A 57,671-nucleotide genomic window follows, 5' to 3' on the forward strand; every position below is an offset into this window, starting at 1 on the left:
CACAGCAAGGTATTGGATACTTAGCGCAAGAAGCTTCTGTTTTTAGAAAATTGAGTATTGAGGATAATATTTTAAGCGTTCTACAACTTACAAAACTTTCAAAAGAAGAGCAAGTTGCAAAGATGGAGAGTTTGATCGAAGAATTTAGTTTGGAGCACATTCGCACAAATCGTGGTGATTTATTATCCGGTGGTGAGCGTCGTCGTACTGAAATTGCACGTTGTTTAGCAACCGACCCAAAATTTATTTTATTAGATGAGCCGTTTGCTGGAGTAGATCCCGTAGCTGTAGAGGATATTCAACGAATTGTAGCGCAGCTAAAAAATAAAAACATTGGAATTTTAATTACAGATCACAACGTTCAAGAGACCCTTGCCATTACTGATAAAACCTACCTGATGTTTGAAGGAGGTATTCTAAAAGCCGGTGTACCAGAGGAATTAGTTGAAGACGAAATGGTACGTCGTGTTTATCTAGGTCAAAATTTTGAATTGCGTAAAAAGAAAATTGAATTTTAATTAAATTTTCTTTTTCATGAAACAAGAAAAAACCTCCAAAGAAACCTTAGAAAAATGGCATAAAGATCCTAATAATTGGGTCATGGGTATTTTTTACTTCAATAGAGAGGACCCACGGATATTCCCCCCTAAGCGAATTGCAATGTTAGGATGGACAGTAAATTTTGCTAATCCATATTCAGTAGCAATTTTAATAGCACTATTGACAATTGCAGTCTTAGCAACATCTTTTAAAGGATAAAAGAAAGTTTTATTCGATAGTTATAAATTGCAGTTGCTGCAAATCACCATTATAGATATTTAAATCTACAGTACCTTCAATTCCAGGTAAACTTCCTTTTTCAGTAAATTGCCAAAACAACCAGTTGTCCTGAATTTTTTCTCTATAAAAATTATAATTAGCGATCCAAAATAAGTAATCGCTAAACTCTTCTTTCAAGAAACTATCATAATACTTTTCGCCTGTATAAATTATTGGGCGTACTTTATAATGGTCCTCAATAGCCTGCAGCCATTTCCTTAAACCTACTTTTAATTGTCGTATTGATTGATTTTTAGGCAATTGCTCTATATCCAGTACTGGAGGTAAATCACCTTTGCTTAAGCGAACATTTTTAATAAATAATTCTGCTTGATCTAGGGAGTTTTCGTTAGGTCTGTAATAATGATAAGCACCTCTAATAATTTTGTTCTCTTTGGCTTCAAGCCAATTTTTACTAAATTTTCTATCCGGACGATCACTTCCCACAGTTGCTCGAATAAAGACAAAATTTATAGAATAAGTCTCTTCAATACTCCCTAAGTCTTCCCATTTTATATTGCCCTGATATTCTGATACGTCTATTCCAATTGCTTTACCATCATGTTTACTTAAAACTTGAAAATTACGCACATCTGAAAGTCTTTTTTCTTCCAATTGCTCTTTGGTTGCAAAGTGAGATTTGTATCCTAGATAATATAATAACCCGTCACGGTAGTGGTATATTGCTAGACCTATTGCAGCAATAGCAATAAAAGCCCCTAAAATCTTAGCTATCTTTCCCCATGAGAACAAGCTTTTCTTTTTCGCTTTTTTATAAACGGTCCTTTTTCTGACTGTTTTTTTTCTCATTAAGAAATAGCTTTTTTTGCTTTAGCATTATTTATCACAGACAATAAAACATAGCTAATGATAACTAAAGCCACTCCTAAATATTGGAAAAAGCCTAATAAGAGTAATGAAAACAATAAGAACCCAATTTGTAGCGCATTATCTTTTAACGTGAACTTTTTGATTTTTAGCGAAAACAAAGGCACCTCAGCATTTAAAATATAAGCGCTTAATAGAACAGTTAGTAACAGGACCCATTGATTTGTTAATACTTCTAAGATGATTAAAGAATCAGAATATTGCAAAATCAGAGGTAGACTCAAGATAAAAAGTGTATTTGCGGGAGTTGGCAAACCTATAAAAGATTCTGTTTGACGTGTGTCTATATTAAAATTAGCCAAGCGGTAACACGATCCTAAGGTTACTATAAAGCCAAGGTAGTTCCAGATCTCGTGAGTACCTATCTCGTGTTGACTATTTTTCATCATAAAGAACATAACAAAACCAGGCACTACCCCACTAGTCACCATATCAGCTAGAGAGTCTAGTTGCAGCCCTAACGGACTTGCAACGTTGAATAGTCTTGCAAAAAAACCGTCAAAAAAGTCTAAGAAAATCCCTAAACACACAAAGTAAAAAGCCGCAAAATAATTGCCGTTTGATGCATATACTAATGCGATACAACCGCATAGCAAGTTGAGTAAAGTAATTAAATTGGGAATGTGCTTTTTAATATTCATTGTTAGGTTTATTTAAAGTCAAAAAGCAAATTTACTATTTTAACTTATTGATTTGATTCTTTTTTCAAGGAGATTTTATTTAGTTCATGGAAAGATTAAATACCTTGAAAAATTCAAGTATAACTGCAGCTCAATCTTGATAAACTCTTTCAGACAACCCCTAATAACAATGAAACTAAATCCTGAAGTATAAGAACAAAAAGACTTTCTATTATTTAAAAAAGGCCAAAGATAATTTCCAAATGTTGCTCGCTTCTTCTTGTTGAATTATCATTAAACATTTACCTTAGCATTAAATTTTAAAGTATGAAATTCTCAACGCATCTTTTAGTGATTTGCTTTTTGCTAGGATTGTTTTCAACATCAAAGACATACAGTCAAGAAAGAATTTTGTCACCTAATTCAAAGATTAGCATCTTGACCTGCGGTACGGCAAACGAAGCGTATTCTCTTTTTGGACATACTGCAATACGCATTTCAGATCCTGAAAATTTTATTGATGTCGTGTATAATTATGGTGCTTTTGATTTTAGTACGCCCAACTTTGTATTGAAATTCATAAAAGGAGACTTACAGTATTTTGCTGCCGTTCATCCCTACAGTGATTTTATTAATGAGTACACCTATGAGCATCGAGATGTTTATGAGCAACAATTACAGATTTCGTTACCATTACGACAAGATTTATACAGTAATTTGCAGCAATCGCTAACTTCAGGAGAAAGTTACTATACCTATAAGTTTATTGATAAAAACTGCACATCAATGGTTGTGGATATCATTAATAAATCCTTGAAACAAAATGTAGTCGTTAAAAAAGGCGACACAGACATGACCTACAGGTCTATCTTGTACCCGTACTTCGACAATCATTTTTATGAAAAATTAGGTACTAGTATTATTTTCGGAAAGAAAGTAGATCAAGACGGAACTCAAATTTTTCTTCCTTTCGAACTCTTAGAAAGCTTGAAGAAAATTAATTACAATGGTCAAAAATTGGTAACACAAACCATCCCAGTTTTAACATTCGAAAAACAAGTTGAAAGCTCTTGGTGGAACAATCCCTACAGCTACTTAATTGCTTTACTCCTTATTTTAATTTTGAACATTAAAAAGCTTAACCAATTTTACTTTTTGCTTTTAAGTTTGATCGGACTCTTTTTTATATTTGCCGGATTTTATTCATTCCATGAAGAATTAGCGTGGAACTATAATGTATTGCTTTTTAACCCTTTGTTATTAGTACTATTGTTTTTCACACTGACTAACAACAGCCGTTATATTTACAAGTTGGCAGTAGCAAATTTAATCTGTTTAGTAACCTACCTTATACTCTTAGCAAACAAAGCACATTTATTAATTGTACTACCAATGATCATAACAAGTGCGGTAATACTCGTGAGAACTGCTGTCAAAAACAAAAAGCGTATTCCAATTATTATTTAAGAACCTTCACATTAAATAGAATAGTAGAAATACGAATAGTATCGAAATTACTTCTTGAAAAAATCACGAACAACAATTGAAGTGAACTTTTTAGCGCCGTTATCATTCATGTGTCCGCATGATGAAAAATACTTGTTCTCAATCACGACATTTTCATAATTATGAATTTCAGGGTAGGCACTTTTAACCTTCTCAAAATAATTCATTCCAATCACATTTTCACACATGGGTGTCATAATGGGAATAAAACGGATATTATTTGTTTTGCATAATTGCTTAATTTCTTCGTAATATTTATTTCGTTTTAGAGGATTAAGACTTAAAATATTATTCTTCATATTGCCTTTCTTATTAACCCCTAAAGCATAATATCCGCCATTCTCATTTGCAACAGTTTTCTTTTGAATAATTGTATTAAAAAGTTCTCTACTTCCTATTTTTGAATCAAATTTCAAATATCTGTAGAAAGGAATATAATACAATTCATTAAAATTAGATTCTTGTTCAAAATGGTTTTTAATGATTTCTGAACGGTGTATGTATGGTAAGAATTTAGCCGCCACCCCTTCCGATTGTTTGTCATTCGATAAATTTAAATCAGCTTCTAGGATTAGGTTTTTAATTTCATAATTCCGTTCAATCATTAATTTGAGCAATAGAGATGCTTCATAAAGATGCCCACCGCTCATTCCGTAGTTAAAAGTTTTGAGTCCGTTTTTTTCGAATATACGAGTGACAAAATGATTATTTGCTCGAGAAGAGCCTAATATCACCACATCATAAGAACGCGCTTTCGATTTAAACACATCAGCAACCTTATCTCTGCTCTTTGAATTTAAATATATAGCGGTATAGCCAAAATCAAGTACCACAGCTAGTAGTACTGTGATTAATACGATTTTTACAATAAAAATTAAAAATGATTTCATCCTTTGAATGCTAAATTTTAAAACTGAAAGTAAATAAATTCTTTGTAATCAGAGAAAGTCCCTAGTGCGATAATTGCAGCAATGGCCAGCGCTAATTTTAAACCGCTTTTTCTACCAGATATGGGTTCGATGCTAAACCTATTATTCCACTCCACAATAACAAAGACGATAACAATAGCTAGTAGTTCATAATTGTAGCGTTCATTTGCAAGATATTGTGACGCAAAGTTTCCATTGCTAAACATTCTTTTGATGTAGGCGACGGCATCTGTTATTGTGTTGGCTCTAAAAAAGATCCAAGCTAAGCAAGCTAACAAGAAAGTATAGAAGATACTCGCTATTTCTTTAATAGACCTCAAATTCCATTTTAAATCTACCATTTCGATATTCGAACGATTCTTATTCAATAGTAACAGCGGTAAAAAATAGAGTGCATTTATAAATCCCCAAGCCAAATACGTCCAGTTTGCACCATGCCAAAAGCCACTTAGTACGAAAATGATAAATACGTTTCGCACTTGTTTACTTTTACTTCCTTTACTTCCCCCTAACGGAATGTAAACATAATCCCTAAACCATGATGATAGCGAAATGTGCCAGCGCCTCCAGAACTCAGCAATATCTCTTGAAAAGTAAGGATAATTGAAATTACGAAGTAAATCTATGCCGAATAACTTCGACATCCCTAAGGCCATATCAGAATAACCAGAGAAGTCACCGTAAATTTGGAAAGCAAAATAAACAGCACCTAGAATTAGTGACCAACTATTCATTGCAGGATAATGATCAAAAATTGCATTAGCATAGGTAGCACAACCATCAGCTATGACCACTTTTTTAACTAGTCCCCATGTAAACTGATAGACGCCTTCTTTTGCTTTTTCGAAATCAAAAGCTCTCCTAACTTTTACTTGTGGCAATAAGTGCGTCGCCCTTTCTATAGGACCCGCAACCAAAAGCGGAAAGTAACTAACAAACAGCGAGTAGTCTACAAAGTTATATTCTGCTTTTATCCTCTTGTAGTAGATATCAATAACATAAGATAAGCCATGAAAGGTGTAGAATGAAATTCCTACTGGCAACACCACATCTAATAAAAATGGCGATGATTTGAGTCCAAAATCACTCAGTAACGTAGCAAGTGAGCTGGCAAAAAAATTATAATATTTAAAGACTGCTAAAAATCCTAAATTTATACCGACACTCAACCAAAACCAAAATTTTCGAGTGCTAGCATTCTCAGTTTTCTCAATTTGGATTCCAGTAGCATAATCTAAGAATGTGGAAAAAACTAGCAAGAATAGAAAACGCCAATCCCAACAAGAATAGAAATAATAGCTTGCCAAAATTAAAATAAAATTCTGACTGCTTTTGGTTTTATTGAAAACAAACCAATATAAGAAGAACACTATAGGCAAAAAAATTGCAAACGTCAGCGAATTAAAAAACATGGGGCATCAATAATTTAGCTTGCAAATATACTATTTAGCTGCAGTTATTTTAAAAGTAAATTAGATATTAATCTCCCAAAAATTTTATAAAGATAAAGCGCTGTAAATCTTATTTAATATTCAAACTAAAATGCAAATAGTGCAGTTGCATTGGTACTAAAACAAAAAAAAACACAAAGGATCACTTTGTGTTTTTTCTATATTAAAATTGATTTATTACCTAAGTGTCTAAAGTCTCAAACGCAGAATTCATACTTTTAAATTCAGGTACGATTTTTTTCATTTGAAATACAATTGCGCTATTATCAAATCTATTAGCAATGGCGATTAAATCGTTAATCTCTGCATGTAGCATTTCAAATTCACTTGAGAGCTCTTCTGCAATCATTATTTTACTATGGTGTGTTGGTATTGTTTTCGAAGTATCATTTAATAATTCTTCATACAATTTCTCTCCAGGTCTAAGTCCCACGATTTTGATCTCGATATCTTTGTCAGGTATAAAACCAGCTAACTTAATCATCTTTTTGGCTAGATCTATAATTTTAACTGGTTTCCCCATGTCAAAAATGTAAATCTCCCCTCCATTACCCATCGCACCAGCTTCGAGAACGAGTTGGCAAGCCTCAGGAATAGTCATAAAATACCTGATTATGTCAGGATGTGTAATTGTCAAAGGACCTCCGGCTGCAATTTGCTTCGTAAACAATGGCACAACCGATCCATTAGAACCTAGTACATTTCCAAAACGCGTTGTTATAAATTTTGTTGCCAATTCTAAACCTTGCTCTCTACTGCGTAACTGTAGGGACTGCACATATTTTTCAGCAATTCTCTTACTAGCTCCCATCACGTTACTTGGATTAACAGCTTTGTCAGTAGACACCATGACAAACTTTTTCACATGATGTAAGCATGCTAAATCAGCTAGATTTTTAGTTCCTTGAACATTAGTATGAATTGCTTGAGCAGGATTGTCTTCCATTAAAGGAACGTGCTTGTACGCCGCGGCGTGATACACTACATGTGGCTGATATTTTCTGAAGATCTCATCAAGCGCCTTTCTATTTCGAACATCCGCAATTACACTGTAAATATTCGTTTTTGTTTTTATATTACCTATTTCTAAAGTCAAACTATGCAAAGGTGTTTCGGCCTGATCTAAGATGATGACACTTTTAGGATTAAAATTAAGAACTTGTCTAACAATTTCGCTACCAATAGATCCGGCACCACCTGTAATTAAAATCACTCTATCTTTTAACTGTTTTGAAATAGACTTTCCATCTAATACAATTGGTTTTCTATCTAGTAAGTCTTCAATTTGGATTTTCTTTACCTTTTGAGAAATCTCCTTCTGATTTTCCCAATTCGAAATCACAGGCACGTTATATACTTTATAATTGTGTTCTAAGCATTGATCCACTATAAGTATTTGCTCTTCTTTTGACAAACTTTTATCTGCAATAATTACAGCTACAGCCCCTACTGTGCGCATTAACGTTGGTAGCTTTTTCTTTTGGATTAATATTGGTAAATCGAGCATTCTCTTAGAAGCATTCTGGTTGTTTTTATCAACAAAACCAACAATCTTAAAACGTGACGGAGTCTCAAGTTTCAGCGCATTAGCCACGGAAATCGCATTGGCATCTGTACCATAGACCACCGTTCTAATTAAATTAGGTGACGTTGCATCTGAAACATACAACTCAAAAGATTGCTTTACCACAACACGGTATAAAAATAGACCGCAGAAAGATAAAACTGTATTGATAAAAAGACCTGTATTTAGAACAATTTTGGCGTCAAATATAACAGTGCACAAAAAATTTATTAGTATGAACAATAAAAATACTGAAGATTGAGAAAACAATATCTTAACCGCATCTACAAATGAAGAATGTCTAATTATTCCGGAATAGGTGCTATAGAGCCAAAAGAAAAATATGTTTGCACCAAAAAAACTACATACAAATAGTACGCTATAAGTTGTTAAAATATATTCAAGGCCTGTACCTTTAAATATTAAATAAGTGAAAATAAACGCAAAAATTAATACTAGCGTATCTAGCAAAACAATTATCCACCTTGGTAGGTAGCTTAAGTTATGTATGTTTAATCTAAGTAACTTCTCAAAAAACTTATTTTTGATTTGCTTTTTGAAATATTTTTTTATGTTATTATCCATTATTGGGTATGGTAGCGGTTGATGATGGTTTAATTAATCTTAGTCATTGCAAATTTAATCGTTTATAGAAACTTAAGTTGAAAAATTTGATATTATCTAGAGTATAATTTACAAAATAGTGACTAATGCAGATCAAAACTTTGACAACTAGAGGTCATCTAATTATTTTTTTTTCGATTCTTTCTCTTAATACTAAATATACAGCAGTCAACAACACCAAAATCAAAGCAATTATAGGTAGTGTTAAATAATTTATTGAGTGCAAATATATCAAACCTAAATTAAATAACAATTGAGTGACCGCATATCCAACTGCAACAATTAAATGAGAATATTTCATTTCATTAGCTAAATACTGGTACAAATGTGATCGGTGGGCTTCAAATATATTTTCCTTCTTTTTTAATCTTTTAACTATTGTTATAACAGCATCTATTCCGTAGACAGCAAAGAACAATAGAAATCCTATTTGGTTTGTATCGAGTATTGTTTTGATCATAAAGTATCCTAAAAAAACTGCCATACTAATGCTCCCAACGTCACCGGCGAATGTCTTTGCTTTTTTACGCAAGTTGAAGATACCGAAAGCTATGCACGACAATCCCATTGTCATCAATAAAGGCACACTTGACTCATTCACGTCCAATAACGAGAATGCTATTATAGCTGACAACGCATAAAGTACAGTGATACCGTTAATACCATCCATAAAATTAAAAGCATTGATCCAACCAATCATTAGTATAAAAATTATCGGAAGCAGCCACAAAGCTTGAGTAAATAAATTCAAGTCGTAGCAAATTAGGCAAACAGCAATTAGATGAGTTGTAAATCGTGGCAATTGAGATAAAGGTCTAATGTCATCAATAAAACTTACGAGAGCTACAATAGAAACTGCGATAGTGACCCATAGTGAGCAATATCCTAAGATGAAAGCAATAATTATCGCGATGGGAAAAATAATTCCACCACCTCTCAAGGTAACCGCAGTATGAGAAGACCTATTATTAGGCTTATCAATTATATTAAAGTGATTTGCTATTTTAAAATAAATCAATTCTATGGCTATTAGCAAAACCAAAAGTGCAATATATATCATTTTTTAAATGCTTGTTCGGTCATTTAGAACGTAAATAAAATCTTCTAACTTAAAACTTCTGCTTTATTAAACTAAGTAAGTATTCACCATAACCAGATTTCTTTAAAGGCTCTGCTAATTCTCTTAGCTGTTGCTCCGAGATGAAACCTTGTCTCCATGCGATTTCCTCTATGCACCCCACTTTTAATCCTTGACGTTCCTCTAATACCTGAACAAACTGACCTGCTTGCATCAAACTGTTAAATGTACCTGTATCTAGCCAAGCAGTACCTCTGCTTAAAATACCCACTTTAAGTTTTCCTTGTTCTAAATATACTTTGTTTACATCTGTAATTTCATATTCACCACGCGGACTTGGTTCAATATTCTTAGCAATGGCAACTACAGAGTTATCATAAAAGTACAATCCTGGAACTGCATAATTTGATTTTGGCTCTAGCGGCTTTTCCTCTATCGAAAGCGCTTTAAAATTTTCATCAAAATCCACAACACCATAACGTTCAGGATCCGAAACATGGTATGCAAAAACAACTCCACCCTGCGGTTTGGTATTCGAGCGTAACAACTCTTGCATGTTTGATCCAAAGAATATGTTATCTCCTAAAACCAATGCTACATCATCATCACCGATAAATTCCTCTCCAATTACAAAAGCTTGTGCCAAACCATTTGGAATTGCTTGCTCCGCATAGCTGAATTTACAACCTACAGCAGATCCATCTCCTAATAACTTTTTAAAATTAGGCAAATCATGCGGTGTAGAAATAATTAAAATTTCATTAATCCCTGCCATCATCAAAGTTGATAATGGGTAATATATCATTGGTTTATCATAAACCGGCATCATTTGCTTACTCATCGCTAATGTTAATGGGTGTAAACGAGTTCCTGAACCTCCTGCTAATATAATTCCTTTCATAGTTTATTTTGTTATTAGTAATTCGAAGAGCGTGATCCGAATTACATTCTTATTTATTATTCACATATCTGATAAGACCAAAAAGCATCTTTTTGATTTTTTCAATTTGACTTAAATAGCTTTCAACGGAATTTGTAAACTGTAATCGATTGGCTAAAATTAATTGTGTTTCTAATTCAGATAATGAGCCCATCGCAATATATAAAAATTGTATAAATTCTTTGTCCCCTTTTCTGCCTGCGCCTTCAGCAATATTACTGGAACAGAAACTACTGCTCTCTTAATTTAACTTGATAGTCCGTATTTTTCGTCTGTTGGGAAGTTTTTTGTTAACGCATAAATATCTTCTACGAGTACCATCGATTGTTTCCATACATCTAAATCTTTATGATCTTTCATATTCTTAAATGATTTTAATCCAATTATTTACTCTTTCATTGATGACTATTTTTATTATTACGTCAATTGTATTAATTTAAATTGAAATCCTAGTAAGGAATTACTATCAACTCATTTATGTTTTAAATTCACGAATCACTCATCTCAATTTTCGAATTACAAATCACGAATTACGAATTACTCATATTGTTTTTCGTAATACGTTGCATACTCCCCACTAGTGATATTATTTAACCAATTCTCATTGTCCAAATACCAATTCACTGTTTTCTCAAGACCTTCCTCAAAAGTAACCGAAGGCTTCCATCCTAGTTCTTTATTAATTTTATTAGCATCGATAGCATAACGTAAATCATGTCCTGGACGGTCTTTCACATACGAAATCAATTGCTCTGATGTACCTGCTTCACGGCCTAATTTTTCATCCATGATCTTGCAAAGCAATTTCACCAAATCAATGTTTTGCCATTCATTAAAACCTCCAATATTATAGGTATCATGATTTACTCCTTCATGGAAAACCAAATCAATAGCAACTGCATGATCCTCAACAAACAACCAGTCACGGGTATATTTTCCATCTCCATAAACGGGTAAAGGTTTATTTTGAATAATATTATTAATAAATAACGGAATCAATTTTTCTGGAAAATGGAAAGGTCCGTAATTATTAGAGCAATTAGTCAGAACATACGGCAAACCATAAGTCTCCCCATACGCACGTACAAAATGATCTGAACTAGCTTTTGAAGCAGAATAGGGCGAATTAGGATCGTAAGATGTCGTCTCTGTAAATAAGCCTTCAGCACCTAAACTTCCATAAACCTCATCAGTACTAATATGGTAAAAACGTTTTCCTTCCATGTTATCTTTCCAAATTGTCTTGGCAGCATTTAACAAATTCATTGTACCAATTACATTTGTTTTTACAAATGACAATGGATCTGTAATAGAACGATCCACATGCGACTCAGCAGCTAGATGTAAAACACCATCAAACTGATGCTCTGCAAATAAAACATCTATAAAATCCGCATCAACGATATCTCCTTTTACAAAAGTATAATTAGGTTCGTTTTCAATATCAGTAATGTTTTCTAAATTCCCCGCATACGTTAACGCATCCAAATTAAATATTTGATATTCTGGATATTTTTTCACAAAACGACGAACCACGTGTGAACCAATAAACCCAGCTCCCCCAGTTATTACAATTTTTTTCATCTTCTTTATTCTTTATGACTTCAGTTCAAGATTTAAACTTCAGATGTTAAGCATTTTTTTAAACTTTCTATATAATAAGGTATCTTTATACCGTATATTTCTTCAATCTTCGACTTATCCAATAATGAAAAGGCAGGACGTGCTGCGGGAGTTGGATACGATGAAGATGGTATACCACTTACTTCACAACTATCTCCTGTTATTTCTTGAATAGCCAGTACAAATTCATACCAACTAATTTCTCCTTCATTGGAATAATGATAAATTCCAGGTATCCACTTAGCATTACCTATTATATCCATCATAACTTGGGCCAAATCAGCAGCGTAAGTTGGTGATCCTATTTGATCATTTACCACGCCTAATGTATCGCGTTCATGTAATAGACGTTGCATTGTTTTGACAAAATTATTACCAAAACGACTGTACACCCAAGACGTTCTAACAACTAGTACATCGGGGTTAACAGCCAAAGCAGCTAATTCTCCAGCACGTTTCGTAGCGCCATATACATTGATTGGATTAGTTATAGCTTTCTCATTCAAAGCAGTTGATGACGTTCCGTCAAAAACATAGTCTGTAGAAATATGTATTAACTTAGCCTGCTGCTCTTTAGCATATTTTGCTATAGTGGCTACAGCTTGATGATTGACTAAGTCAGCTGATTCCGTTTCCGATTCCGCTTTATCTACTGCCGTATAGGCTCCACAATTTAAGATAATAGCAGGCTGAATATTATTCAACTGCTCGTTTAGCAGCTTTATATCTCCTAGAGAAACTTGTGTTCGGTCTGCAAAAACCCATTCGTATTGTGAATAGTTTTTTGATAAAACTTTTAATTCCGAACCTAATTGTCCAGTAGCTCCTGTCACTAATATTTTATTCATTTTTTAAAATTAAATTTCCGATAAAAAACCCTGTAAAAAAGCATTATTTAAAAAGCTAATTGTCAAGGCAATTGATTATTATAGAAACGCTTTCAAGAAAATCTAGAAATAAGATATAAATTGCGTTAGCTATTTTAAAATTGTATCGAGAAACGTTTACTACAGCAAATTAATACCCAATAAACTTAAAACTTCCCCCTTCGGGGGCTAGGGGGATTTAAAACTCCCAATCGATGTCATTAAAACTAGGCAAAACCACATCTTTCTCAGATACAATAACTTCACTAACCTCCACTCTCCAATCAATATTCAATGTAGGATCATCATATCGAATCCCTCTTTCACTGTCTTTATGATACAATTGATCAACTTTATACATTACTGATGCCGTTTCGCTTAGAACGGAAAACCCGTGAGCAAATCCATGAGGTACCATCAATTGCTTTTTATTTTCTGCACTCAACACCACACTAAAATGTTGTCCGTAAGTGGGTGAGTTTTTACGTAAATCTACTGCAACGTCCAATATTTCCCCTTCTAAAACGCGCACTAACTTGGCTTGTGCAAATGGATTAATTTGCAAATGCAATCCTCTTATAACTCCTCGCTTAGAAAATGATTGGTTATCTTGTATAAAGTTGTACATAATTCCATTTTCATGAAATTTCGCTTGATTGTACGCTTCAAAGAAGTAGCCACGAGAATCCTCGAAAACGGTTGGATTGATGATTACTAAATCTTGTATGGCTGTTTTTTCTATTGTCATTGTATTGGTTTTATTTTGCAAAAGATTGAAATGTTAATAATATACCAGCTTCAGATTGTACTGGCAGAGGTTTTCCTAAAGCAGTTATGAGTTTCGAATTACTAACTTCGTAATTTTCAGTTAACTTTTGTAATCGCTCCGAATTCAAAGGCAAAAATGTCAAATCACCCACCTTCGAACAAAACTTTACAAAAGAAGTATTAATTTTCCATATAGAAGGATTCTTTTTTAAACTTTCCCCTATTAGCTCGATTACCTTATTAGTTGCTAATGGCTCATCATCTGCCACATTATAAACTCCTTGTGGTATCGAATTATTTTGTAACAACTCTTCTATAACAAAACACAAATTTTGTATACTTAGAAAAGATCGTCTATTACTAAAGGCTCCTAAAGGCCAAGGCACGCCTTTTTTCACTAATTTATATAGCAAATTTAAGTTCCCTTTATTTCCTGGACCATGAATCATACAGGGTCTTAAAATATAGACCCTTTTATTATCAGGCAGGGATTGAGATAAAATATATCGTTCGGCTTCTAACTTCGCTATACCATAATGTGTTTTTGGACTAGGATTAGTTTCTTCATTTAAAATTCCATCAACAGAATCAGCCGCCGCTTTTACAGTACTCATAAAAATAAATACAGAAGCGTTTGATCTTATAAAACCATCAAATAATTGCTTTGTTAATTCAAAATTAGCATCATAGTAATCCTGAGGTTTTGTGACATTTTTTAAGTCATGTGCTTTCCCTGAGAGATGGATAACTGCATCTGTTTCAAAATCGATGTTTTGATTAGGAAAATAGCGAATACTTAAAATCTCTGTATTAAAACTAGACTTCAAATATTTTAAAACGTTTTGACCTACAAATCCAGCACTCCCCGTAATAGTGACAATCATATTTAATATTAGTTTATAACAAAAAAAACGTAAAACTTTATTTGACCCTCCGTTTCTATTAAAATAAACGGCTATGTAATATTATTAGAAAGTTTAAAATTATTAAAAAGTTTTAATTGTTCTTCGACGAAGAAGCTACGTGAATAAATATTTCTATTTGAAAGACAATTTAAAGACAAAACTCTAAGCTTATCCTCATCCAAAAAAAGAAATTTAATTTTTTTGACAATTTCGATAACATCACTTGATTTAGACACAGACGTTATCAAATATCCATTAACATCGTTTCTCACCACATCCGAATTCCCTCTTTCATCTAAACTAATTACAGGTACTCCCATCGCCAAAGCCTCTACTATACAAACCGGCAATCCTTCTTTTTTGCTCGGAAACAAAAAAACATCTGTGATAACCAAATACTTTTCTACTTCGGATGTATAACCAATGTTAACAATATTTTTATTTTTAAACAAATCACTCTCTTCTTTTTCAGTAAGTCCTGTTTTATGGATGGGGTCTCTGCCTCCAATTAGAAGTAAAACTACTTCACCAGGAAATTGCTCTGCCAATTTTAAAAAACTATAATAAACCAAATCAAATCCTTTGAACTCAACGAACCTCCCCGTATAAGTTACTACAAATTTATCCTCGATATTTAAATCTTTTTTCAAACTTGATTTATCTACCTCCGTAAATCTATTCCTATCAAATTTTATTATATCGCAACCAACTCCACAAGAGTTGTACTTCAATGTGTTTTCCTTGAACATATCGCTTACCAATTTATAATCTTTATTATTTATTAAAAACCTTTTATCAAGTCTCATAAAGCAGTATAATTCTACAATTGAAAACATAGCCTTCCTCACACCGCTACTTGCATTCATCCCTAACCCATGAAAAGTACCCCAATACTCAATATTTCTAATTCTAAAAAAAATTGCGGGAAAAATTCCTGTGGTAAAATGTGCATAAATCAAATTTGGATTTACCCTTTTTACAATTTTTCTAATTGCAGAAGCAGTTTTCATCAGTTTTATAATTGAGGTTGACCTTGGTATATCTACAGTATGAAAAGCCAAATTGTATTTATTATAATCAAACTTATCAACAATATTTATTACATTGGAAGAAGAAGATATAACATGGATTTCATTTTCAGAACTCAGACTTACTGCAAGCTCAGCTAAAAAATTATTAAAACTCCCATAATCCGTGATAACTATTATAATTTTCATAATATATAAAATTTATTTTAAAAAGTAAAGCTATAGGTTATTCATTAAATTACTTCATAATCATTTGTTACTCTTAATTTTTAGCTCAACGTTAAAACTTTTTATATCAGAAACAAGCACTCCCTCAAATATGGAATCTTCAATTAGATATGAATTTTTTGGATTTAGCGACATAAAAGACATTTGAGCACCGCCAAAATTAATAAACTTACACTGAGAAAATGAGGTGCTTCCATCTGCAAAAAAGAAGTTAGTATTATTCCCATTAATAATAGAATTTTTAACATTTATTAGTCCTACTGCGCTCTGATAAGCATTATGCCTACCATTAAAATCCAATATTGATTTATTCACATATATTTTTGCGGTACTCTTATAATTTAAAAATGCCAAAGCGTCTCCAGCATCATTACCATCACTAAAGCCAACTTTCATAATGCAATTATCCAAATACATCACTGTTTTATCATTTAGTACATTAGCAATTCCAAAATTAAAATCTTTCATCTTAACATTCTCAATTTTAAATAACGTAACGGCGGTTTCTTCAACATGCAAACATTTTGCATATCCTTCTATGTCCAAATTCTCCAAATTTATTTTATAAGGAAATAAAGAAAATTCAAAAGTTAATGCCGATCTACTTCTTTTATTTTTTTGTTTCTTTCCTTTAAATATACAATCTGCAATTGTAATAACTGCATTTTTATTTACTTTGGCGTGATATATTGCATCACCAAAAGCGTCGTAATCACTACCATTTACAAAAGCGGTATACCCTCTTCCACCTACATTAATAAACTTACAATTTAAAATCTCACTAACAGACACCTCATGAATTCTTAAGCCGTAGCCTTGAATATTCCTAAATTCACAGTTACTTATTTTAACACTTTGCGCAATAAGTTGAGCTCCAACATAAATTGTTTGTTTATATGATGAAAATTGTTCTGTATGTTTTTCATTGATTCCATCGAAAACTAATCCTGATATATCTATTGATGTGTCGTTAAGTTCTTCTAGATTTTCAAATTCATCTATTGAATTCATGTTTCTTCCAATAGATAAAAAAACATTTTCTACAAATGCTGTTAATTTATAAGCGGAGCTACTATTAATAATTTCAGGCATGATAACAGCCTGATTTGAGATTATTTTAATTTTATCATGACTTGACAAATGAACTCTTATGGTCTTACTTAATTTATAACTAGCATTAGTGCGCGGTACATATAAAGTCTTTCCATATTTTATGCAGTAAGCTATTGCTTTTTCAAAAGAATCTGAATCGTTAGTAATACCATCACCAACTGCTCCAAAAAAGATAACAGAAACACTGTTTTTATCCACCTTTACATTTTCAACTTTGTTTTTACTAGATAGAGAGAATAAGGATAAAACACTATAAATAAGTATATTTAAAAACTTTAATTTCATTTTTTCATTAATAAAGTTAAAATATTTCTTCTAATATATTTGAGGTGTTCAAATTGCTTAAGAATGTAATACTTTTTATAATTTATTTGCCTTTTTTGATAAAGTGAATCGTAGCATTGTATAACTCCTAGGTGCATAGCTCTTAAATTTGAAGATAATCCTTTATCACCAAATGGCTTTTTAAATTCCACGTTTTGAGCACCTATATAATCTAATAAATAAACTTTGTTTTTATATGCTATATCTAACCATAAATAATAATCCTCGGCGTATCGCATATCTACATTAAACCCTCCACTTTCATAAAAACAGTCTTTATTTAAAATAACACATGGTGTCAAAAAATAGTTTTTCAAAAGCAGTTGCTCAAATGAAACAACTCCACTAAATTTAACATCTCCTGAAGAATATTTGGTTGCAACCATTTTGTAATTATTGTTTTCTTCCAAAAACTGTTTTGAAATCGATATGTGATCTTGATACCATTGATCATCACTATCTAAAAATGCTATGTGATTACTCATAGCAAGCATTACCCCTCTATTTCTAGCTGTCGATGGACCAGCGTTAGCCTGAATTTCAAGTACACATTTAATATTTGAGTTCGACATTTGAAAAGTTTCATTAATGATCGTTGTAGAGGCATCAATGCTCCCATCATCTATAACTATAATTTCATTTACATGTGCTGATTGAGAAAAAACAGAATCTAGGCACGCCTTAATTGTCTTTTCTGAATTAAAACATGGAATGATTACAGATATGCTTAATGAAGATTTCATATAATATTTTTGAGATTAACAGCTAGATTTTTTAAATTATTATTCACTTTAAAACGAGCCATATTATAATTGAAATTCGCTATCTCTTCCTTATGTTCACCACTTATAAGTTTGGTAATAATAATTTGTAGCTCATCCATAGTTTCACATAAAAAACCCATTGATCCATAGCTATCGAATAACCAATTAAAATAATCATTCTTAATTGAAATTATTGGAACGCCAAGTCTAATCGCTTCAAATATTGCTCCACTAGCACACAATTCATAGGCCTTGTTATCATAGAAAAACACAATAAAGTCTAATTTTAAAATTTCGCGCTCAAATTCTCTTTGTGAAACAAACGAATTTGGATACAATTTTTTTACAAGATTAGAATCATATTGATGAAGTTCTGGAAGTACTTTACCAATGGTTACAAAGTTGATTTTATTTTTAAGTATATCTTTCTTGAACCAACTTGCTAGTGCATATATATAATTAGAATTTTTAGACAACATTTGTGTTCCTATAGCACCTATTGTTATGATATTGCCATCTTTTGTCTTTATAGAATTCTCTGCTGTATAAAAATTGTAAGGATGTAAAAATGAATAGGTTCTTTTTAAAATTCTTTGCCCTATTTTAGGAGTTAAATTTTTTTTAATATTTTCTCCTAAAACTATATATTTAGTTCGTTTTGTACTTAGGTTGATAGCTACCCTTAAAATGAATCCAAATATAATTTCGCTTAAACGTTTGTTTTTAACTTTTAAATACTCAAGTTCTCCATGTAATATTATAATGTGATTGTTCTCATTTTGAAATAATTGGATAAAGTTTAAAAATAAATGTCCCGTGGGAAACAAACATGTCCATACATATAATTTACTTCCATCTAATTTCCCTCTTTTTAGAATTTTAATTATCTGTCTACACTCCCCAAATATCCTTCCTGCCCAATTAAATTCATTTTCATCATAAAATCCTTCAAAAGATAAAAATTCAACATGGCTTAAATTACTATTTAGTAAGCTTTCTTGAACGGCTTTTATATGTTTCTTTTCTCCGTTAAACTTTATTTGAGTGTTTGGGAAACTTAATGAGAACATTTCAACAAAACAACTATTTACTTGGAAATGAACTTCACCTGTATGGGCAACTTCACTAATTGTTATTAAATCTATCATTCAAGGTTTCGTTCTATTTTAATATCAAAAATCGAATTGTAAGGGACATAAAGTTCATAATAAGAATTAACTAATGCATTAAAACGAGCCCAAGAGAACAATAGCATCATAAAAAAAACAACTATCATCTTCTTTTTATCAGACTTAAAAAAATACATTGTATAGCCAATTAAAAAAATTTCAAATAACAGAAAAGGTACTGAAGCTCTAGCGAATACTGCTAAATCTTTTGCAAACAAAAAATATATTAAATTACCTATCATATAAAGATTAAAATAGCCCTCGAAATAAATAAACCGTCCCTTCGATTTGTTCTTTACATAAATAAAAATCGGAATTAATATAAATCTCTTTGTAACTCCTAATAAATATATCACGACGGTACCATTTGAGCTCGAAGGGTCACCATTATCTTGAATCAAATAATTATTTATTTTTGCACCTATAAAACCATCTATACCTAATGCTTTTAATATCAAGTCTAAAATAATACCTCCAATTCCTATTAACCCAAATGCTACACTTAATGCTGCAAAATAGTAAAATCTTTTATTACTTATTTTACTCCAATAGATATAATAAGCAAAAAAATATAATATAGAAGAATAATGTATAGAGGAAGCTAGAAAAACAAATAAAGTAAAAAATAATGGTTTTCGCTTTATAATAAAAATAGTGCTAAATAAGGTTAATGAAATAGCCAAATTTTGACGAACAGCGAAAATGTCGGCAAAATAATAACTATAGAATAATAAAATCAGTGTAAAAAAAAACTCTTTATGATATTTATAAAAATAGGAGAACTTCAGTGATATACATAAAAAAGAGAATATTGATAAAAACACAGAATAATTAGAAGTGAAGTCTCTTACAAAAGATAAAATCACGACAAAACCAGGCTCAAAATTTACAGCGTAAATTTCCGAAAAGTAATAAAATGAATCATAATAACTATCCCAGTCTGTACCTGTTTTCCAACGTAAACTGGCAAATGACCATAAAACTGTAAAAGTACAGATAGATCCTAAAAACAAAATTAATTTTCTGTTAAGTGGTGCTGTATAAATATAATCTGTAAAGCTAAATAAGACTAATAAAATAAATAAAACAATATAAGTTATCAATGACTAAATTTATTAAATATTAATTTAATATTAGGTAACATAAAAAAATTAAGAATCTATCCTTTAATTTGCAAACCTCTGAGCATTAAAGAAATTTTAAGTAATAGATAAAATGTCTTTTTTGGAAAATATTCTTTTACAACGCTTCCAAAAGAATGTCCATCTCCATAAATAACTTGCATTTCCTTTGAAATAAAATTTTTATAACCCAATTTAATTATTTCTGTATTAAATGGTATATGTTCGCAAATTGCTTCCTTTTCATTAATACAATTCGCCACAACTTTATATTTCAGATTGTAAATAGCCTTATAATTATAAACACTAACACCACCAAAAGCAGAAATGACGCTTACATTTTTATTTTTTTTTAGTTTACTCATAATACTTTCGAATGTTTTCATTAAAGAAAGTTGAGTATATGAAAAATTATCTTTCATAGGATATTCGTAAACGGCAAAAACATCATAAAATATTTTAGAATAAATGATATTAAAAGCTTTTCTCACACTTACACCATAACCGAAAATAGCTCCGACTTTACCTTCACACTTTGTAATTGAACTGAGAACTCCTTCAATAGAAAAAGACTCAATGTCAGCATCTATAATGATGACATTGTCAATATCAACCTCAATACCTTCAATATGTTTCAGATACATATTACGGTACATTGTCATTTTGTCAATTCTATGAAAGCTTACTAATGGTATTAGATCGTTATCTGATTGTTTAGGTATTGTTAAAGAACCAAAGTCCTGTGAAATTATTTTAATGCCTTTATTTTTGCCTTCCCATTCATTTAAAATATATTTCGTATTATCTTTACTATCATTTTCAATTACTACAACTTGAGACCATAAAAAATGAGATCTTAACTCATCTATAAGTTTCGTAATTGTATGCAAGTTCTTGTCACAATCCCTAGCCAAGGCTGCTATAACTATCTTTTTTTTATTCTTTATCATTTTTTTTTAGTAAAAAAACCTGTTTTTCTAATTTAGAATAATCATTCATAAAATTAATGAATGAAGAATAATACTGAATACCAGCGACAAATTTTATTGTTTTTAAAGTAAGAATAATTACTTTCTCAAATGAACCTTTTCTTGACTTTTGCACATTCGTAAAAGTTGAAAAGCCCTTAGATTTTATTCCTGTCAAAAGTCTTTGCTTTTTAAGACCAGTTCTAAACTTTCCTTCTGCAGAAAATGGATTATCATTAAAATATTCTTTTTGAGTTGCTCTAAATAATCTTCTATGTAGAGGAAGAATATTTTCTCCATCTTCAAATGAATTAAAAGAATAAGACATTTTAGAATATTGATTATATCCATTTTTATAAACTCCTTTAATATATTCATCAAATAATGGAATATACGAAGGATAGGTATCAGTATTGTATTTAGGATGCCTCCTGTTAATTAGTTTTGGCTTAAATGGGTCGAAACCTGAAAAATGAAAAAACAATAAAGGAAAAATTTCTTTAGATTCTAAGTTAGCTACATTATAACTTCCTTTTTCATCAATGATTAATTCTCTTTCATGAAGGTTCCATATAGCGGGATTGATGCCCATGTGATGGGTAATTAAAACATCATTAGGAAAAAAGGCGGGTATAAAATCCATCCATTTTTGATCAACGTGTAATGCATCAAATTTATCTGCATAACATTTATCTGCTAACCTATTCATCCACCAGTTTATAATTTTATTACCATTAACATTATTACTGATTGCAACAAATCCTAGGTTATAAATACCCACAAACAAAATTTCTTCTTCGGTAATTGAGCCCGTATATTCAGTTTGGATATTGCAATAATGAGGAGTTAAAACAATTGATTTTTCATCCAAATAATTAAAAACCACATCTAAAGGATTTGTAACGTAGATATCTGGATCAAGATACATCACCTTAGAATAACCTTCTGCAAACAATTTTTTAAAGCAAAATGGTTTTATAGAAGTTGAAAACTCAATGACATTATATTTAAAGGCCATTTGTTTCCAATTTGGAATCCAGGTATTGTTTAAGGTTATAATATCATCTACTAAATCCCCTGATTCATCTGATAAGAAAATAAAAAAATCACAATTGGGATTTCGTTTTTCGTAGGATTCTCTTAATGTAAATGCTTGCGCTAAATAATTTTTAGCACAAATTGTAAAAGCCACATTCTTCAACATATGTAATATCTTATTTAATTTTTACTGTTAAACCGTGAAATAAGCCTTTATAAATGGCCGTGATTTTGGAAAGCTTATCTTTTTCACCGATTAAAACTTTAATAGTTCTGTAAATAATATGCGTTTTTATGAGTGTTTTTTTATACGATTTTTGAAACAATGTGGGATAACGTCTCCAGATTAGTGAATGATTTTTAACGATGTGGTAAGTCCTAAAAGCGGAGTAGTTATCCGTCATAAACCCGAATGTAATTTTTGTTGGATAACCCACTTCGTGTAACAGAATTATTTCGGGAAAAATAATAGTACTCAACATATTTTTAGAAAAAATTCTGTAGCAAAATTCATAATCAACAGCGTCAATGAATAATTCTGTTTCAAATAGCCCACCCTTTTCAAACGTTTCCAAAGGAAATATAGAACCTGAAGTTATAGAATCAGATACTTTCACATACTGCTCATCCGATTCAATTAAAACGCTACCTCTATTGCTTATATTGGCACAAAAAATTCCAACATCACTAGCTAATGAATTCTCAATTAAATATTTAAATTTAGATAAGTGTCCCCTCTCGAAAGAGCTATCCTGATCTAACGTCAATATATGAGAATAATGATTACGCTGAGCCCATTTCACCCCTTCATTTAAAGCACCAGCAATTCCAATATTTTCTCCACTCCCTAGATATACTAACTTATTACCATACTTTTCCAATTCATTACGCACCGTATAAATATCTGAATTTTGATAAATAATTAATTGATCTACATCTTCGATTAATTCCCCTATATTGTATAATAATGATTTTATATCTGGTTCATAAACAACTATTACTGCAACTAATTTCATGAGTTAAGTTTTTTTTTAAAGTCTCATAACTATTTTAATAACTTCAATTTTAATTTTTTTATTTTAAGGCTTTGTCACAAGAAGACACAACAATTTGCAATCACTACACATAGTTTAACAAACTTCAAGGGATGACCTACACATTCATATTAAAAGGTAAACGAATAATTTGTCTTAAATAGATATAAATCTTTAATCAAATTCCATTATACTTATCATACATTTTCGTAAGGAATTATTAACTGTTATCTATTTTACTTCATTATAAACTCTAACAATATTTTCTGTAAATGCGTCATAAGAATATTTATTCATAGACTGACTTCTACATTCCTCTTTTATAAATTGTAATTCATCTGATGACTTATCTATTAATGATAAAATACCTCTACAAAAATCTTCACTATCTTTATATTTAGCGACGTAACCAGTACTCGAATTTAAAATATCGCATGCTGTACCCATTTCAAAAGCTACTGCTGGAGTACCACATAATAAAGACTGATTTAGCATCATTGGACCTGCATCTTGTATTGAAGGACTAAGAAAAATATCTGACATTGCATAGCAAACAGCTAACTGTTCAAATGATAAATAGCCTCTTTTATCAAGAGTAAATTCGGTGAGTTCAGGTAATTCGGAATCTTTACCTGCTATCAAAAGTATTATTTTGGGCACAAGCTCTGGTCGATTTACAGCAAGTAGTTGTAAAGCTTTAACAAGATAAGCATAACCTTTTCTTTCCTCATTAACTTGCATTGCACCAAAAAATAACACAATCTTACCAGAATATTTACTTTCACTTTTTAATTGTTCCTTATCTCGAGGTTTAAAAATATTTTCATCAATTATGGGATATATTTTGTCAATCTTCTTGAATAAACCAGTTTTAGCAGCAAAACTATTCATCCATGTATTACCCAAAAAAACTGAATTTACATTTTTTAATTTATCTTTCTTATATAAAAAATTTATACGCGTAGCATCATTTTCATTATTCGATAATAGACCTGGACAATTGCCACACGATGTACTGAGTTGTGTACATTCCCAAAAATAACTACAACCTCCAGTCATAGGAAACATGTCAGGCGAGATGAAAAGAATAGGTATCTGTAATTTTTCATAGATATCATAAATCGTTTTAGCTGTAATCATATTTTGCCAAAAGAAAACAATCACTACATCATATTCTATTTTGATTTGTTTAAGTATTTTTTTCGAACTTACAGAGGGGTTAGCATCATCAATGCCAAAAAAATGGTACTGCGGTAGTTCGACTCTTTTATACTCATTAGAAAAAATATTTCTTTTTAAACGTGTTATGGCATTTAGACCACGGTTTAATAAACGATCAAATTCACTATAAACTGCGAGATAACTAGAATTCCCTTTCAAACGATACTTTAAAAGCAAATTTACGTTATGTTTAATCAATAAAGCTTTATGCATGTCTAACACCATTTCAGATGCACCTTCAGGCATAAAACTACTAATTAATAAAATATTTAGCTTTTTATTTACTCCAGATTCCATATGCTTTATTATGTATTAATTTGTAAACTTGTATCGGCCCTACCCACGATATTAATAATGCTAAAAATACTTGTGATATAGCCACTCCGTTTAAGCCCCAAGTCTTACATAAATAAACGGTAAGCGGTATATTTAGTACTCCAACCGCAATTGAACAAATCAACTGCAATTTTATCTTGTTAAAGCCGTAGATTAAGGTTGAATGTAAAGAATTCCACATATTACAAATTTGCCAAATACCCATTAAAATTGTTAATTGAAAAGGAATTATGACTGAAGTACCAAACCATAAATTGTATAAAAAAGAAGAAATTAAAACTAGAATAATAGCTAATAAGACAAAAAAAGAAAAGCTAAAATATAATTTCTTTTTTACTACTTTCATCCACGCATAATCTTTAAGTACGCTAGCTTCAATAAAAGCACTCCACATGGGGGTCAATATTATAGTAAAACCCATTCCTAAAACAGACATGTATTTAAATGCTAAATTATAAATTGTTACATCCAGTGGAGAAAGTGTCTTCGTAATTATTATATTATTAGTTTCGTAATAAACAATTGCAATAATTTGCAAGACAAAAAACTTAATTCCTATTTTTAATAAATCACTAGTATATTTAAAGTTAACATCTTTAAAACTTGGTGTATATTTTTTTAGAGAAGTACTAAACAAATACACTGAGAATACGAGCAGCACAGAAGAGTTGACTCCTCCTAGCACCAAACTTAAATTAAAGAGCGAACCTGTAGTTGTTTTTGTTAAAATAATGATACCCCCTAAAATCAGTAATTGACTAATAACATTAATTACCGATGTGATAACAGGTTTTTGTATTGAATTTAAAATCGTATTTAATAACCCTAAAATAAATTGAAAAGCAAATGTAGTTAACACTATAAAAATAACAGGATATAATTCGATATTCTCTGTTGAACTAACATTTAAAAATGAATTCCAATTTACAAATTTTGATACAACAATAGCGATCAACCAAATGCTAATAATGATGAGCATCATAATAGCATAAGTTGTACTAACATAAATTTTAGCTAATTTTACATTTCCGTGCGCAACAGCTTCTACAAATTTATTTCTGAGACCATTTCCAAAACCAACATCAAAAAAACTCAGCCATCCAACAACCGATGAAATAGTCACCCAGACCCCATACTGATAGGGAGAAATATAATCAATTGTTAGAGGAACAACTACTAGACTTAAAATAATACTAACTCCTTTTAGAAAAAAAGAGCCAATTATGTTGGCCTGAATATTTTTTGATCTATCCTTGTTACTGAAATACTTATTGATGTAACCAAAACTAAATTTATTTAACATCAAATGCAGCGTTTACACATTTAGATATATTTATAGCATCTTTTTCCTCTAATTCGTAAAAGAGAGGCAAACGCAACAAACAGTCTGTAAATTTATCAGAGTTTGACAATACTCTTCCATCATGCTTGTGATAATAATACGGACTTGAATGAAGAGAAATATAATGAAAAACAGCATTGTAGCCGTTTTCTTTTAATTTTGCAATTAATATATTTCTATGTTCTATACTTGGCATTTCAATATAAAACATATGTCCGTTATTAGATGCATAATTCGGTAATAGTGGAAGCTTTACTAATTCATTAGCTATAATATTTTGATAATAGCAATCATGCAAAAACTTTCTCTTATCTTGTATTAGCGCTAGATTCTCAATTTGAGCCCACAGAAACGCGGCAATGATTTCCGAGGGTAGAAAAGACGAACCCGTATCTACCCAGCCGTACTTATTTACTTCTCCTCTGAAGAACTCAGCTCTATTCGTTCCCTTTTCCCAAACAATTTCAGCTCTACTGACAAATCTATCATCATTTATAGTTAGCATTCCTCCTTCGCCTGAAATAATATTTTTTGTTTCATGGAAAGAAAAAGCCGCAAGATGCCCAATTGAACCCAAGGCTCTTTTTATTCCATCTTTGCCCGTATAATAACTATCTATTGCCTGTGCAGCATCTTCAATAACTAATAAATTATACTTATGTGCTAATTCCATTATTTTGTCCATATCACAAGCGACTCCAGCATAATGAACTGGAACTATTGCCTTTGTCTTAGCCGTAATTAATGCTTCAATTTTATCCGCATCGATATTTGGATTATTCTCATAAGAATCAGCAAAAACAACTTTAGCTCCCTGACGCACAAAAGCTATTGCAGTAGAGACAAATGTAAAACTAGGAACTATAACTTCATCCCCGGGTTCGATATTAGCTAACATTGCAGCCATTTCCAGCGCATCTGTACAAGATGTGGTAAGCAAACTCTTTTTAAACCCATAAGTTTCTTCAAAGAATTTCTGACATTTTTGAGTGTATTTTCCATTCCCAGAAATTTTACCCGAATTTACCGCATCATAGATATAATGGGTTTCTTTCCCTGTTAAGAAAGGTTTATTAAATGGTATCATATATTTTATCTTATAAATCTACAGGGATTACCTACATACAATCCTGCACTTGTTATATTTTTAATCACTACAGCACCACCTCCTATTTGGGTTTTAGAAGTAATGGTAACGTTGTCTATAATTGTCGCATTAATTCCTATAATACAGGAATTCTCAACTTTGACAAATCCGGCCAATGCAACTCTAGGTGACAAAAAACAATGTTCCCCTATCGTTGTATCATGTGCTATCGTGCATCCTATATTAAGAATCGAGTTTTTTTCAATAACAACATTAGCGTCAACAATACATCGAGGATAAATAACACACCCAGCACCAACAATTGCCGACTCGTCAACCCAAGAGGATGAATGAATTATTTTTCCAAAAGGGATTACATCAATGAATCTATCAAATAATTCCTTTTTTTTAGTTAAATGATTATAACCTAAGGCTATGATCATTTCATCGAAAGATTTATTTGCAAATTCTTGCTCAATACGAATGCTATTACCCAAAATTTCAAAACCATCTCTTAGCTTATCTGATGTAAAATCATCAAAATAAACTATATTATCATAATGATGGTCTGCAACAGCATAATGTGCAATTTGCTGGCCAAGATGTCCAGAACCAAGTATAGCTAAAGTTTTACCCTTCATGAAAATTACGTGATTTTTTTTAATCTTGAATTAATTTTGTTTCCATTACTTTTCACTTAAATAATCTTATAGTATTAATTGTAGCACAAAAAAAATTATTGAGAACATTTAATAGTATAATAAGTTTTTATCAAATGAAAATCTTGTTTTTGTTAAAATCCACTTAACAAAAGAAAAGTCTCCATTAAATTAACAGATTAAAACTTTTTCGTCTGCTTGATAAATTAAATACCCAGAACGATCATTACTATTGGTTAACGATTTCAATTCACTATTTTGAATTTCTTTTTGAACTTCAAAATCATTATAACGCTCAAAATAAGACAATAAAGTTTTGCTTTCTTTAGATAAAAAATAAACTCCAGAATATTTTTCATTTAAAATAATTGGCCTCTCATATTTATTCATTGCAATATTTATTACACCACTTACAAAATCATAACCCGTTGATAGTTCTACTAAATTTGAACCTATAAAGTCCCCACCCATTCTTGCTCCAACTTCTATAACGAATACCTTTCCGTCCGCAGTAACTTTAAATTCCGAATGACTAGCACCATATTTAACATTCAAAGCATCTAAACATCGTAGTGTTTCCGCTTTAACTGTTTCAAGAATTGCACTTGGCAAACTAGACGGTTGATGATGTTCCAGCTCAACAAAGTGCGGAGCACCAGTGGTTACTTTATCTGTCACTGCAAGAATAGTATGACAACCTTGCCAAGAAATGCTCTCGACACTTACTTCAACTCCGTCTATATATTCCTCTATTAAAACCGTGTTGGATAACGACTCATTTCTAGCATATTCAATCGCTTTTACCAGCTCTTCCTTGGAATCAACTTTGGAAACTCCTCTACTACCCGATCGATCTGCTGGTTTAACAATTAAAGGAAAAGAAAAATCTTCAATATTAATTTCGTTCCATAAAACTTCAATAAACTTAGGGCTTGAACATTTAGCTTCAGAAAACGCCTTTCTCATCTCTAATTTATTGGTAGAAATTATAGCTGCAGCATAACTATTTGAAATTAACTGTAGTTTTTCGGCGACATAGCATATTGAGGGAACGGCGAGATCAGTAGCTATAGTAGTGATTCCGTCTATACCTATTTCTTCACACTTTTCTAAAATCAAATCTTTTTCCAATATTGAAATTGGGTAAAAAAAATCGGCTAAATCTTTTCCTACTGCTCCATCTTCCCAAGCAAAGCAATGTGTTTCTAAACCCATTTCTTTTGCTTTTAATATTAGTGGAACCTGTAAATAACTTGCTCCGATAATTGCAATTTTTTTTTTCATTTTAATATCGAAATTTTATTAATATAAATACGACTCCAGTCGTCTTAAGCACAGCATTTTTATTTACTAATTACGTTAGTATTTTTTTTAATACTCTCCTTATCAGCAAATATAAAATAGTTGAAAAACCAAAGATGAATCCGCCAATAAGAATTCCTTTAGCCTTACCAAAACGCTTTTTATCTAAAGGTAATATAGGTTTATCTATAATCTGAATTAATGGAGTTTCTTTCCTAAAGGTTACCTTAGCTACTTCTAATTGCTTCGCAAGCTCAGTTAAGATTGCGGTATTAGCTTGTATATCTACTTGTCTTCTTGCCGAAGGCGTACGGCGCACGTTTAGGGCGGGATTTAAATTAAAGGTATTATCATTAGCTACGGCCATACCAGTAATGGCCCCGTTTAATTCACGTCTTACCGAATCGGCCTGCCGCTCTAAAATCAACATGTTTTCACTGGATTTCTTGCTTTTAGTAGATATATAAAAATCCGAAACATTTTTAGCTAAAGCTTCACAAAAATATTTAGCAAACAATTCATTACCCGAGATCACGTCAATACTAATAATGGCCACTTTCTTATCTTTCTGACCAACAGTTAATCCATTGTTGGACAAATTATGATAAATCGTACCCAAGATACTATCTTGAACTCTTGTGTACTTTTTTCGATTTGATTTGGGCAAAAACTGAATGTTTTTATATTTAAGGCTCTCATTCCATTGCGCTCTCCATCCGTTATTCTCGATATACATTTCCGCGAGAGAAATAGCCTTACCTTCAACAATCACACCGCTCAATAATGTTTGCTCCACCATAGATCGGGATTTGAACAACTCCATTAGATTGGAACCAACAAATATTCCACCACCCCCACTACCACCCATATCAAAACCAAATGAACTAGCCAAACTACCAAGGCCCGCACCTCCCGTTTGTTCTTCTTCGACAACAAAAGACAAGCTAGCGGTATAAGTAGGCTTCTTACTGAAAGAATATCCTAAACCCACGAGAGCTCCTACAACTCCAACCAAGAAAATCATTTTCCATTTAGAGAGTAAATAGTCCCACCATTCTTTTACTTTCAGGATTAACTCTTTTAGTGAAATTTCATCGTTTGCTATATTTCTATTATCTGTATTCATTTCTAGATACTATTTAAATGCAGTGATTATCAATAATGCCAAACTAGCAATGACACTTCCTATACTAACTGCTTCACCAGTGCTAAGCTTTTTAACTTCTGGCTTTTCAGGCACAATAATTTGTGAGCCCGGAGTTACTGTGGGATACGATCTAATGAATAAAAAAGAATGTGCGACTGCAGCCTTACCATTGGGATAAATTATATACGCTTTCTTTTTCCAAGCTTTGCTATCTAGTCCTCCAACTGCATCTAAATAATAATTAAAACCTCTTCCTTTACTATATGGAATTTCAGATGTTAATAGTACATTCCCTGTGACTTTAACTCCTTCATTAAATGTAGCCACTTCAATTTCATCACCTGGAAACAAAGTTACATTTGTGCTACTGAGAGGATCAGTCACAACTGATTTCCAATCTATCGGTATGATAGCATATTTCACATCCTCTTTTAACTTTTTCTCTAATTTATTTTGAATACTATCTTTAGATCCTAAATTCAAATTGATACTTTCCACTTCTTCAATTTGCTTGGCTTGAATAGGTCTTTTGATTTTAACTCCATTAATATTAGCTAAAGGTGTCAAGCCACCGGCTCTAGCTATAATGTCAGCTACTTTTGCATTTTTACTTGCAAGAACATATTTACCTGCATAATGTACAGCACCTGTTATAGAAACCATTTCAGGTTTTTCGTAAACGGCCATCTTACGAATGTTAATTACATCAAACGGGCTTAACACAAAGTTTTTAGCCTGCTCGTTATTATTGGGAGTTATTTCGATATTGAATATTTCCGCTTTGTTGGGATTACTATTATCAATATCTTCTGAAACAATCATTCTTGCTATTTCTACTCTTTTAGAAGCAGATCCACTTAGTCCGCCAGCTTGAATTAAAAGGTCATTTAAAGTTAGTCCCTGATAAAAATTATATACTCCAGGTTTTTTAATTTCACCATCGATTGTGATCTTAAAATCTTCTACAAATTCAAGAATAGAGTACACCGTTACAATATCTTCTTTGTTTAAAACTATATCTGCATCGATATCTCCTGATAATGCGCTTTCTAAATCGACATTAATAACCTCAGCAGTTAGATTTGCTGTTAAGCGCAATATTCGAGCTCTTTTGTTATATGCATCTTCTTTTAAACCATCTGCTTTCGCGACCAAATCAGAAATACGCATTCCTTCAGTGAAAGAATAGGTATCTGGTCTAAAAACCGCTCCTTCAATAGTTATTCTGTTTTCGAATCGATTTAAAATTTTATTTACTTTATAAAGATCGCCTGACTGCGGAATATAGTTTGCAAATTCAGATTTAGTGATATCTTGCACTTTAAATTCCTTACTCGTTTTTTGTATCACATTTACCGACGCCGTGTAAGCAAACTCACTAAAGCCAGAGGTAAAACTCAAAAGTGTAGTAAATGTCTCCCCTTTTTTCAATTCAAAGATCCCTGGACGTTTTACTTCTCCCTCGATAGTAACTCTTTTGGTATACGCTGGAATACGGATAACATCATTATCTTTTAAATTAACATTGGCAGACTGATCACCTTTTACTAAAAAATCATAAATATCAATATATTTGATGACTTGATTATTTCTAATTAACTCAATATTTCTATAGGTTCCATTTTTTGAAGGCCCTCCCGCTAAATGCAAGGCATTGTAAACGGAGGACAAAGAGGATACAGAGTAATTTCCTGGTTGCTTACCCCCAATAATGGTTACTTTGATGGTACGTATTTTACCTAAGCTTACACTAACCTGAGATTGTCCTGAAGCAACGGTACTGTAGACATTAGCAATAGCATTTTTAATTTTTTGAGTAGCCGCCTCAATTGTCATTCCTGAAACATATAATTGTCCTACAGCGTCAATAGCTATTTTACCTTCGGCGCTAACATTTATTGTAGCATTATACAGTTGTACTCCATAAACGCTAACTTGCAACTCATCACCCGGCCCTAAGACATAATTTACCGGAGTTGCTAGCTGTAAATCAGGAGCGAAATTTAAAGTTGGATTATCGAAAAGTTCAGATCCAAAAACCAAAGCATTTTCTTCATCCTTAACTTTAACATTAGAAAAAGCGGTCTGTGTTCTAGCACTATTATTTTCTGAGGGCGTTTCTTGTAATTTTGGAACAGTTGTGGAAGCATTATTAGAAGTACTCGCTAATCTGTTCTTTAATTTCACAAATTCTGAAGCATTCAATCCCTTCGCCATCAAAGCTGTCTGCGCTTGATCAATCGTCATATTGTTATTAGCAAGTTGCGCTTGAACTTTGGCGATGTCTGCATTAGACAAATCATCCACATTTACGGTTCGCAAATCAGTTGACTGCAATACACTTTGAGCACGTACATGTTGAGACATCAATACAGATGCAAAAACCAACAGTGCAAAAATTATTTTCTTCATATAAATTTATTTCCAAATTTCAATTATTGGTACGGCTTCGCCGTTGTTAGTCCCATTTAATAAGACTAACAAAGTGTTTTTTTATACTATTCGAAAATTATTTGATACAGATCATCTAACTCTCAATTTTCGGCAAATATAGTTAAAACGAAACCTTTAATAAAGCTTTAACAACTACAATAATACTAAAATAATAAAAGGATAAGATATAGTACTACGAATTAAGCACATACGAGTAGTAATATCACTTAATTTAGTTAGAACAGTTTAAAAGTTAATCCTTACAAATACCTTCTTTCCTTAACTCAACAAGGATGGATTTTCTCTCTCTAACATACCATATACATTTTTTACATCTTGTGAAAATTCTTTTTGCAAAATTAAATTAGCAGTATCAGTATAAATAAATATAGTATCTTTCATTCCAATGAATGAGGTAAATTTATCAGTGCCAATAACCATGTTTCTGTTTTTGTCAACAGGATATCCTGTACTGACCAAATAATCATAGACTGATTCAAAAGATCCTAAATCAGACCAAAGAAATTTTGAGCTGACTACTTTAATCTTCTTACTTTTCTCCATTACAGCATAATCCACACTGATAGATGGGATTTCCATAGAGGCATCAAGATCTATAACTCCATTACTATTTTTTTCCCATGCTGCCTTTGCTTTATTGAAAACCTCTGGTTGATATTTTTGTAATTCCTCTAAGAACACATTTGCTTTAAAACAAAACATACCACTGTTCCATAGAAAATTTCCTTTAGCGATAAAATCAGCTGCAGTAACTTGATTCGGTTTTTCTCTAAAAGAAATTACATCGTCTCCTTTTTTTTCGATATATCCGTATCCTATTTCAGGTTTAGTTGGTATTATTCCAAAAGTAACAATGTAGCCATCAATTGCTTTAGTGATCGCTTCATCTATAGCTTCCTCATACGATTGCATGTCTCCAATTATATGATCAGAAGGAGTAACAATTAACATATCATCGGGATCAGAAGCAAAAGCAGCAAAAGCAATAGCAGCAGCTGTGTTTCTAGGAGTAGATTCAATGATATCTACGTAGCTTGTATCACTTTTTTCTAGAATTGCTTTGCTTAAATGGCAATTATCAATATTTCCAACAACCATTATTTTGTCTGCAATATTACTATTGCGATCTACAGTCATTTCAAATAATGACTTTTTATCAAATATCTCTAAATATTGTTTAGGTTGTGATTTTCTAGATAATGGCCAAAGGCGGCTTCCTACTCCTCCCGTAAGAATGACGTGTGAAATTAATTTTTTATTCATTATTTTTTTAAATTGTATTTTTTATTACTATAAAGTTCCATCAGCTTGTTCTCCTAAAATACCTTTTACATCGTAAATTATGTTTAGCGGCTTTACAAATTGCTTCAAATCCATACTTTCGAATTCTTTGTGAGCCACGGCTAATACGACAGCGTCAAATTTAGCTGTAGGTGCTTGCTCCATTGTCTTAATGTCGTACTCTTCTTTTACTGTGATTGGGTTTGCTAAAGGATCGAATACCTCAACTGCAATTCCGTAATCACTTAAAGCGCTAATGACATTGACTACTTTAGTATTGCGAACATCTGGACAATTCTCCTTGAATGTAATGCCCATCATTAGTATGGAAGCACCATTTATAGCAATGCCTTTTTTAATCATTAGCTTCACTATTTGCGATGCAATGTAAGACCCCATACTATCATTTAATCTTCGACCCGCCAAAATTATTTCGGGATGATATCCTAACTCTTGTGCTTTTTGAGCCAAATAATAAGGATCTACACCAATACAGTGTCCGCCAACAAGTCCCGGCTTAAAAGGTAGAAAATTCCATTTGGTAGATGCTGCTTTCAATACAGCGTGGGTATCGATATTCATTAAATTGAAAATCTTAGCCAATTCATTTACAAACGCTATATTGATATCTCTTTGTGAATTTTCAATCACTTTTGCTGCTTCAGCCACACGAATTGTAGGAGCTAAGTGGGTTCCTGCAATAATAACGCTTTTGTATAGATCATCTACCAGCCTACCTGCTTCTGCAGTTGAGCCAGCAGTAACCTTTAATATTTTTTCAACCGTATGCTCTTTGTCTCCTGGATTTATCCTCTCCGGCGAATAGCCTACAAAAAAGTCTTCGTTAAATTTTAAACCCGATATTTTTTCTAAAACTGGAACACATTCCTCTTCTGTTACTCCTGGATATACTGTTGATTCATAAATTACCATATCGCCTTTTTTCAATACGCGTCCTACGGTTTCTGAAGATTTATAAAGCGGCGTTAAATCTGGTCGGTTATTTTTGTCAACAGGAGTAGGAACTGTTACAATGTAATAATTGCAATCTTTAATTTCTTCCAGATTTGACGAACAGTATAACCCCTTTGTATATTCTGTATTAGAATTTGGATTAGCTGTTAAAAGCACTTGACGTAATACACTTTCTTCCAGTTCAAATGTAGTGTCATTAGCCGCATTTAACTCCTGAATTCTTTTTTGGTTTATATCAAATCCAACTACTGCATATTTCGTAGCAAATAACCTAGCCAAAGGCAATCCCACATAACCTAAACCAATAACTGCTAATTTTATATTTGAATTCATTTTTCTAATTGTATTTAATTTTCAACACACAACCCATACTTTCTAAAACCAGCAAATAATGATTGTTATTTATTTCCTGTACCGTCGCTTTTTGAGTAGCAAACGGTCCTGAATCAACAGTTATTGTATCTCCAACTTTGATATTATCAACACTAACATCAAATTTTTCTGGCGCATCTAACCATTTTTTTATCACATGAATTTCGTCATCTTTAACAATAGCCGGTTTTCCTAACCAAAATAAATAGCGCACCACCCCAGCAGATTGAAAGATTATATTACGGTCTTTATCATCTAATCGCACAAATATATATGAATTAAAAAGCGGCACTTCTACTTTTTTCTTTCGATCAGACCACTGCTTTATTTGAATAATAGTAGGGCAGTAACATTCGATCCCACTTTTAGACAATTGTTCAGCGACCTTTTTCTCCCATTTTGGTTTTGTATAGACAACATACCAGTTCATTTCTTTGATTTTATTTTTTGGCTCAACAACAGTATTAAGATCCAATCGCCTGGTACTTAAATCCTATTTTGATTAATTCAGCGCTATTCAATATATTTCTACCATCAAAAACAAAAGCAGGTTTTTGCATGTTATCGTATATTTTCTGCCAATCGTACGATTTAAACTCATCCCATTCTGTTAAAATAGCTATGGCATGTGCATCCTTACAAGCATCGTAAGATGAGGCAAACGATGATAAATACTTTTTATTTTGTTCTGCAGTTCTTGTTTCTAGATAATTGATATCAGTCATCATTTTATCTTGCGATACTTTAGGGTCATAAACAGCGATCTCCGCCTGTTCGTTAATAAGATCATCTGCTACATAAATAGCGGCAGATTCCCTAGTATCATTTGTATCTTTTTTAAATGCCCATCCTAAAAACGCAATTTTCTTACCGGAAACTGTGTTATACAATGTTTGCACAATGTTATTAGAGAAACGCTTTTTTTGGTAATCATTCATAATAATTACTTGTTCCCAATAATCAGCTACTTCGTTTAAGCCATACGATTTAGCAATATAAACTAAATTTAAAATATCTTTTTGAAAACAAGATCCACCAAACCCAACAGACGCTTTTAGAAATTTGGAACCAATCCTACTGTCCATTCCTATTGCTCTTGCTACTTCGTTTACATCAGCACCCGTTTTTTCACACAATTCAGACATCGCATTTATAGAGGAAATACGTTGTGCTAAAAATGCATTTGCCGTAAGTTTAGATAATTCAGAGGACCACACATTTGTGCTTAAGATTCTCTCTGGAGCAACCCAATTTGCATACACGCTCGTTAAAGCCGCAATCGCCTCTTGTCCTTCTGCTGACTCATCTCCTCCAATCAATATACGGTCTGGACTCAATAAATCCTGAACAGCAGTTCCCTCTGCTAAAAATTCAGGATTTGATAATATTTGGAATTGAACACCATTCCCTGTATTATCTAAAATACTTTTTATTGCCTCAGCAGTGCGGACAGGTAATGTTGATTTTTCAACCACTATTTTATCTTGCTTCGCAACTCGCGCTATTTGCCTTGCACAAAGTTCAATATATTTCAAGTCGGCTGCCATGCCTTTTCCTTTACCGTAGGTTTTAGTCGGCGTATTTACAGATATAAATACAATTTGTGCGTCGTCAATCGCTTGATCAACATCTGTCGAGAAAAACAAGTTACGTCCTCTAGCCTCTGCTACAATTTCAGCAAGTCCTGGTTCGTAAATTGGAATATTGTTGACATCATTATCATTCCATGCTGCAATGCGCTCTTCATTTAAATCTACAACAGTAACTTGTATATGAGGACATTTTTGCGCAATAACTGCCATTGTGGGTCCGCCAACGTATCCTGCACCAATGCAGCAAATTTTAGTAATTTTCATTTAATATGCTTTATAATTCTTTTGGAATAAGTAACTCTACTTCCTATTTTAAATTTGCCCAATACCAAGCTACAGCCTCTTTTAAGCCTTCTTGTAGAGAAAATTTAGGATCATAACCCAGCAAATTCTTAGCTTTATCAATACTCGCTAACGAATGCGGTATATCACCCGCTCTATTAGGACCATATTCGATTGTTACTTTTTCAATTTCCGGATTGTATTCTGACAAATATTTTTTTAAATAAGTCATCAAATCATTTAACGTATTTCTATCTCCAAAAGCCGTATTATAAACGGTATTTATTGCCTCTTTGTTGGTTGTATTCATCGCTAAATCATTCATTTGAATCACATTATCGATATAAGTAAAATCTCTTGAATAATTACCATCTCCATTTATTTTTGGAGATTCTAATTGCATTAGTTGCATCACAAATTTTGGAATAACAGCGGCATAAGCACCATTAGGATCTTGTTTTCGACCAAAAACATTAAAATAGCGTAAACCTATTGTTTCTAAGCCATATGTTTTACTGAAGATTTCGGCATACAGTTCATTTACATACTTCGTTATCGCATAAGGTGACAACGGTTTCCCAATAACATCTTCTACCTTAGGCAACCCTTGCGAATCACCGTATGTTGACGAACTAGCTGCGTATATAAAACGTTTCACATTTGCATCTCTCGCAGCTACTAACATATTTAAAAAACCAGAAACATTAACATCATTAGTTGTGATGGGATCATTAATGGATCTTGGGACTGAACCCAAAGCAGCCTGATGAAAAACATAATCAATCCCTGCTATTGCACTTGAACAATCATCAGCGTTTCTAATATCCCCTTCAATTAATTTGAAAGTGGTGTACTCAAGACATTTTTCTAAATTGTGCTTGTGCCCGGTAGCGAAATTATCTAAACATGTTACTGAATGTCCTTTTGCCAAAAAATATTCACATAAATTTGACCCAATAAAACCTGCTCCTCCGGTAACTAATATATTTTTCTTAACTCCTTCTATCATTATTTTTTATTTAAATCTTCCTTTTGCTAGTTAATACTGCCCACAAGCAAATGCCACTTACAATTGTAAAAAAGTAAGTATTGACTTCTTGGAAACAGTACACACCTTCTTAAAGCAGTCAAAATTAATCCTATAGATTTTGAACATTCTTTATTCAGAACAACTTTAAGCAAATTTATATGACAAATATAGCTTTTCATTCATCATATTGAAACATTCCTTATTTTTTTAAAACAACTAATTGTTTTTAAATGATTTTTCAAAAGGCACGCGATGCAAAATACTACGCCCTAAGGTTACTTCATCTGCGTATTCTAATTCATCCCCAACAGCAATTCCTCTAGCGATTGTAGACATCGTGACTCCTGAATTTACAATTTGTTTGTATATATAAAAATTAGTGGTATCACCTTCCATAGTAGAGCTTAAGGCAAAAATAACTTCAACTACGTGACCATTTTTCACTTTTTCTATTAAGGTGGGGATTTTTAATTGACTTGGTCCCACCCCATCAATAGGCGAAATTTTTCCACCTAATACGTGGTAAATACCTCTAAACTGTCCTGTGTTTTCAATCGCCAAGACATCACGGATATCTTCTACTACGCATACCACTTGATGATCTCTATTTCTATTAGCACAAATTTCGCAGATAGTGTTATCAGATATGTTATGACAGTTTTCACAATATTTTATCTCTTCTCGCATTTGCAATAAAGCCTGAGACAAAAAACTTGTTTGCTCTTTGGGTTGTTTTAATAAGTGTAATACCAGACGCAAAGCAGAACGCTTACCTATTCCTGGTAATTGAGCAATCTCATTTACTGCTTTCTCTATTAACTTTGATGAAAATTCCATAGCTGCAAATGTAACAAATACTTTACTTTTTATAATATTACTAGGTGTATTTACAAACAATAATTTAAATATTTTATTAGTCAAATTACCCACTCGGTAAAAAATTGTATTTTGGACGACAAAAAAAGCCGATGACTCCTTCTACTATCCTGATTTTAATGATCACCTACTTTGGAATATTGTTTGCGATATCGCACTTCACTAGTAGTAAAGACAGCGGAAACGAAGCATTTTTCAAAGCCAACAAAAATTCAAAATGGTACTTGGTCGCTTTTGGTATGATAGGAACCGCGCTATCTGGAGTAACCTTCATCTCTGTTCCTGGCGAAGTAGGTTCTCCTAATGGTGAACAGTTTAAATATTTTCAGTTTGTATTAGGGAACGCTATTGGTTTTATCATAATAGCAAAAGTACTACTACCGTTATACTATCGCCTTAATTTAACCTCGATATATAGTTATATTGAAAGTCGACTAGGTACCTATTCCTATAAATCAGCAGCAAGTATTTTCTTGCTAAGTAGAACTATAGGATCTGCATTTAGATTGTATCTTGTTGTAATTGTTTTACAACGCTATGTGTTTGATTTTTACCAAATACCATTTGCAGCAACTGTCCTAATTTCGCTGGCCTTGATTTTTGCATACACCTATCGCGGTGGTTTAAAAACCATCATTATCACGGATACATTACAAACATTTTTTCTAGTAACTTCTGTTTTTATGACTATTTACTTTATCTGTGATAGTCTCAATTTAAATTTTATTCAAGCATTTGAAGCTATTAAAGGTAGTAACTATTCTAAAGTGTTTTTCTACGAAGATTTCCTTGGAAGTAGATTTCATGTTGTGAAACAAATATTAGGCGGTGTATTTGTGACTATCGCAATGGTAGGGCTTGATCAAGATTTAATGCAAAAAAACTTGAGTTGCGCTACTATAAAGGAAGCTCAAAAAAATATGTACAGCTTTACTGCGATATTTGTATTCATTAATATTTTCTTTTTGAGTGTAGGTGCATTACTTTATTTATTTGCTGCTAAAAATGGAATTGAAGTTCCGTTAGACTTAGTTACTGGAAAACCTCGAACAGATTTACTTTTTCCAGAAATCGCTTTTAATCATTTAACAATCGTGCCCTCAATAGTTTTCTTGCTAGGATTGACAGCGGCGACATTTGCCACAACCGATTCAGCCTTAACAGCTCTTACAACTTCTTTTTGCGTTGATTTTTTGAATATGGACAAAGTCGAAAATTTGAACAAGCCAAATGTAGTGCGCACAAGGCACTTTGTACATGTTGGCTTCTCACTTCTCATGTTTTTTGTAATCTTATTTTTTAACTCAGTAAACGACAGCTCTGTAGTGGGAATGATTTTCAGGGTAGCATCCTATACCTACGGTCCCTTATTAGGACTTTACAGTTTTGGATTGTTTATGAAATCCAAAACTGTTATAGATAAATTTGTCCCTTTGATTTGTGTTTTATCTCCTGCATTAACCTACTTCATTAGCGAGAATTCTAAAACGCTATTCTTTGGTTATGTTTTTGACAATGAATTAATCATCATTAATGGATTAATAACCTTTTTAGGTTTGTTATTAATCAGTAAACCGATCAGTAAAGTAACAACGGTTTAATTTTTAGCCCTGATAGCAGTGTAAATCCTATTACTTTTTTTCTTTAAAAAGTAAAAGATTGCAACGTATAGCAGGAATAGCTTCTAGATAAATTAATATCTATTAGTTGTTAAAAGCACTAATGTACATGCAACTTCTGATTTAATATTGTTTAATTCTAGTAATTGCATAAGCTCTGGATTTTCAGTTCCTGGATTAAATATCACACGTTTTGGCTTAGCTTCTACGATATAATTATAATAATCTCTTTGACGAGCAGGATTTAGATATAATGTAATGGTATCAATATTAGACAGCGGTATTGCTTTAGTTTTAATTTTAACTCCTGCTACTTCTCCTGCATTTTGACCAATGGCAAGCACAGAATGTCCTTTTTCAGTTAACATACTTATTGCTTTAAAAGCATATCTTTCTGGTTTTGTGGAAGCTCCAAGAACCAAAGTTTTTTTATTTTTCATCACGTACAATTTTTTGTAAAAGTACTAAAATAGTAGGGTTCATATCAATTAAAATTAATATCTTTCTTTTCTTGTAAAGCATTAACAAATGTTAAAAGCAAAGAATAACTTTTTCTTAATCTCAATTGAGGATTAGCAACCAAGCTAACCAACTAATTTCGCGCAAAAAACCATGGAACTTTTTATCTACTTATTCGCTGCCTTATTTTCTGTAATTAATCCCATTGGCACAGTACCTATTTTTGTGGGTTTGACTATGGATGATGATGAAAAAGAGCGTTCACGAATCTCTTTATGGACGGCAATTAATGTGTTTCTTATTTTAATAATTTCATTCTTTTTTGGAGAATATGTCTTGACATTTTTTGGAATAAGTATTGAGGCACTTCGAATTGCGGGAGGTATTATCATTGCTACTTCTGGATTTTCTTTACTTACTGGAAATTTTAAAAAGAAGAGAGGTGTAAATAAAAAAGTTGAAAACGACGCCCAACGCAGAAACGACATAGCACTAACACCGCTTGCAATACCCATGCTGGCTGGACCTGGATCCATATCTTTACTGATTGCTTTTTACCATGAACACAATAATCTTACCGATATTTTGGTTTCTGTATTTGCGATATTAGCGGTGGCAGTAGCTATTTTTATAGTTCTTAGAAGCGCACATTATTTGGCTAAAATCTTAGGTGCATCAGGAATTGTAGCTATTTCTAGAATTGTAGGTTTCATTGTTATTGCGATAGGTGTACAATACATTATAAGCTCGATTATTACCATTGTTCAAGCTAATTTTATGTAACATTTTATACTTCCTAAAAATATGAAATGCCCCAATAGCACTACAGCTGTTGGGGCATTTACAATTATAATTGAATATTTTTTTTACGCTAAAGGCAAAAATATCTCTGCCATCATGCATCGCGCACTTCCACCTCCGCAGGCTTCAATAGTATCTAAACTTGAACTTAGTATTATAGCATGCTTTTCAAGTTGCGCAATTTGCTTATCGGTCAAACTTTGATGTGCAGCAGCGCTCATAATTAAATATCTAGCATTATCAGCTCCGCGAACTTCCAGCATGTTTCCTGCAAAATTATTCACCTGAGCCTCTGTGATAAGAATTATCTCTTTACCATCCTCTTTCAAGTTGTCAAGAACCATTTTGCGTTCTTTTTTATCATCAATACATTCTGAACAAATGACAGCAAAAGTTTCACCTAGACACATCATTACGTTTGTATGATAGATCAACTTGCGTTCTCCATCTACTGTTTGAAACGCTTCGAAAATAACTGGTGCATAATCAAAATCTTCGCAAAATTCTATAAACAATTCTTCATCTGCACGCGGTGACAATGCACAATATGCTTTTTGATTTGCTCTGTCTAATAATAAAGAACCTGTTCCTTCAAGAAAATAACCGTCCTCTTCTGCAGAAGTGTAGTCAACGATATTTTCTATTTTAAAACCTTCTTCTTCCAATTGGTCCAAAATTTCTTCGCGACGCTCTGCTCTTCTATTTTCAGCAAACATGGGATACATAGCCGCGTCACCATTCTCATGAAACGAAACCCAGTTATTAGGAAATATTGAATCCGGAGTATCAGGCTTTAAAGTGTCATTTACCACTATAACCTTAACACCCACAGCTCTTAATTTAATTACAAAATCATCAAACTCTTGTTGTGCTTTTGCATTAACAGTTGCTGGTAAAAGTCCGTCTATAACTTTTTGATAATAATTATTTACAGCAGTTTGCTCATTCATGCGAAACGCTACTGGGCGAATCATTAATATCGAATTTGTAGTTTGTTTCATATTTATATCTATTTTGTCATCCCTATTATTGAAATGTACAGTAACTTTTTTACTATTTTCTGATTAGTGGTAATGTGGAACAACGCAACAAACCTTCTTGTTTTGAAATCTCAGCATACGGTACCTCTTCCACAATAAAACCATTAGATCGCAGCCAGTTATTTAATCGAGTAAAATTGCGTTCAGAGACAACTACATTTGTATCTATCGAAAATACATTAGAATTCATATTATACATTTCGTCACGAGTAATATGAAACAAATTCTCTTTCCCAAATAAGTTAACTAAAAACATATAGTCAGCTTCTTCTCGAAAACCACTTTTGTAAATAATCCCCTTATTGACACCTATGGGCTGGAAACAACAATCTAGATGCAATGCATTATCTCTTGCCTCTAATTTGGATTTAACAAGATCAAACTCCTTTACAATTTTATTAGGAAATAGGTTTTTAATAAACGCAACACCTTCTTTGTTTGTGCGTGCGGTCATATAATCCTTATAATCGCTCCCTTTGTAAGTCCCTATAAAAATGTAGTCATTCCATGGCATAACGTCCCCCCCTTCAATATGAACTTCTTCAGGCGGACGAACCACTTTTTTAGGATCTATCTTATCAATTATGTATTGAATAGCCTCAAGCTCACGCTCTCTATCTGGCAAAATATTTGCTTTAATAAAAATATCGTCAACAACAAAACCAATATCACGAGCAAAAATTTGATTGTAATTCTCGATTAATTCTGGACGGTATACTGTTACATTGTATTTTTTTAAAATAGTATAAAATGCATCCATCTCTTTGACCATATCACTTTCGACAGGATAAGTATTTCCAAGAATATGCTCTAACGATTTGGGATCATAAGCTTCTTCGGCTAATGGAGTTGCACCATTATTTTCTGCGGTACCTAAAACCACAGCATGAAGTTTAGCCGTTTCATTATTTACTTTTATATCTAACATGTGGTGCTATTATTTTAAACAAAGGTAAAAAAAAGCCCCACTATAAAGTGAGGCTTTTGTAGATATTTTGTAATCTTATTTTTTAAATTCTCTTAAAGGTGAACCAGTGTAAATTTGTCTTGGTCTACCAATAGGTTCTTTATTTTCTCTCATTTCTTTCCACTGAGCAATCCATCCTGGTAAACGACCAATTGCAAACATCACTGTAAACATATCAGTTGGAATTCCTAATGCTCTGTAAATAATTCCAGAATAGAAATCAACGTTAGGATATAAGTTTCTTGACTTGAAGTACTCATCTTCTAAAGCTGCTGCTTCTAATTTTTTAGCAATTTCTAAAATAGGATCTTCTACACCTAAAGTCTCTAAAACTTCTTTTGCAGCTTTCTTAATAATTTTAGCACGTGGGTCAAAGTTTTTGTAAACTCTATGTCCGAATCCCATCAAACGGAACGGATCATTTTTATCTTTTGCTTTCGCTAAATAAGCTTCAGTATCACCACCGTTATTATTAATTTCTTCTAGCATTTCCAGTACAGCTTGATTAGCACCTCCATGAAGTGGACCCCATAGTGCTGAAACTCCTGAAGAAATAGATGCAAACAATCCTGCATGAGAAGAACCAACCATTCTCACAGTTGACGTTGAACAATTTTGCTCGTGATCAGCGTGTAAAATAAATAATTTATCTAATGCTTCAATTACAACTGGATTCGCTTTGTACGGCTCTGTTGGTAATTCAAACATTAATCTCATGAAATTCTCAACATATCCTTTTGTATTATCGTAATAATTCAATGGATAACCCATACTTTTTCTATACGTCCAAGTTGCAATAACTAAAAATTTACCCATTGTTTTACAAACAGCGTGGTACATTTCTTTTTCATTATCAACATTAACTGACTTTGGATTAAAAGCAGTTAAAGCACTTGTTAAAGCTGCCAAAACTCCCATTGGGTGCGCTGTTCTAGGGAAACCATCAATGATATTTTTCATTTCTTCATTGACCAAAGTATGCTTTCTAATATCATTTTCGAATTGTTCTAACTGCTCTGCAGTAGGAAGCTCCCCAAAAATTAGCAAGTATGAAACTTCTAAGAAGTCAGCTTTCTCAGCTAGATCTTCGATTGAATACCCTCTATAACGTAGTATTCCAAGTTCACCATCTAAAAAGGTAATTTTACTTGTACAAGAACCTGAATTTTTATATCCTGGATCTAAAGTAATGTAACCTGTTAAATCTCTTAATTTGTTAATATCGATAGCTTCCTCATTTTCTACTCCTTTAACAGTAGGAAACTCGTACTTTTTACCATCAATTTCTAATATAGCTGTTTTTGACATAATATTTTGGAAATAAATCTTAGTATTTAATAATTTACCAAATCTAAGGATAAAAACAATAACTAAAAAGAGAAAATCACAATGATATTGTTAAATTTAACAAAAAAAGCCACTCGAAAAATTCGAATGGCTCCTAAACATATATTTAGAAAAATATTATTTTATTTTAAAAGCATTTTTACCAGGAAAATACGCTGTATCACCTAATTCCTCTTCGATTCTTAATAACTGATTGTATTTTGCCATACGATCTGAACGAGAAGCAGAACCAGTCTTAATTTGACCACAGTTCAATGCAACAGCTAAATCAGCAATTGTATTATCTTCAGTCTCACCTGAACGATGTGACATTACAGAAGTATATCCAGCGTTTTTAGCCATATTTACAGCAGCGATAGTCTCAGTCAAAGTACCAATTTGATTTACTTTAATTAAAATTGAGTTTGCAATACCTTTATCGATACCTGTTGATAGACGTGTAACATTAGTAACAAATAAATCATCACCAACTAATTGAACTTTATCTCCAATTTTATCAGTTAATAATTTCCATCCATCCCAGTCATTTTCGTCCATACCATCTTCGATAGAAATAATAGGATATTTAGCAGCTAACTCAGCTAAGTAATCTACTTGCTCAGCAGATGAGCGAACTTTTCCAGTTTCCCCTTCAAATTTAGAATAATCGTACTTACCATTAACATAAAATTCTGCAGCAGCACAATCTAAAGCAATCATAATTTCATCCCCAAAAGTATATCCAGCATTTTCAACTGCTTTTTTGATTGTATCTAATGCATCCTCAGTTCCACCAGGTAAATTAGGCGCAAAACCACCTTCATCTCCTACTGCTGTACTTAAGCCTCTATCATGAAGAACCTTTTTAAGACTGTGAAAGATCTCAGTTCCCATTTGCATTGCATGAGTGAAAGACGTCGCTTTTACTGGAAAAATCATGAATTCTTGAAACGCAATTGGAGCATCAGAATGTGAACCACCATTGATGATATTCATCATAGGAACTGGTAGAGTATTTGCAGAAACACCACCTACGTATCTATATAATGGCAAACCTAACTCATTAGCCGCTGCCTTCGCAACTGCTAGAGATACTCCTAAAATAGCATTTGCACCTAGATTAGATTTATTTGGAGTACCATCTAAATTGATCATTGTTTGATCTATCAAGTTTTGTTCGAAAACAGAAGTACCTAATAATTCTTCAGCGATGATAGTATTAACATTCTTCACTGCATTTAGAACACCTTTCCCCAAGTAAGCTTTTCCTCCATCACGCAGCTCAACTGCTTCATGTTCTCCAGTAGAAGCTCCAGATGGAACTGCAGCTCTCCCTAGAACACCACTGTCAGTAATTACATCTACTTCTATTGTAGGATTTCCTCTTGAATCGAAAATTTGTCTTGCGTGAATTTTAATAATAATACTCATAACTACTTATATTTTTAAATTTTTATTACAAATATATTCTATCTTTTGTAATGATTATATGAATTAATTGAATGTTATTAACGAAAACGATATAATTCTTAGTAATAAATATAACTATTACCCTTTAGGCAAGGATTTATACTTAATAACTTTAATTATCTAACAAATTCAAATAAATATTTTTCGCAATTATTCCTTATAATATTTACGTTATAACTAATTTCAACAAAAAAATGGAATTGCTCTACTACAAAGCAATTCCATTTTTATTATTTTTTCAAACTATCTATAAACTCATCAAAAAGGTATGACGAATCATGTGGTCCAGGACTTGCTTCAGGATGATATTGAACAGAAAAACATTTCTTATTTTTCATTCTCATTCCCGCTACAGTACCGTCATTTAAATGCACGTGGGTAATTTCAAGATTATTGTTTTTTTCCAGCTCTTCGCGGTTTACACTGAAACCATGATTTTGTGAAGTGATCTCTCCCTTACCGCTAAGCAAATTTTTGACTGGATGATTTATTCCTCTATGTCCATTGAACATTTTATATGTAGCCACCCCATTTGCTAATCCAATAATTTGATGTCCTAAACAGATTCCAAAGAGAGATTTATCAGCGTTTATGATGTCTTGAGCTACTTTTATAGCACCTAGCAAAGGTTCAGGGTCACCAGGTCCATTTGAAAGAAAATAACCGTTGGGATTAAAAGCAGCTAAGTCTTCATAAGTCGCATCGAATGGGAAAACCTTTATGTAACAATCACGTTTAGCTAGATTTCTTAAAATGTTTGTTTTAATACCTAAATCCAAAGCTGAAATTTTATATGTGGCGTTTTCATCTCCGTAATAGTAAGGTTCTTTAGTAGATACTTTAGAAGCTAACTCTAAACCTTTCATATCTGGCACTTTAGACAATGCTATTTTTAAATCTTCGATCGAAGTACCGTCAGTACAAATCACAGCGTTCATCGCTCCGTTCTCTCTAATGTAGCTTACTAACGCTCTAGTATCAACATCAGAAATACATATTAAATTTTCTTTTATGAAATAATTTTCTAAACTATCGCTTGCACCTTCTCTTGAATAATTAAAACTAAAGTTTTTACAAACTAGCCCAGCAATTTTCATACTTCCAGATTCAACTTCACCGTCGTGAACTCCATAATTCCCTATGTGGGGATTTGTAGTCACCATAATCTGTCCAAAATAAGATGGATCAGTAAAGATTTCTTGATAACCGGTCATACCCGTGTTAAAACAAACTTCACCAAATGTAGTTCCGCTTATACCAATTGATTTTCCGTGAAAAATTGTACCATCACTTAATAAAAGAATAGCACTTTGTCGTGTTGTATATTTCATGTGTAGTTAAATATATTGCAAATTTAATTCTTTAATAGAATAGGTGCAAATTATAAAAATATATTATAGTAGAAAAAAGTTAAATATTCAATATTCTTACTTCAGATTAAAGATGAACAAACTAAATAAATGCTCGACGAATCAAAATCAAAAAGAGCAAAAAAAAAGGATAAACTATAAATAGCTTATCCTTAAATATTATTGAATCATTATTTTCATAATTATTCAGCAGCGTCTGTAGAAGTTTCAGTTTCAGCAGCTGGAGCTTCAGTAGCTTCATCCGCTTTCTTAGCTTTTCCACCACGACGGCTTTTAGCTTTTTTAACCTCTTTTTTACCACCATTGTAAAGCTCATTGAAATCAACTAATTCGATCATTGCCATATCAGCATTATCTCCTAAACGATTTCCAACTTTAATGATACGAGTGTATCCACCTGGACGGTCTCCTACTTTAGCAGCTACGTCTCTGAATAAATCAGTTACAGCATACTTGCTACGTAAATAAGCAAAAACAATACGACGATTGTGCGTTGTATCAGATTTTGACTTAGTAATTAAAGGCTCAACAAATTGTTTAAGCGCTTTTGCCTTAGCAACAGTAGTATTAATACGTTTGTGCTCGATAAGAGAACAAGCCATATTAGCTAACATAGATTTTCTATGCGCTGTCTGTCTGCTTAAGTGATTGAATTTTTTTCCGTGTCTCATGACGTGTATTTTTATACTTTCATCTTGATACTATCCGCTTTGGAGATCAAAATATGAAGTAATTTATTCTTTATCTAGTTTGTATTTCGCTAAGTCCATCCCGAAAGTTAAATTTTTAACAGCAACAAGTTCATCAAGTTCTGTTAAAGATTTTTTACCAAAATTACGGAATTTCATCAGGTCATTTTTATTGAAAGATACTAAATCTCCAAGTGTATCAACTTCAGCCGCTTTCAAACAATTTAATGCTCTAACAGATAAATCCATATCAACAAGCTTAGTTTTAAGCAATTGTCTCATGTGTAATGATTCCTCATCATAAGATTCTGTTTGTGCAATTTCATCAGCCTCAAGTGTAATTCTTTCATCAGAGAACAACATGAAGTGGTGAATTAAAACTTTCGCAGCTTCAGTAAGGGCATCCTTTGGATTAATTGAACCATCAGTTTTAATTTCAAAAACTAATTTTTCGTAATCTGTTTTTTGCTCTACACGGAAGTTTTCTATTGCATATTTTACATTTTTTACCGGAGTAAAAATAGAGTCTGTAAAAATTGTTCCAATCGCAGCATTCTGTTTTTTGTTCTCTTCAGCAGGAACATATCCTCTACCTTTTTCAATAGTTAAATCGAAATTCAGTTTGATTTTACTGTCTAAATTACAGATTACTAGTTCTGGATTCAAAACTTGGAAACCTGAGATAAACTTTTGAAAATCACCAGCTGTTAACTGATCTTTACCTGAAACAGAAATAGTAACTGCTTCATTATCGATATCTTCAATTTGACGTTTGAAACGCACTTGTTTAAGATTAAGGATAATTTCGGTAACATCTTCAACAACTCCTGAGATAGTAGAAAACTCATGATCTACACCTTCTATGCGGACAGATGTAATTGCATAACCTTCTAATGCTGAAAGCAAAACTCTTCTAAGTGCATTACCAACGGTTAATCCGTATCCTGGTTCTAAAGGTCTGAATTCAAACTTTCCTTCAAAATCAGTCGAATCAATCATGATAACTTTATCGGGCTTCTGAAAATTAAATATTGCCATAAATTTCGACTAAGTCAATTATTATTTGTTGTACAACTCTACGATTAATTGTTCTTTAATGTTTTCTGGAATTTGAAGTCTAGCTGGTACAGTAACAAAAGTACCTTCTTTAACGTCATTATTCCAAGTAATCCATTCATAAACATGACTTGAATTAGATAAAGAACGTTCGATAGCCTCTAATGATTTAGATTTTTCACGAACAGCAACTTTGTCACCAGGTTTAAGGTGGTAAGAAGCAATATTTACAACATCACCATTAACAGTGATGTGTCTGTGAGATACAAGTTGTCTAGCACCTCTACGAGATGGAGCAATACCCATTCTGAATACTACGTTATCTAATCTTGCTTCACATAATTGTAAAAGAACTTCACCAGTAACACCTTTAGTAGCTGATGCTTTTTTAAATAAACCTCTGAATTGTTTTTCTAAAATTCCATAAGAATATTTAGCTTTTTGCTTTTCCATTAACTGGATTGCATATTCAGATTTTTTACCTCTTTTTTTAGCCATCCCGTGTTGTCCAGGTGGGTAATTTCTTCTTTCGAATGATTTATCATCTCCGAATATTGCTTCGCCAAATTTACGAGCAATTCTAGTTTTTGGACCAGTATATCTTGCCATTTCTAAAAATTAATTAAGGTAGAGATTATGAATTCAGGTCATATCCTTCGATAATCGTATATTCTACCTAGTTATACTTAAATATATTATTAAACTCTACGTCTTTTTGGAGGACGACATCCGTTGTGAGGCATTGGAGTAACATCGATAATCTCTGTAACTTCAATTCCACCATTATGTAAAGAACGAATAGCAGACTCACGTCCATTTCCTGGTCCTTTTACATAAACTTTCACTTTTTTAAGTCCAGCTTCAAGAGCTACTTTACTACAATCTTCTGCTGCCATTTGAGCTGCGTATGGAGTGTTCTTTTTAGAACCTCTAAAGCCCATTTTACCAGCTGAAGACCAAGAAATAACTTCACCTTTTTTGTTTGTCAAAGAAATAATGATGTTATTGAAGGTAGCAGAAATATGAGCTTCTCCCGTTGATTCAACGATAACTTTACGTTTTTTTGCAGTTGCTTTAGCCATATTACTTATTATTTAGTTGCTTTTTTCTTGTTCGCAACAGTTTTTCTTTTACCTTTTCTAGTTCTAGAGTTGTTCTTAGTTCTTTGCCCTCTTAAAGGAAGACCAGTTCTATGACGAATACCTCTATAACAACCAATATCCATTAAACGTTTGATGTTTAAAGAAACTTCAGAACGTAATTCTCCTTCAATTTTAAAAGATCCAACTACTTCACGAATTGCTCCGATTTCATCGTCATTCCAATCTTGAACTTTTTTGTCTTGGCTAACTTGAGCTTTTTCTAAAATCTCAATAGCTCTACTTCTTCCTAATCCGAAGATATAGGTTAGTGCAATAACACCTCTCTTATTTTTTGGGATATCTACCCCTGCTATTCTTGCCATAATTATCCTTGTCTTTGTTTAAATCTAGGATTCTTTTTGTTTATAACGTACAATCTCCCTTTTCTACGCACAATTTTGCACTCGGGACTTCTCTTTTTTACTGATGCTCTAACTTTCATAGTGAATATCCTTTAATATCTATAAGTAATTCTCGCTTTTGACAAATCGTAAGGGCTCATTTCTAATTTCACTTTATCACCAGGTAATAATTTGATATAATGCATACGCATTTTTCCAGAAATATGAGCAATTACAATATGTCCGTTCTCTAATTCTACACGGAACATCGCATTTGATAATGCTTCAATTATTGATCCGTCTTGTTCTATTGCTGATTGTTTTGCCATAAAATTAAGCTACTGCTTTTCTATTTTTTCCACTTTTCATTAATCCGTCATAATGTTTGTTTAACAAATATGAATTGATTTGCTGAATTGTATCAATTGCAACACCAACCATAATGATTAATGAGGTACCCCCAAAAAACATTGCCCAAGATTGTTGAACATCCATAACACTTACAACAATCGCTGGGAACACAGCTATTAAAGCAAGAAATAAAGATCCTGGGAAAGTTATCAATGACATCACTTTATCTAAGAAGTCTGAAGTCTCTGCACCTGGTCTAACACCCGGTATAAATCCTCCACTCCTCTTAAGGTCATCTGACATCTTATTAGTAGGAACAGTAATCGCAGTATAAAAAAATGTAAATACAACAATTAATGTTGCAAACAGAAAGTTATACCAGAAACCAAACATATTACTAAAAGCGCCAGCGATTGATTGAGATGCTTCTGATTTTGATAACCCAGCAACAGCAGCAGGAATAAACATGATAGCTTGAGCAAAGATTATAGGCATAACTCCAGAAGCATTAAGCTTCAAAGGAATCCATTGTCTATTACCACCCATCAAATCTTGTTCATAATCTCCTGATGTAGTACGACGTGCGTACTGAACTGGTATTTTTCTAATTGCCATAGTCAATAAGACGCAGGCAGCAATTACCAATAGCCAAATAATGATTTCGATAACCAATAACATTGGCCCTCCATTGTTATTTGTAACTCTGGTTGTAAACTCTTGTATAAACGCTTGAGGAAATCTTGCAAGTATACCCACCATAATTAACAGTGAGATACCATTCCCAATTCCTTTATCAGTTATTTTTTCTCCTAACCACATAGCAAAAATCGTACCTGTGACCAAGATTATTACTGAAGAAAATAAGAATTCAAAAGAATTAAACCCTAATAAAAATGCACTACTAGGTAAAGTTCTATATAGATTATAGATATAAGTTGGTCCTTGCAACAAGGTAATACCTATTGTTAACCAACGTGTGATCTGATTAATCTTTTTTCTACCACTTTCACCATCACTTTGAAGTTTTTGCAAATAAGGAATAGCAATTCCCATTAACTGAACTACAATAGATGCCGAAATGTAAGGCATGATTCCTAGAGCAAAAACTGACGCTTTTGAGAACGCACCACCAGTAAACATATCTAAAATAGAGCCGATACCACTTTTGGTTTGCCCTGCTAAAGTTGTTAATTGTGTCGCATCAATTCCCGGAAGCGTAACATGTGCTCCAAAACGATAAACTAAAAGCAGGCCTAAAGTGATTAGAATCCTGTTTTTTAGTTCTTCGATTTTCCAAACATTACTTATTGATTCAATAAATTTCTTCATAAATTGAAAAATTACATTGTTACAGCTTCTCCTCCAGCAGCTTCAATAGCAGCTTTTGCAGTAGCAGTAAATTTGTGAGCGGTTACTTTTAATTTTGCTTTCAATTCTCCTCTACCTAAAATCTTTACGATTTCATTCTTAGTAGCTAAACGATTTGCAACATAAGTTGTCATATCAATAGAATCAGTAATGATTCCATTATCTACTAAAGCTTGAATTGTATCAAGATTAACACCTTCGTAATCTTTACGATTGATGTTTGTGAAACCAAACTTAGGCACACGTCTTTGAAGTGGCATTTGCCCACCTTCAAAACCAATCTTTTTAGAATAACCAGAACGAGATTTTGCTCCTTTGTGACCTCTTGCAGAAGTACCACCTTTTCCAGAACCTTCTCCTCTACCTAATCTTTTATTTTGATTGTGCGTTGACCCTTCAGCTGGTTGTAAGTTACTTAAATTCATAACAGTATTTGTTATTTAGCTTCCTCTACAGAAACTAAGTGTTTAACTTTGTTTATCATCCCAAGGATTGCAGGGTTTGAATCATGTTCTACAACTTGACCCATTTTACGTAGACCTAAAGCTTCTAATCCTCTTTTTTGATCAAGTGGACAGTTGATTTTACTTCTAACTTGTTTTACTAATAATTTAGCCATAATTTCCTTGAATTAACCTTTAAAAACTTTTTCTAAAGAAACTCCTCTTTGTTTTGCAACACTATAGGCGCTTCTCATTTGTAATAAAGCATCAAAAGTTGCTTTTACTACGTTGTGAGGATTTGATGATCCTTGAGATTTAGATAATACATCATGAATACCTACTGACTCAAGAACTGAACGAACAGCTCCACCAGCAATAACTCCTGTACCATGAGAGGCAGGAATTAAAAATACACGTGCACCACCAAATTTACCTTTTTGTTCGTGTGGCACTGATTGTCCATTCAAAGGAATTTTTACTAAATTTTTCTTAGCATCTTCCACCGCTTTAGCGATTGCCTCAGAAACATCTTTAGATTTTCCTAATCCATGTCCTACAACACCATTTTCATCACCTACAACTACAATAGCAGAAAAACCGAAAGCTCTACCACCTTTTGTAACTTTAGTAACACGATTAACACTCACCAAACGATCTTTTAACTCAAGACCAGTTGGTTTTACTAACTCTACATTCTTGTATTTATTAGACATAATATATTAGAATTTAAGTCCAGCAGCTCTCGCGCCTTCTGCTAATGATTTAATACGCCCATGATACAAGTAACCTCCTCTATCGAATGTCACAACTTCTATCCCAGCTTTTAATGCTTTTTCTGCAACTAGTTTCCCAACTGCAGTAGCAACCTCTACGTTCGTACCTTTTCCTATTTCCTTTTCTCTTGAAGAAGCAGCCAATAAAGTAACTCCATTTACGTCATCAATAAGTTGCGCGTAGATTTCTTTGTTACTTCTAAAAACAGATAGCCTTGGATTAGTAGCAGTACCACTAATTGTTTTTCTAATTCTGAATCTAATTCTCTGTCTTCTTTCAGGTTTTGTTAATGACATAATCTCTTATTTTTTAAGCTGATTTACCTGCTTTTCTTCTTAATACTTCACCCACAAATTTAACACCTTTTCCTTTGTACGGTTCAGGCTTACGGAAACCTCTAATCTTTGCCGCAACTTGACCTAAAAGTTGTTTATCAATTGATGTTAATTTTACGATTGGGTTTTTTCCTTTCTCAGATATAGTTTCTAATGTCACTTCTGGAGCAACATCCAATACAATATTATGAGAAAATCCAAGAGCTAAATCCAATTTTTGACCTTGATTTGAAGCTCTATAACCAACACCTACTAATTCTAATGATTTAGTAAAACCATCAGTTACACCTAAGATCATATTATTAATCAATGATCTATATAATCCGTGCTTTGCTCTTTGGTCTTTATGATCAGATGATCTTTCAACTTGAACTTGATCACCTTCAACAGTTACAGTAACGTCCGAAAACTCCTGAGTTAGTTGACCGTTTTTTCCTTTTACTGTAATAATACCGTCTTTAACTTCTACAGTTACGCCAGCAGGGATTACAATTGGGCTTTTACCTATTCTTGACATCTTATAGTCTTTTTATTAGTATACGTAACAAATTACCTCTCCACCAACATTAAGTTGTTTTGCTTTTTTCCCAGTCATCAAACCTTTAGATGTTGAAACAATAGCAATTCCTAATCCGTTAAGGATTCTAGGAATAGAAGAAGAACTTGAATATTTACGTAAACCTGGTTTACTAATTCTCTGGATATCTTTAATTACTGACTCTTTAGTATCTTTATCATACTTCAAAGCAATTTTGATTGAACCCTGAACAGCGTTGTCTTCAAATTTGTAACTTAAGATATAACCTTGATCAAATAAGATCTTAGTTATTTCTTTTTTTAGATTAGATGCAGGAATTTCGACAACTTTGTGGTTTGCAGCCACAGCGTTTCTAACCCTAGTTAAATAATCTGCAATAGGATCTGTATACATATGTATATATTTGCGGTTATGGTTTTCGCCAGACTTTCTGGCGAACCTTTAACCAATTAAAATTCAATTTTTTACCAACTAGCTTTTTTAACTCCTGGTATCAATCCATTATTAGCCATTTCACGAAATGTAACACGTGAAATACCGAATTGACGCATATACCCTCTTGGTCTACCAGTTAATTTACATCTATTATGCAAACGAACAGGTGAAGCGTTTTTCGGTAACTTTTGCAAACCTACGAAATCTCCAGCTTCTAACAAAGCTTTTCTTTTCTCAGCATATTTCGCTACCGTTTTTTCTCTCTTAACCTCGCGGGCTTTCATTGATTCTTTAGCCATAACTTAATTCTTTTTAAAAGGTAATCCTAGTTCAGTTAACAACGACTTTGCTTCCTTATCTGTCTGAGCAGTAGTAACAAAGGTGATATCCATTCCCGAAATTTTGTTCACTTTATCAATGTCAATTTCTGGAAAAATGATCTGCTCTAAAACTCCAAGATTATAATTTCCTCTTCCGTCGAAACCTGTAGCTTTAATCCCACTAAAATCTCTAACACGTGGTAAAGCTGAAGTAATAAGTCTATCTAAAAACTCATACATTCTCTCTCCACGTAAAGTTACTTTAGCTCCAATTGGCATACCTTTTCTTAATTTGAATGACGCAACGTCTTTCTTAGAAATAGTAGATACCGCTTTTTGTCCAGTGATTTTAGTCAACTCATCAACTGCATAGTCAATAAGTTTTTTATCAGAAACTGCTGCTCCAACTCCACGGCTTAAAACGATTTTTTCCAACTTAGGAACTTGCATTACGTTTACGTATCCGTACTCTTCTGTAAGAGCAGAGATAACTCTACTCTTATATTCTTCTTTCAATCTAGGTGTATACGCCATTACTATAGTACTTGATTAGATTTTTTTGAAAATCTTACTTTCTTATCTCCTTCAACTCTAACTCCTGTTCTAGTTGCTTCCTTTGTTTTAGGATCAATTAGAGAGATATTAGATATTTGAATAGAAGCTTCTTTTTTCACAATTCCACCTTGAGGGCTTTTTGCACTTGGCTTCGTATGTTTAGAAACCATGTTTACACCTTCTACGATAGCTTTGTTTTTCTCACGGTCAACACGTAATACTTTACCTTCTGAACCTTTATGGTCTCCAGCAATTACTCTTACGATGTCACCTGTTTTTATTTTTAGCTTTATCATCTTAAAACGAATTAAAGCACTTCTGGTGCTAATGATACAATTTTCATGAATTGTTTTTCACGAAGTTCTCTTGCTACGGGACCAAAAACACGAGTTCCTCTCATTTCCCCTGCTGCGTTTAATAAAACACAAGCATTGTCATCGAAACGGATATAAGAACCATCAGCTCTTCTCACTTCTTTTCTGGTACGCACAACAACTGCAGTTGAAACAGCTCCTTTTTTAACGCTTCCGTTAGGAGTTGTATCTTTGATAGAAACTACAATCTTGTCACCAACAGAGGCATACCTTCTTTTGGTACCTCCTAAAACACGGATAGTTAAAACTTCTTTAGCTCCTGTGTTATCTGCTACTTTTAGTCTTGATTCTTGTTGTACCATAATTATTTAGCTCTTTCTAGGATTTCAACTAATCTCCAACATTTCGATTTACTTAAAGGACGCGTTTCGCTAATTCTTACAGTATCTCCAATGTTACAGTCGTTTGTTTCGTCATGCGCTACAAATTTCTTTGTTTTCAACACGAACTTACCGTATAATGGGTGTTTTACTTTTGTAACTTGTGCAACAACAATAGACTTATCCATTTTGTTTGAAGTTACGACACCAACTCTTTCTTTTCTTAAATTTCTTTTTTCTTCCATCTTTCAGCA

64 protein-coding genes (1 of these 64 cut by a window edge) are annotated in these 57,671 nt (G+C 32.6%); 5 read left to right on the forward strand and 59 right to left on the reverse strand.

Annotated elements, in window-relative coordinates; translation table 11 throughout:
* Both lptB and H603_RS0101675 read left to right on the forward strand, forming a co-directional pair.
* Positions 1 to 518, forward strand: the 3' portion of a protein-coding gene (lptB, locus tag H603_RS0101670; protein WP_026706954.1) for an LPS export ABC transporter ATP-binding protein. It extends 223 nt beyond the left edge of the window; the window shows 518 of its 741 coding nt (coding positions 224-741); its start codon lies beyond the left edge, outside the window; it ends in the stop codon at positions 516 to 518.
* Positions 519 to 534: 16 nt separating this feature from the next.
* Positions 535 to 759, forward strand: a complete 225-nt coding sequence (locus tag H603_RS0101675) for a DUF5808 domain-containing protein (protein WP_026706955.1) — start codon at positions 535 to 537, stop codon at positions 757 to 759.
* A gap of 9 nt (positions 760 to 768) precedes the next feature.
* Here H603_RS0101675 and H603_RS0101680 read toward each other — a convergent pair whose 3' ends face one another.
* Both H603_RS0101680 and H603_RS0101685 read right to left on the reverse strand, forming a co-directional pair.
* Entirely contained in the window at positions 769 to 1,629 is an 861-nt protein-coding gene (locus H603_RS0101680) for a glycoside hydrolase family 25 protein (protein ID WP_026706956.1), read from the reverse strand.
* Positions 1,629 to 2,348, reverse strand: coding sequence for a CDP-alcohol phosphatidyltransferase family protein (locus tag H603_RS0101685; RefSeq protein WP_026706957.1), 720 nt, complete (start codon positions 2,346 to 2,348; stop codon positions 1,629 to 1,631). The genes H603_RS0101680 and H603_RS0101685 overlap by 1 nt, the downstream gene beginning before the upstream one ends.
* A 306-nt stretch (positions 2,349 to 2,654) precedes the next feature.
* On the opposite strand from H603_RS0101685, the gene H603_RS0101690 reads away from it, so the two are divergent.
* A complete protein-coding gene (locus H603_RS0101690) occupies positions 2,655 to 3,794 on the forward strand; it encodes a lipoprotein N-acyltransferase Lnb domain-containing protein (RefSeq protein WP_026706958.1) in 1,140 nt (379 codons plus the stop codon).
* Between the two features lie 47 nt (positions 3,795 to 3,841).
* On the opposite strand, the gene H603_RS0101695 is transcribed toward H603_RS0101690, so the two are convergent.
* From H603_RS0101695 to recR, 32 genes are all read right to left on the reverse strand, one after another.
* Positions 3,842 to 4,723 (reverse strand): hypothetical protein, encoded by an 882-nt coding sequence (locus H603_RS0101695; protein WP_026706959.1) that lies wholly within the window; start codon positions 4,721 to 4,723, stop codon positions 3,842 to 3,844.
* Between the two features lie 17 nt (positions 4,724 to 4,740).
* On the reverse strand, positions 4,741 to 6,174 hold the full coding sequence (locus H603_RS0101700; protein ID WP_026706960.1) for an MBOAT family O-acyltransferase: 1,434 nt from the start codon (positions 6,172 to 6,174) through the stop codon (positions 4,741 to 4,743).
* A gap of 220 nt (positions 6,175 to 6,394) precedes the next feature.
* A complete protein-coding gene (locus H603_RS0101705; protein WP_026706961.1) occupies positions 6,395 to 8,362 on the reverse strand; it encodes a polysaccharide biosynthesis protein in 1,968 nt (655 codons plus the stop codon).
* A gap of 154 nt (positions 8,363 to 8,516) precedes the next feature.
* Positions 8,517 to 9,461, reverse strand: coding sequence for a UDP-GlcNAc--UDP-phosphate GlcNAc-1-phosphate transferase (locus tag H603_RS0101710; RefSeq protein ID WP_026706962.1), 945 nt, complete (start codon positions 9,459 to 9,461; stop codon positions 8,517 to 8,519).
* Positions 9,462 to 9,510: 49 nt separating this feature from the next.
* Positions 9,511 to 10,380, reverse strand: a complete 870-nt coding sequence (gene rfbA, locus H603_RS0101715; protein WP_026706963.1) for a glucose-1-phosphate thymidylyltransferase RfbA — start codon at positions 10,378 to 10,380, stop codon at positions 9,511 to 9,513.
* A gap of 49 nt (positions 10,381 to 10,429) precedes the next feature.
* Complete coding sequence (locus H603_RS16260; protein WP_394359118.1) at positions 10,430 to 10,633, reverse strand: four helix bundle protein; 204 nt, start codon at positions 10,631 to 10,633, stop codon at positions 10,430 to 10,432.
* Positions 10,634 to 10,665: 32 nt separating this feature from the next.
* Positions 10,666 to 10,779 carry a four helix bundle protein gene (locus H603_RS17700; protein WP_262487946.1) on the reverse strand — a complete coding sequence of 38 codons (114 nt, stop codon included), beginning with the start codon at positions 10,777 to 10,779 and terminating at the stop codon, positions 10,666 to 10,668.
* A gap of 177 nt (positions 10,780 to 10,956) precedes the next feature.
* On the reverse strand, positions 10,957 to 12,003 hold the full coding sequence (rfbB, locus tag H603_RS0101725) for a dTDP-glucose 4,6-dehydratase (protein WP_026706964.1): 1,047 nt from the start codon (positions 12,001 to 12,003) through the stop codon (positions 10,957 to 10,959).
* A gap of 32 nt (positions 12,004 to 12,035) precedes the next feature.
* Positions 12,036 to 12,890: a dTDP-4-dehydrorhamnose reductase gene (gene rfbD, locus H603_RS0101730; RefSeq protein ID WP_026706965.1), complete on the reverse strand. Its 855-nt coding sequence runs from the start codon at positions 12,888 to 12,890 to the stop codon at positions 12,036 to 12,038.
* 217 nt (positions 12,891 to 13,107) lie between these two features.
* Positions 13,108 to 13,656 (reverse strand): dTDP-4-dehydrorhamnose 3,5-epimerase, encoded by a 549-nt coding sequence (gene rfbC, locus H603_RS0101735; RefSeq protein WP_026706966.1) that lies wholly within the window; start codon positions 13,654 to 13,656, stop codon positions 13,108 to 13,110.
* A gap of 10 nt (positions 13,657 to 13,666) precedes the next feature.
* The gene (locus tag H603_RS0101740) at positions 13,667 to 14,560 is read right to left on the reverse strand and encodes an NAD-dependent epimerase/dehydratase family protein (RefSeq protein ID WP_026706967.1); all 894 of its coding nucleotides are present in this window, start codon (positions 14,558 to 14,560) and stop codon (positions 13,667 to 13,669) included.
* A gap of 71 nt (positions 14,561 to 14,631) precedes the next feature.
* Positions 14,632 to 15,798: a glycosyltransferase gene (locus H603_RS0101745; RefSeq protein WP_026706968.1), complete on the reverse strand. Its 1,167-nt coding sequence runs from the start codon at positions 15,796 to 15,798 to the stop codon at positions 14,632 to 14,634.
* Positions 15,799 to 15,858: 60 nt separating this feature from the next.
* Entirely contained in the window at positions 15,859 to 17,235 is a 1,377-nt protein-coding gene (locus H603_RS0101750; protein ID WP_026706969.1) for a glycosyl hydrolase family 28-related protein, read from the reverse strand.
* Complete coding sequence (locus tag H603_RS16265) at positions 17,232 to 18,017, reverse strand: glycosyltransferase family 2 protein (RefSeq protein WP_051219091.1); 786 nt, start codon at positions 18,015 to 18,017, stop codon at positions 17,232 to 17,234. The genes H603_RS0101750 and H603_RS16265 overlap by 4 nt, the downstream gene beginning before the upstream one ends.
* Entirely contained in the window at positions 18,014 to 19,186 is a 1,173-nt protein-coding gene (locus tag H603_RS0101760) for a hypothetical protein (protein ID WP_026706970.1), read from the reverse strand. Before H603_RS0101760 ends, H603_RS16265 begins: the two co-directional genes overlap by 4 nt.
* Positions 19,183 to 20,310, reverse strand: a complete 1,128-nt coding sequence (locus tag H603_RS0101765; protein WP_026706971.1) for an EpsG family protein — start codon at positions 20,308 to 20,310, stop codon at positions 19,183 to 19,185. Before H603_RS0101765 ends, H603_RS0101760 begins: the two co-directional genes overlap by 4 nt.
* Positions 20,311 to 20,366: 56 nt before the next feature.
* A complete protein-coding gene (locus H603_RS0101770) occupies positions 20,367 to 21,278 on the reverse strand; it encodes a hypothetical protein (RefSeq protein ID WP_026706972.1) in 912 nt (303 codons plus the stop codon).
* On the reverse strand, positions 21,265 to 22,500 hold the full coding sequence (locus tag H603_RS0101775; protein ID WP_026706973.1) for a hypothetical protein: 1,236 nt from the start codon (positions 22,498 to 22,500) through the stop codon (positions 21,265 to 21,267). The genes H603_RS0101770 and H603_RS0101775 overlap by 14 nt, the downstream gene beginning before the upstream one ends.
* Before the next feature lie 10 nt (positions 22,501 to 22,510).
* The gene (locus tag H603_RS0101780) at positions 22,511 to 23,350 is read right to left on the reverse strand and encodes a glycosyltransferase (protein ID WP_026706974.1); all 840 of its coding nucleotides are present in this window, start codon (positions 23,348 to 23,350) and stop codon (positions 22,511 to 22,513) included.
* A 249-nt stretch (positions 23,351 to 23,599) separates the two neighbouring features.
* Entirely contained in the window at positions 23,600 to 24,886 is a 1,287-nt protein-coding gene (locus H603_RS0101785) for a glycosyltransferase (protein ID WP_026706975.1), read from the reverse strand.
* Positions 24,867 to 26,228: a lipopolysaccharide biosynthesis protein gene (locus tag H603_RS0101790; RefSeq protein WP_026706976.1), complete on the reverse strand. Its 1,362-nt coding sequence runs from the start codon at positions 26,226 to 26,228 to the stop codon at positions 24,867 to 24,869. Before H603_RS0101790 ends, H603_RS0101785 begins: the two co-directional genes overlap by 20 nt.
* Positions 26,218 to 27,354, reverse strand: a complete 1,137-nt coding sequence (gene rffA, locus H603_RS0101795) for a dTDP-4-amino-4,6-dideoxygalactose transaminase (RefSeq protein WP_026706977.1) — start codon at positions 27,352 to 27,354, stop codon at positions 26,218 to 26,220. Before rffA ends, H603_RS0101790 begins: the two co-directional genes overlap by 11 nt.
* 5 nt (positions 27,355 to 27,359) lie before the next feature.
* Positions 27,360 to 27,995 carry an acetyltransferase gene (locus tag H603_RS0101800; protein WP_035675130.1) on the reverse strand — a complete coding sequence of 212 codons (636 nt, stop codon included), beginning with the start codon at positions 27,993 to 27,995 and terminating at the stop codon, positions 27,360 to 27,362.
* Positions 27,996 to 28,184: 189 nt separating this feature from the next.
* Positions 28,185 to 29,297 (reverse strand): ATP-grasp domain-containing protein, encoded by a 1,113-nt coding sequence (locus H603_RS0101805; protein WP_026706979.1) that lies wholly within the window; start codon positions 29,295 to 29,297, stop codon positions 28,185 to 28,187.
* A 70-nt stretch (positions 29,298 to 29,367) separates the two neighbouring features.
* Positions 29,368 to 30,441, reverse strand: coding sequence for a Wzz/FepE/Etk N-terminal domain-containing protein (locus tag H603_RS0101810; protein WP_026706980.1), 1,074 nt, complete (start codon positions 30,439 to 30,441; stop codon positions 29,368 to 29,370).
* A gap of 9 nt (positions 30,442 to 30,450) precedes the next feature.
* Positions 30,451 to 32,874 (reverse strand): SLBB domain-containing protein, encoded by a 2,424-nt coding sequence (locus H603_RS0101815; protein WP_026706981.1) that lies wholly within the window; start codon positions 32,872 to 32,874, stop codon positions 30,451 to 30,453.
* Between the two features lie 300 nt (positions 32,875 to 33,174).
* Positions 33,175 to 34,179 carry a mannose-1-phosphate guanylyltransferase gene (locus tag H603_RS0101820; RefSeq protein WP_026706982.1) on the reverse strand — a complete coding sequence of 335 codons (1,005 nt, stop codon included), beginning with the start codon at positions 34,177 to 34,179 and terminating at the stop codon, positions 33,175 to 33,177.
* A gap of 27 nt (positions 34,180 to 34,206) precedes the next feature.
* The gene (locus H603_RS0101825; protein ID WP_026706983.1) at positions 34,207 to 35,505 is read right to left on the reverse strand and encodes a nucleotide sugar dehydrogenase; all 1,299 of its coding nucleotides are present in this window, start codon (positions 35,503 to 35,505) and stop codon (positions 34,207 to 34,209) included.
* 4 nt (positions 35,506 to 35,509) lie between these two features.
* A complete protein-coding gene (locus H603_RS0101830; RefSeq protein ID WP_026706984.1) occupies positions 35,510 to 35,974 on the reverse strand; it encodes a UpxY family transcription antiterminator in 465 nt (154 codons plus the stop codon).
* Between the two features lie 34 nt (positions 35,975 to 36,008).
* On the reverse strand, positions 36,009 to 37,400 hold the full coding sequence (locus tag H603_RS0101835; RefSeq protein WP_026706985.1) for a UDP-glucose 6-dehydrogenase: 1,392 nt from the start codon (positions 37,398 to 37,400) through the stop codon (positions 36,009 to 36,011).
* A gap of 43 nt (positions 37,401 to 37,443) precedes the next feature.
* Complete coding sequence (locus H603_RS0101840; protein ID WP_026706986.1) at positions 37,444 to 38,427, reverse strand: SDR family oxidoreductase; 984 nt, start codon at positions 38,425 to 38,427, stop codon at positions 37,444 to 37,446.
* Positions 38,428 to 38,664: 237 nt separating this feature from the next.
* A complete protein-coding gene (recR, locus tag H603_RS0101845) occupies positions 38,665 to 39,285 on the reverse strand; it encodes a recombination mediator RecR (protein ID WP_026706987.1) in 621 nt (206 codons plus the stop codon).
* A gap of 131 nt (positions 39,286 to 39,416) precedes the next feature.
* Between recR and H603_RS0101850 the strand changes: the two genes are divergently transcribed.
* Entirely contained in the window at positions 39,417 to 40,925 is a 1,509-nt protein-coding gene (locus tag H603_RS0101850; RefSeq protein WP_026706988.1) for a sodium:solute symporter, read from the forward strand.
* Between the two features lie 92 nt (positions 40,926 to 41,017).
* Here the strand turns inward: H603_RS0101850 and H603_RS0101855 are convergent, their stop codons facing one another.
* Positions 41,018 to 41,383: a CoA-binding protein gene (locus H603_RS0101855; RefSeq protein ID WP_026706989.1), complete on the reverse strand. Its 366-nt coding sequence runs from the start codon at positions 41,381 to 41,383 to the stop codon at positions 41,018 to 41,020.
* 172 nt (positions 41,384 to 41,555) lie between these two features.
* On the opposite strand from H603_RS0101855, the gene H603_RS0101865 reads away from it, so the two are divergent.
* Positions 41,556 to 42,185 carry a MarC family NAAT transporter gene (locus H603_RS0101865; RefSeq protein WP_026706990.1) on the forward strand — a complete coding sequence of 210 codons (630 nt, stop codon included), beginning with the start codon at positions 41,556 to 41,558 and terminating at the stop codon, positions 42,183 to 42,185.
* Between the two features lie 83 nt (positions 42,186 to 42,268).
* Here H603_RS0101865 and ctlX read toward each other — a convergent pair whose 3' ends face one another.
* The 24 genes from ctlX to rpsQ all read right to left on the reverse strand — a co-directional run bounded on the left by ctlX (position 42,269) and on the right by rpsQ (position 57,662).
* Positions 42,269 to 43,204, reverse strand: coding sequence for a citrulline utilization hydrolase CtlX (ctlX, locus tag H603_RS0101870; RefSeq protein WP_026706991.1), 936 nt, complete (start codon positions 43,202 to 43,204; stop codon positions 42,269 to 42,271).
* 52 nt (positions 43,205 to 43,256) lie between these two features.
* A complete protein-coding gene (locus H603_RS0101875) occupies positions 43,257 to 44,171 on the reverse strand; it encodes a dimethylarginine dimethylaminohydrolase family protein (protein ID WP_026706992.1) in 915 nt (304 codons plus the stop codon).
* A gap of 75 nt (positions 44,172 to 44,246) precedes the next feature.
* Positions 44,247 to 45,518, reverse strand: a complete 1,272-nt coding sequence (locus H603_RS0101880; protein WP_026706993.1) for a citrate synthase — start codon at positions 45,516 to 45,518, stop codon at positions 44,247 to 44,249.
* A gap of 156 nt (positions 45,519 to 45,674) precedes the next feature.
* Entirely contained in the window at positions 45,675 to 46,967 is a 1,293-nt protein-coding gene (eno, locus tag H603_RS0101885; protein ID WP_026706994.1) for a phosphopyruvate hydratase, read from the reverse strand.
* Between the two features lie 269 nt (positions 46,968 to 47,236).
* Positions 47,237 to 48,337: a glutamine-hydrolyzing carbamoyl-phosphate synthase small subunit gene (gene carA, locus H603_RS0101890; RefSeq protein ID WP_026706995.1), complete on the reverse strand. Its 1,101-nt coding sequence runs from the start codon at positions 48,335 to 48,337 to the stop codon at positions 47,237 to 47,239.
* Positions 48,338 to 48,558: 221 nt separating this feature from the next.
* A complete protein-coding gene (gene rplQ / locus H603_RS0101895; protein ID WP_026706996.1) occupies positions 48,559 to 49,047 on the reverse strand; it encodes a 50S ribosomal protein L17 in 489 nt (162 codons plus the stop codon).
* A 63-nt stretch (positions 49,048 to 49,110) separates the two neighbouring features.
* The gene (locus H603_RS0101900) at positions 49,111 to 50,103 is read right to left on the reverse strand and encodes a DNA-directed RNA polymerase subunit alpha (protein WP_026706997.1); all 993 of its coding nucleotides are present in this window, start codon (positions 50,101 to 50,103) and stop codon (positions 49,111 to 49,113) included.
* Between the two features lie 21 nt (positions 50,104 to 50,124).
* A complete protein-coding gene (gene rpsD, locus H603_RS0101905) occupies positions 50,125 to 50,730 on the reverse strand; it encodes a 30S ribosomal protein S4 (protein ID WP_026706998.1) in 606 nt (201 codons plus the stop codon).
* An 89-nt stretch (positions 50,731 to 50,819) separates the two neighbouring features.
* Positions 50,820 to 51,203, reverse strand: a complete 384-nt coding sequence (rpsK, locus tag H603_RS0101910) for a 30S ribosomal protein S11 (RefSeq protein ID WP_024981527.1) — start codon at positions 51,201 to 51,203, stop codon at positions 50,820 to 50,822.
* 8 nt (positions 51,204 to 51,211) lie between these two features.
* Positions 51,212 to 51,586, reverse strand: coding sequence for a 30S ribosomal protein S13 (rpsM, locus tag H603_RS0101915; RefSeq protein WP_026706999.1), 375 nt, complete (start codon positions 51,584 to 51,586; stop codon positions 51,212 to 51,214).
* A gap of 2 nt (positions 51,587 to 51,588) precedes the next feature.
* A complete protein-coding gene (gene ykgO / locus H603_RS17225; protein ID WP_008992256.1) occupies positions 51,589 to 51,705 on the reverse strand; it encodes a type B 50S ribosomal protein L36 in 117 nt (38 codons plus the stop codon).
* A gap of 12 nt (positions 51,706 to 51,717) precedes the next feature.
* Positions 51,718 to 51,933: a translation initiation factor IF-1 gene (gene infA / locus H603_RS0101920; protein WP_007136545.1), complete on the reverse strand. Its 216-nt coding sequence runs from the start codon at positions 51,931 to 51,933 to the stop codon at positions 51,718 to 51,720.
* Between the two features lie 4 nt (positions 51,934 to 51,937).
* The gene (gene secY, locus H603_RS0101925) at positions 51,938 to 53,284 is read right to left on the reverse strand and encodes a preprotein translocase subunit SecY (RefSeq protein WP_026707000.1); all 1,347 of its coding nucleotides are present in this window, start codon (positions 53,282 to 53,284) and stop codon (positions 51,938 to 51,940) included.
* An 11-nt stretch (positions 53,285 to 53,295) separates the two neighbouring features.
* The gene (gene rplO / locus H603_RS0101930; RefSeq protein WP_026707001.1) at positions 53,296 to 53,748 is read right to left on the reverse strand and encodes a 50S ribosomal protein L15; all 453 of its coding nucleotides are present in this window, start codon (positions 53,746 to 53,748) and stop codon (positions 53,296 to 53,298) included.
* A gap of 11 nt (positions 53,749 to 53,759) precedes the next feature.
* Positions 53,760 to 53,942: a 50S ribosomal protein L30 gene (rpmD, locus tag H603_RS0101935; RefSeq protein WP_026707002.1), complete on the reverse strand. Its 183-nt coding sequence runs from the start codon at positions 53,940 to 53,942 to the stop codon at positions 53,760 to 53,762.
* A 12-nt stretch (positions 53,943 to 53,954) separates the two neighbouring features.
* Entirely contained in the window at positions 53,955 to 54,479 is a 525-nt protein-coding gene (gene rpsE, locus H603_RS0101940) for a 30S ribosomal protein S5 (RefSeq protein ID WP_026707003.1), read from the reverse strand.
* Positions 54,480 to 54,485: 6 nt separating this feature from the next.
* The gene (rplR, locus tag H603_RS0101945; RefSeq protein WP_026707004.1) at positions 54,486 to 54,836 is read right to left on the reverse strand and encodes a 50S ribosomal protein L18; all 351 of its coding nucleotides are present in this window, start codon (positions 54,834 to 54,836) and stop codon (positions 54,486 to 54,488) included.
* Positions 54,837 to 54,849: 13 nt separating this feature from the next.
* Positions 54,850 to 55,392 (reverse strand): 50S ribosomal protein L6, encoded by a 543-nt coding sequence (rplF, locus tag H603_RS0101950; protein ID WP_026707005.1) that lies wholly within the window; start codon positions 55,390 to 55,392, stop codon positions 54,850 to 54,852.
* Between the two features lie 15 nt (positions 55,393 to 55,407).
* Positions 55,408 to 55,806 carry a 30S ribosomal protein S8 gene (rpsH, locus tag H603_RS0101955; protein ID WP_026707006.1) on the reverse strand — a complete coding sequence of 133 codons (399 nt, stop codon included), beginning with the start codon at positions 55,804 to 55,806 and terminating at the stop codon, positions 55,408 to 55,410.
* 71 nt (positions 55,807 to 55,877) lie between these two features.
* Positions 55,878 to 56,147: a 30S ribosomal protein S14 gene (rpsN, locus tag H603_RS0101960; protein ID WP_026707007.1), complete on the reverse strand. Its 270-nt coding sequence runs from the start codon at positions 56,145 to 56,147 to the stop codon at positions 55,878 to 55,880.
* Positions 56,148 to 56,150: 3 nt separating this feature from the next.
* Positions 56,151 to 56,702, reverse strand: a complete 552-nt coding sequence (gene rplE / locus H603_RS0101965) for a 50S ribosomal protein L5 (protein WP_026707008.1) — start codon at positions 56,700 to 56,702, stop codon at positions 56,151 to 56,153.
* Between the two features lie 2 nt (positions 56,703 to 56,704).
* Positions 56,705 to 57,019: a 50S ribosomal protein L24 gene (gene rplX, locus H603_RS0101970; protein ID WP_026707009.1), complete on the reverse strand. Its 315-nt coding sequence runs from the start codon at positions 57,017 to 57,019 to the stop codon at positions 56,705 to 56,707.
* An 11-nt stretch (positions 57,020 to 57,030) separates the two neighbouring features.
* Positions 57,031 to 57,399 carry a 50S ribosomal protein L14 gene (gene rplN, locus H603_RS0101975; RefSeq protein ID WP_007136556.1) on the reverse strand — a complete coding sequence of 123 codons (369 nt, stop codon included), beginning with the start codon at positions 57,397 to 57,399 and terminating at the stop codon, positions 57,031 to 57,033.
* Between the two features lie 2 nt (positions 57,400 to 57,401).
* Positions 57,402 to 57,662 (reverse strand): 30S ribosomal protein S17, encoded by a 261-nt coding sequence (gene rpsQ / locus H603_RS0101980; RefSeq protein ID WP_026707010.1) that lies wholly within the window; start codon positions 57,660 to 57,662, stop codon positions 57,402 to 57,404.
* Between the last annotated feature and the right edge of the window lie 9 nt (positions 57,663 to 57,671).

The sequence above is a fragment of the Flavobacterium frigidarium DSM 17623 genome (genome assembly GCF_000425505.1).
In the GTDB taxonomy this organism is placed as follows: Bacteria; Bacteroidota; Bacteroidia; order Flavobacteriales; family Flavobacteriaceae; genus Flavobacterium; species Flavobacterium frigidarium.

Bases quoted from the DNA above. Each gene is read 5' to 3' on its own strand.
- H603_RS0101810 (WP_026706980.1), bottom strand. From the start codon at position 30,441: ATGAATACAGATAATAGAAATATAGCAAACGATGAAATTTCACTAAAA.
- H603_RS0101900 (WP_026706997.1), bottom strand. From the start codon at position 50,103: ATGGCAATATTTAATTTTCAGAAGCCCGATAAAGTTATCATGATTGAT.
- rpsN (WP_026707007.1), bottom strand. From the start codon at position 56,147: ATGGCTAAAGAATCAATGAAAGCCCGCGAGGTTAAGAGAGAAAAAACG.
- rpsE (WP_026707003.1), bottom strand. From the start codon at position 54,479: ATGTCTAATAAATACAAGAATGTAGAGTTAGTAAAACCAACTGGTCTT.
- rplQ (WP_026706996.1), bottom strand. From the start codon at position 49,047: ATGAGACACGGAAAAAAATTCAATCACTTAAGCAGACAGACAGCGCAT.
- H603_RS0101820 (WP_026706982.1), bottom strand. From the start codon at position 34,179: ATGAATAAAAAATTAATTTCACACGTCATTCTTACGGGAGGAGTAGGA.
- H603_RS0101875 (WP_026706992.1), bottom strand. From the start codon at position 44,171: ATGTTAGATATAAAAGTAAATAATGAAACGGCTAAACTTCATGCTGTG.
- H603_RS0101865 (WP_026706990.1), top strand. From the start codon at position 41,556: ATGGAACTTTTTATCTACTTATTCGCTGCCTTATTTTCTGTAATTAAT.
- H603_RS0101775 (WP_026706973.1), bottom strand. From the start codon at position 22,500: ATGTTGAAGAATGTGGCTTTTACAATTTGTGCTAAAAATTATTTAGCG.
- rpsD (WP_026706998.1), bottom strand. From the start codon at position 50,730: ATGGCAAGATATACTGGTCCAAAAACTAGAATTGCTCGTAAATTTGGC.
- secY (WP_026707000.1), bottom strand. From the start codon at position 53,284: ATGAAGAAATTTATTGAATCAATAAGTAATGTTTGGAAAATCGAAGAA.
- H603_RS0101750 (WP_026706969.1), bottom strand. From the start codon at position 17,235: ATGAAATTAAAGTTTTTAAATATACTTATTTATAGTGTTTTATCCTTA.
- H603_RS0101855 (WP_026706989.1), bottom strand. From the start codon at position 41,383: ATGAAAAATAAAAAAACTTTGGTTCTTGGAGCTTCCACAAAACCAGAA.
- H603_RS16265 (WP_051219091.1), bottom strand. From the start codon at position 18,017: ATGAAATCTTCATTAAGCATATCTGTAATCATTCCATGTTTTAATTCA.
- H603_RS0101825 (WP_026706983.1), bottom strand. From the start codon at position 35,505: ATGAATTCAAATATAAAATTAGCAGTTATTGGTTTAGGTTATGTGGGA.
- H603_RS0101705 (WP_026706961.1), bottom strand. From the start codon at position 8,362: ATGGATAATAACATAAAAAAATATTTCAAAAAGCAAATCAAAAATAAG.
- H603_RS0101815 (WP_026706981.1), bottom strand. From the start codon at position 32,874: ATGAAGAAAATAATTTTTGCACTGTTGGTTTTTGCATCTGTATTGATG.
- H603_RS0101760 (WP_026706970.1), bottom strand. From the start codon at position 19,186: ATGATAGATTTAATAACAATTAGTGAAGTTGCCCATACAGGTGAAGTT.
- H603_RS17700 (WP_262487946.1), bottom strand. From the start codon at position 10,779: ATGAAAGATCATAAAGATTTAGATGTATGGAAACAATCGATGGTACTC.
- rplF (WP_026707005.1), bottom strand. From the start codon at position 55,392: ATGTCAAGAATAGGTAAAAGCCCAATTGTAATCCCTGCTGGCGTAACT.
- H603_RS0101830 (WP_026706984.1), bottom strand. From the start codon at position 35,974: ATGAACTGGTATGTTGTCTATACAAAACCAAAATGGGAGAAAAAGGTC.
- eno (WP_026706994.1), bottom strand. From the start codon at position 46,967: ATGAGTATTATTATTAAAATTCACGCAAGACAAATTTTCGATTCAAGA.
- ykgO (WP_008992256.1), bottom strand. From the start codon at position 51,705: ATGAAAGTTAGAGCATCAGTAAAAAAGAGAAGTCCCGAGTGCAAAATT.
- rplE (WP_026707008.1), bottom strand. From the start codon at position 56,702: ATGGCGTATACACCTAGATTGAAAGAAGAATATAAGAGTAGAGTTATC.
- H603_RS0101740 (WP_026706967.1), bottom strand. From the start codon at position 14,560: ATGATTGTCACTATTACGGGGAGTGCTGGATTTGTAGGTCAAAACGTT.
- H603_RS0101880 (WP_026706993.1), bottom strand. From the start codon at position 45,518: ATGTCAAAAACAGCTATATTAGAAATTGATGGTAAAAAGTACGAGTTT.
- H603_RS0101675 (WP_026706955.1), top strand. From the start codon at position 535: ATGAAACAAGAAAAAACCTCCAAAGAAACCTTAGAAAAATGGCATAAA.
- rfbD (WP_026706965.1), bottom strand. From the start codon at position 12,890: ATGAATAAAATATTAGTGACAGGAGCTACTGGACAATTAGGTTCGGAA.
- H603_RS0101695 (WP_026706959.1), bottom strand. From the start codon at position 4,723: ATGAAATCATTTTTAATTTTTATTGTAAAAATCGTATTAATCACAGTA.
- rfbA (WP_026706963.1), bottom strand. From the start codon at position 10,380: ATGAAAGGAATTATATTAGCAGGAGGTTCAGGAACTCGTTTACACCCA.
- rfbC (WP_026706966.1), bottom strand. From the start codon at position 13,656: ATGACAATAGAAAAAACAGCCATACAAGATTTAGTAATCATCAATCCA.
- H603_RS0101780 (WP_026706974.1), bottom strand. From the start codon at position 23,350: ATGAAATTAGTTGCAGTAATAGTTGTTTATGAACCAGATATAAAATCA.
- H603_RS0101800 (WP_035675130.1), bottom strand. From the start codon at position 27,995: ATGAAGGGTAAAACTTTAGCTATACTTGGTTCTGGACATCTTGGCCAG.
- H603_RS0101700 (WP_026706960.1), bottom strand. From the start codon at position 6,174: ATGTTTTTTAATTCGCTGACGTTTGCAATTTTTTTGCCTATAGTGTTC.
- H603_RS0101850 (WP_026706988.1), top strand. From the start codon at position 39,417: ATGACTCCTTCTACTATCCTGATTTTAATGATCACCTACTTTGGAATA.
- rpsK (WP_024981527.1), bottom strand. From the start codon at position 51,203: ATGGCTAAAGCAACTGCAAAAAAACGTAAAGTTATCGTTGAATCAACG.
- rplO (WP_026707001.1), bottom strand. From the start codon at position 53,748: ATGAATTTAAGTAACTTACAACCAGCTGAAGGGTCAACGCACAATCAA.
- H603_RS0101685 (WP_026706957.1), bottom strand. From the start codon at position 2,348: ATGAATATTAAAAAGCACATTCCCAATTTAATTACTTTACTCAACTTG.
- H603_RS0101770 (WP_026706972.1), bottom strand. From the start codon at position 21,278: ATGATAAAGAATAAAAAAAAGATAGTTATAGCAGCCTTGGCTAGGGAT.
- H603_RS0101680 (WP_026706956.1), bottom strand. From the start codon at position 1,629: ATGAGAAAAAAAACAGTCAGAAAAAGGACCGTTTATAAAAAAGCGAAA.
- rplR (WP_026707004.1), bottom strand. From the start codon at position 54,836: ATGTCATTAACAAAACCTGAAAGAAGACAGAGAATTAGATTCAGAATT.
- H603_RS0101805 (WP_026706979.1), bottom strand. From the start codon at position 29,297: ATGAAAAAAAAAATTGCAATTATCGGAGCAAGTTATTTACAGGTTCCA.
- H603_RS0101835 (WP_026706985.1), bottom strand. From the start codon at position 37,400: ATGAAAATTACTAAAATTTGCTGCATTGGTGCAGGATACGTTGGCGGA.
- rffA (WP_026706977.1), bottom strand. From the start codon at position 27,354: ATGATACCATTTAATAAACCTTTCTTAACAGGGAAAGAAACCCATTAT.
- rpsM (WP_026706999.1), bottom strand. From the start codon at position 51,586: ATGGCAAGAATAGCAGGGGTAGATATCCCAAAAAATAAGAGAGGTGTT.
- H603_RS0101785 (WP_026706975.1), bottom strand. From the start codon at position 24,886: ATGGAATCTGGAGTAAATAAAAAGCTAAATATTTTATTAATTAGTAGT.
- H603_RS0101710 (WP_026706962.1), bottom strand. From the start codon at position 9,461: ATGATATATATTGCACTTTTGGTTTTGCTAATAGCCATAGAATTGATT.
- ctlX (WP_026706991.1), bottom strand. From the start codon at position 43,204: ATGAAACAAACTACAAATTCGATATTAATGATTCGCCCAGTAGCGTTT.
- rpsQ (WP_026707010.1), bottom strand. From the start codon at position 57,662: ATGGAAGAAAAAAGAAATTTAAGAAAAGAAAGAGTTGGTGTCGTAACT.
- rfbB (WP_026706964.1), bottom strand. From the start codon at position 12,003: ATGAAAAAAATTGTAATAACTGGGGGAGCTGGGTTTATTGGTTCACAC.
- rpmD (WP_026707002.1), bottom strand. From the start codon at position 53,942: ATGGCTAAATTATTAGTAAAACAAGTTAGAAGTAAAATCAACTGTCCA.
- rpsH (WP_026707006.1), bottom strand. From the start codon at position 55,806: ATGTATACAGATCCTATTGCAGATTATTTAACTAGGGTTAGAAACGCT.
- recR (WP_026706987.1), bottom strand. From the start codon at position 39,285: ATGGAATTTTCATCAAAGTTAATAGAGAAAGCAGTAAATGAGATTGCT.
- carA (WP_026706995.1), bottom strand. From the start codon at position 48,337: ATGAAATATACAACACGACAAAGTGCTATTCTTTTATTAAGTGATGGT.
- H603_RS0101690 (WP_026706958.1), top strand. From the start codon at position 2,655: ATGAAATTCTCAACGCATCTTTTAGTGATTTGCTTTTTGCTAGGATTG.
- rplN (WP_007136556.1), bottom strand. From the start codon at position 57,399: ATGGTACAACAAGAATCAAGACTAAAAGTAGCAGATAACACAGGAGCT.
- H603_RS0101840 (WP_026706986.1), bottom strand. From the start codon at position 38,427: ATGATAGAAGGAGTTAAGAAAAATATATTAGTTACCGGAGGAGCAGGT.
- infA (WP_007136545.1), bottom strand. From the start codon at position 51,933: ATGGCAAAACAATCAGCAATAGAACAAGACGGATCAATAATTGAAGCA.
- H603_RS0101790 (WP_026706976.1), bottom strand. From the start codon at position 26,228: ATGTTAAATAAATTTAGTTTTGGTTACATCAATAAGTATTTCAGTAAC.
- rplX (WP_026707009.1), bottom strand. From the start codon at position 57,019: ATGATAAAGCTAAAAATAAAAACAGGTGACATCGTAAGAGTAATTGCT.
- H603_RS0101745 (WP_026706968.1), bottom strand. From the start codon at position 15,798: ATGAAAATTATAATAGTTATCACGGATTATGGGAGTTTTAATAATTTT.